At 63.1% G+C, this 57,671-nt stretch carries 46 protein-coding genes (1 of these 46 running past the window's edge); 27 read left to right on the top strand and 19 right to left on the bottom strand.

The window, feature by feature from the left end:
• Positions 1–728: the 3' portion of an ATP-binding cassette domain-containing protein gene (locus tag KVO92_RS00230; RefSeq protein WP_217473664.1), read on the top strand. Its footprint begins 40 nt before the window's first position; the window shows 728 of its 768 coding nt (coding positions 41–768); the start codon falls outside the window, past its left edge; the stop codon is at positions 726–728.
• 49 nt (positions 729–777) lie between these two features.
• Here KVO92_RS00230 and fhuF read toward each other — a convergent pair whose 3' ends face one another.
• From fhuF to KVO92_RS00210, 4 genes are all read right to left on the bottom strand, one after another.
• Positions 778–1,530 carry a siderophore-iron reductase FhuF gene (fhuF, locus tag KVO92_RS00225; RefSeq protein ID WP_217473663.1) on the bottom strand — a complete coding sequence of 251 codons (753 nt, stop codon included), beginning with the start codon at positions 1,528–1,530 and terminating at the stop codon, positions 778–780.
• Between the two features lie 31 nt (positions 1,531–1,561).
• The gene (locus KVO92_RS00220) at positions 1,562–2,542 is read right to left on the bottom strand and encodes a GNAT family N-acetyltransferase (RefSeq protein WP_217473661.1); all 981 of its coding nucleotides are present in this window, start codon (positions 2,540–2,542) and stop codon (positions 1,562–1,564) included.
• Between the two features lie 103 nt (positions 2,543–2,645).
• On the bottom strand, positions 2,646–3,971 hold the full coding sequence (locus KVO92_RS00215) for a lysine N(6)-hydroxylase/L-ornithine N(5)-oxygenase family protein (RefSeq protein WP_217473659.1): 1,326 nt from the start codon (positions 3,969–3,971) through the stop codon (positions 2,646–2,648).
• Positions 3,972–4,151: 180 nt separating this feature from the next.
• Positions 4,152–4,628, bottom strand: a complete 477-nt coding sequence (locus KVO92_RS00210) for a sigma-70 family RNA polymerase sigma factor (RefSeq protein ID WP_217473658.1) — start codon at positions 4,626–4,628, stop codon at positions 4,152–4,154.
• Positions 4,629–4,787: 159 nt separating this feature from the next.
• On the opposite strand from KVO92_RS00210, the gene KVO92_RS00205 reads away from it, so the two are divergent.
• From KVO92_RS00205 to KVO92_RS00165, 9 genes are all read left to right on the top strand, one after another.
• Positions 4,788–5,804: a FecR family protein gene (locus tag KVO92_RS00205; protein ID WP_217473657.1), complete on the top strand. Its 1,017-nt coding sequence runs from the start codon at positions 4,788–4,790 to the stop codon at positions 5,802–5,804.
• Positions 5,805–5,953: 149 nt separating this feature from the next.
• Positions 5,954–7,636, top strand: coding sequence for a cyclic peptide export ABC transporter (locus tag KVO92_RS00200; protein ID WP_217473655.1), 1,683 nt, complete (start codon positions 5,954–5,956; stop codon positions 7,634–7,636).
• An 88-nt stretch (positions 7,637–7,724) separates the two neighbouring features.
• On the top strand, positions 7,725–10,142 hold the full coding sequence (locus KVO92_RS00195; protein WP_217473653.1) for a TonB-dependent siderophore receptor: 2,418 nt from the start codon (positions 7,725–7,727) through the stop codon (positions 10,140–10,142).
• A gap of 103 nt (positions 10,143–10,245) precedes the next feature.
• Positions 10,246–11,148: an ABC transporter substrate-binding protein gene (locus KVO92_RS00190; RefSeq protein ID WP_217473652.1), complete on the top strand. Its 903-nt coding sequence runs from the start codon at positions 10,246–10,248 to the stop codon at positions 11,146–11,148.
• The gene (gene fhuB, locus KVO92_RS00185) at positions 11,141–13,150 is read left to right on the top strand and encodes a Fe(3+)-hydroxamate ABC transporter permease FhuB (RefSeq protein WP_217473651.1); all 2,010 of its coding nucleotides are present in this window, start codon (positions 11,141–11,143) and stop codon (positions 13,148–13,150) included. The genes KVO92_RS00190 and fhuB overlap by 8 nt, the downstream gene beginning before the upstream one ends.
• 79 nt (positions 13,151–13,229) lie before the next feature.
• A complete protein-coding gene (locus KVO92_RS00180) occupies positions 13,230–14,174 on the top strand; it encodes a WecB/TagA/CpsF family glycosyltransferase (RefSeq protein ID WP_336512591.1) in 945 nt (314 codons plus the stop codon).
• 449 nt (positions 14,175–14,623) lie between these two features.
• A complete protein-coding gene (locus KVO92_RS00175; RefSeq protein WP_217473650.1) occupies positions 14,624–15,622 on the top strand; it encodes a DctP family TRAP transporter solute-binding subunit in 999 nt (332 codons plus the stop codon).
• Between the two features lie 45 nt (positions 15,623–15,667).
• Complete coding sequence (locus tag KVO92_RS00170; protein WP_217473649.1) at positions 15,668–16,144, top strand: TRAP transporter small permease; 477 nt, start codon at positions 15,668–15,670, stop codon at positions 16,142–16,144.
• Positions 16,134–17,429, top strand: a complete 1,296-nt coding sequence (locus KVO92_RS00165) for a TRAP transporter large permease (protein ID WP_217473648.1) — start codon at positions 16,134–16,136, stop codon at positions 17,427–17,429. Before KVO92_RS00170 ends, KVO92_RS00165 begins: the two co-directional genes overlap by 11 nt.
• Positions 17,430–17,673: 244 nt before the next feature.
• Here KVO92_RS00165 and KVO92_RS00160 read toward each other — a convergent pair whose 3' ends face one another.
• From KVO92_RS00160 to KVO92_RS00135, 6 genes are all read right to left on the bottom strand, one after another.
• Complete coding sequence (locus KVO92_RS00160) at positions 17,674–18,852, bottom strand: NAD(P)-dependent oxidoreductase (RefSeq protein WP_217475376.1); 1,179 nt, start codon at positions 18,850–18,852, stop codon at positions 17,674–17,676.
• A 318-nt stretch (positions 18,853–19,170) separates the two neighbouring features.
• A complete protein-coding gene (tpx, locus tag KVO92_RS00155) occupies positions 19,171–19,674 on the bottom strand; it encodes a thiol peroxidase (RefSeq protein ID WP_217473647.1) in 504 nt (167 codons plus the stop codon).
• 49 nt (positions 19,675–19,723) lie between these two features.
• Positions 19,724–21,076: an alanine/glycine:cation symporter family protein gene (locus tag KVO92_RS00150; RefSeq protein WP_217473646.1), complete on the bottom strand. Its 1,353-nt coding sequence runs from the start codon at positions 21,074–21,076 to the stop codon at positions 19,724–19,726.
• A 397-nt stretch (positions 21,077–21,473) separates the two neighbouring features.
• The gene (locus KVO92_RS00145) at positions 21,474–25,121 is read right to left on the bottom strand and encodes a translocation/assembly module TamB domain-containing protein (RefSeq protein ID WP_217475375.1); all 3,648 of its coding nucleotides are present in this window, start codon (positions 25,119–25,121) and stop codon (positions 21,474–21,476) included.
• Between the two features lie 41 nt (positions 25,122–25,162).
• Entirely contained in the window at positions 25,163–26,833 is a 1,671-nt protein-coding gene (locus tag KVO92_RS00140; protein ID WP_423836225.1) for an autotransporter assembly complex protein TamA, read from the bottom strand.
• A 203-nt stretch (positions 26,834–27,036) separates the two neighbouring features.
• Positions 27,037–27,675 carry a GNAT family N-acetyltransferase gene (locus KVO92_RS00135; protein ID WP_217473643.1) on the bottom strand — a complete coding sequence of 213 codons (639 nt, stop codon included), beginning with the start codon at positions 27,673–27,675 and terminating at the stop codon, positions 27,037–27,039.
• A gap of 163 nt (positions 27,676–27,838) precedes the next feature.
• Between KVO92_RS00135 and xthA the strand changes: the two genes are divergently transcribed.
• From xthA to xylB, 10 genes are all read left to right on the top strand, one after another.
• On the top strand, positions 27,839–28,651 hold the full coding sequence (gene xthA / locus KVO92_RS00130; RefSeq protein WP_217473642.1) for an exodeoxyribonuclease III: 813 nt from the start codon (positions 27,839–27,841) through the stop codon (positions 28,649–28,651).
• Positions 28,652–28,733: 82 nt separating this feature from the next.
• The gene (locus KVO92_RS00125; RefSeq protein WP_217473640.1) at positions 28,734–30,110 is read left to right on the top strand and encodes a substrate-binding domain-containing protein; all 1,377 of its coding nucleotides are present in this window, start codon (positions 28,734–28,736) and stop codon (positions 30,108–30,110) included.
• A 108-nt stretch (positions 30,111–30,218) separates the two neighbouring features.
• Positions 30,219–31,154, top strand: a complete 936-nt coding sequence (locus tag KVO92_RS00120; protein WP_217473639.1) for a carbohydrate kinase family protein — start codon at positions 30,219–30,221, stop codon at positions 31,152–31,154.
• Positions 31,155–31,223: 69 nt separating this feature from the next.
• On the top strand, positions 31,224–32,129 hold the full coding sequence (locus tag KVO92_RS00115) for an AraC family transcriptional regulator (RefSeq protein ID WP_217473638.1): 906 nt from the start codon (positions 31,224–31,226) through the stop codon (positions 32,127–32,129).
• Between the two features lie 301 nt (positions 32,130–32,430).
• Positions 32,431–33,738, top strand: coding sequence for an ABC transporter substrate-binding protein (locus KVO92_RS00110; protein WP_217473637.1), 1,308 nt, complete (start codon positions 32,431–32,433; stop codon positions 33,736–33,738).
• 75 nt (positions 33,739–33,813) lie between these two features.
• The gene (locus KVO92_RS00105) at positions 33,814–34,758 is read left to right on the top strand and encodes a carbohydrate ABC transporter permease (RefSeq protein ID WP_217473636.1); all 945 of its coding nucleotides are present in this window, start codon (positions 33,814–33,816) and stop codon (positions 34,756–34,758) included.
• A gap of 10 nt (positions 34,759–34,768) precedes the next feature.
• The gene (locus tag KVO92_RS00100; protein ID WP_019339253.1) at positions 34,769–35,602 is read left to right on the top strand and encodes a carbohydrate ABC transporter permease; all 834 of its coding nucleotides are present in this window, start codon (positions 34,769–34,771) and stop codon (positions 35,600–35,602) included.
• Positions 35,603–35,649: 47 nt separating this feature from the next.
• Positions 35,650–36,750 (top strand): ABC transporter ATP-binding protein, encoded by a 1,101-nt coding sequence (locus KVO92_RS00095; RefSeq protein WP_217473635.1) that lies wholly within the window; start codon positions 35,650–35,652, stop codon positions 36,748–36,750.
• A gap of 105 nt (positions 36,751–36,855) precedes the next feature.
• Positions 36,856–38,334 (top strand): mannitol dehydrogenase family protein, encoded by a 1,479-nt coding sequence (locus KVO92_RS00090; protein ID WP_217473634.1) that lies wholly within the window; start codon positions 36,856–36,858, stop codon positions 38,332–38,334.
• Between the two features lie 10 nt (positions 38,335–38,344).
• Positions 38,345–39,868, top strand: coding sequence for a xylulokinase (xylB, locus tag KVO92_RS00085; RefSeq protein ID WP_217473633.1), 1,524 nt, complete (start codon positions 38,345–38,347; stop codon positions 39,866–39,868).
• Positions 39,869–40,016: 148 nt separating this feature from the next.
• On the opposite strand, the gene KVO92_RS00080 is transcribed toward xylB, so the two are convergent.
• A complete protein-coding gene (locus KVO92_RS00080; protein ID WP_217473632.1) occupies positions 40,017–41,243 on the bottom strand; it encodes an acyl-CoA dehydrogenase in 1,227 nt (408 codons plus the stop codon).
• Between the two features lie 146 nt (positions 41,244–41,389).
• Between KVO92_RS00080 and KVO92_RS00075 the strand changes: the two genes are divergently transcribed.
• Positions 41,390–42,301 carry a LysR family transcriptional regulator gene (locus KVO92_RS00075; protein WP_217473630.1) on the top strand — a complete coding sequence of 304 codons (912 nt, stop codon included), beginning with the start codon at positions 41,390–41,392 and terminating at the stop codon, positions 42,299–42,301.
• Between the two features lie 43 nt (positions 42,302–42,344).
• Here the strand turns inward: KVO92_RS00075 and KVO92_RS00070 are convergent, their stop codons facing one another.
• The 4 genes from KVO92_RS00070 to KVO92_RS00055 all read right to left on the bottom strand — a co-directional run bounded on the left by KVO92_RS00070 (position 42,345) and on the right by KVO92_RS00055 (position 46,914).
• Positions 42,345–43,364: a LacI family DNA-binding transcriptional regulator gene (locus KVO92_RS00070; protein WP_217473629.1), complete on the bottom strand. Its 1,020-nt coding sequence runs from the start codon at positions 43,362–43,364 to the stop codon at positions 42,345–42,347.
• Positions 43,365–43,431: 67 nt separating this feature from the next.
• Complete coding sequence (locus tag KVO92_RS00065; protein ID WP_217473627.1) at positions 43,432–44,448, bottom strand: TRAP transporter substrate-binding protein; 1,017 nt, start codon at positions 44,446–44,448, stop codon at positions 43,432–43,434.
• Positions 44,449–44,506: 58 nt separating this feature from the next.
• Positions 44,507–45,784, bottom strand: a complete 1,278-nt coding sequence (locus KVO92_RS00060) for a TRAP transporter large permease (protein ID WP_217473625.1) — start codon at positions 45,782–45,784, stop codon at positions 44,507–44,509.
• Positions 45,785–45,828: 44 nt separating this feature from the next.
• Positions 45,829–46,914: a gluconokinase, GntK/IdnK-type gene (locus KVO92_RS00055; protein ID WP_217475374.1), complete on the bottom strand. Its 1,086-nt coding sequence runs from the start codon at positions 46,912–46,914 to the stop codon at positions 45,829–45,831.
• 253 nt (positions 46,915–47,167) lie between these two features.
• Here KVO92_RS00055 and KVO92_RS00050 point away from each other — a divergent pair, with 253 nt between their 5' ends.
• Positions 47,168–47,446, top strand: a complete 279-nt coding sequence (locus tag KVO92_RS00050; protein ID WP_217473624.1) for a peptidylprolyl isomerase — start codon at positions 47,168–47,170, stop codon at positions 47,444–47,446.
• On the opposite strand, the gene zapE is transcribed toward KVO92_RS00050, so the two are convergent.
• Both zapE and KVO92_RS00040 read right to left on the bottom strand, forming a co-directional pair.
• Positions 47,434–48,570, bottom strand: coding sequence for a cell division protein ZapE (gene zapE / locus KVO92_RS00045; protein WP_217473623.1), 1,137 nt, complete (start codon positions 48,568–48,570; stop codon positions 47,434–47,436). The two genes, KVO92_RS00050 and zapE, sit on opposite strands and share 13 nt — an antisense overlap.
• A 70-nt stretch (positions 48,571–48,640) precedes the next feature.
• Entirely contained in the window at positions 48,641–49,552 is a 912-nt protein-coding gene (locus tag KVO92_RS00040; RefSeq protein ID WP_217473622.1) for a LysR family transcriptional regulator, read from the bottom strand.
• Between the two features lie 65 nt (positions 49,553–49,617).
• Between KVO92_RS00040 and KVO92_RS00035 the strand changes: the two genes are divergently transcribed.
• The 4 genes from KVO92_RS00035 (at position 49,618) to KVO92_RS00020 (ending at position 54,535) form a co-directional block, all read left to right on the top strand.
• Complete coding sequence (locus KVO92_RS00035) at positions 49,618–50,922, top strand: D-amino acid dehydrogenase (RefSeq protein ID WP_336512617.1); 1,305 nt, start codon at positions 49,618–49,620, stop codon at positions 50,920–50,922.
• A 27-nt stretch (positions 50,923–50,949) separates the two neighbouring features.
• A complete protein-coding gene (locus KVO92_RS00030) occupies positions 50,950–51,303 on the top strand; it encodes a RidA family protein (RefSeq protein WP_217473618.1) in 354 nt (117 codons plus the stop codon).
• Between the two features lie 92 nt (positions 51,304–51,395).
• Positions 51,396–52,367, top strand: a complete 972-nt coding sequence (locus KVO92_RS00025) for a TAXI family TRAP transporter solute-binding subunit (RefSeq protein WP_217475373.1) — start codon at positions 51,396–51,398, stop codon at positions 52,365–52,367.
• Between the two features lie 197 nt (positions 52,368–52,564).
• On the top strand, positions 52,565–54,535 hold the full coding sequence (locus KVO92_RS00020) for a PhoX family protein (RefSeq protein WP_217473616.1): 1,971 nt from the start codon (positions 52,565–52,567) through the stop codon (positions 54,533–54,535).
• A 32-nt stretch (positions 54,536–54,567) separates the two neighbouring features.
• Here the strand turns inward: KVO92_RS00020 and KVO92_RS00015 are convergent, their stop codons facing one another.
• Both KVO92_RS00015 and KVO92_RS00010 read right to left on the bottom strand, forming a co-directional pair.
• Positions 54,568–55,626 carry an AI-2E family transporter gene (locus tag KVO92_RS00015; protein ID WP_217475372.1) on the bottom strand — a complete coding sequence of 353 codons (1,059 nt, stop codon included), beginning with the start codon at positions 55,624–55,626 and terminating at the stop codon, positions 54,568–54,570.
• 136 nt (positions 55,627–55,762) lie between these two features.
• The gene (locus tag KVO92_RS00010) at positions 55,763–57,079 is read right to left on the bottom strand and encodes a Na+/H+ antiporter family protein (protein WP_217473615.1); all 1,317 of its coding nucleotides are present in this window, start codon (positions 57,077–57,079) and stop codon (positions 55,763–55,765) included.
• A gap of 189 nt (positions 57,080–57,268) precedes the next feature.
• On the opposite strand from KVO92_RS00010, the gene queD reads away from it, so the two are divergent.
• Positions 57,269–57,625 carry a 6-carboxytetrahydropterin synthase QueD gene (queD, locus tag KVO92_RS00005; protein ID WP_217473614.1) on the top strand — a complete coding sequence of 119 codons (357 nt, stop codon included), beginning with the start codon at positions 57,269–57,271 and terminating at the stop codon, positions 57,623–57,625.
• Positions 57,626–57,671: the final 46 nt, after the last annotated feature.

Here is a 57,671-nt window from a genome sequence, read left to right as displayed (position 1 = left end):
GCACGCTCTTGCATCCCCTGAGCCTGAGCATTCCGTCCGGGCGCATGGTCGGCCTGATCGGTCACAACGGCTCCGGCAAGTCCACGCTCATCAAGCTGCTGGCCCGCCAGCAATTGCCCAGCGCCGGGCTTATTCGCCTCGACGGCAAAGCCTTGTCGGACTGGAGCCAACGCGACTTCGCCCAGCAGGTCGCATACCTGCCGCAGCAGCTGCCACAGACCGATGGGCTGACCGTTCGGGAACTGGTAGGTTTCGGCCGCTATCCCTGGCATGGCGCACTGGGACGCTTCACCAGCGAGGACCGCGCCCAGGTGCAACGCGCGCTCGAACTGACCGACACCAGCGCCTTCGCCGACCGGCTGGTGGATCAGTTGTCCGGTGGCGAACGCCAGCGCGTCTGGCTGGCCATGTTGCTGGCGCAGAACACACGCTACCTCCTGCTGGATGAGCCCACCTCGGCGCTGGATATCGCCCACCAGGTGGAAGTCCTGTCGCGTGTCCAGGACCTCAGCCGCGAGCTCGGTCTCGGCGTACTGGTGGTGCTGCACGATATCAACATGGCGGCGCGCTACTGTGATGATCTGCTGGCGTTACACAGCGGCCGGCTGCTGGCTCAAGGCAATCCAGCCGAGCTCATGCACGGTGAAACCCTGGAGCGCATCTACGGCATTTCCATGGGTGTGCTGGCCAATCCAGCGGACGGGTCGCCGATCTGCTACGTGCACTGAGCGGGGCATGTCACCACAGCGCCCTGCCCTGCAGATCGAGCCGGCGTGACTACAGATCGCTCACATAGGCTGGCGGCTGGTCCAGCAGCGGACAGTTGTCGCAGTGCTCGAAATGCTCCAGCCGGTAACGAATGCAGCAGACCCGACGCTGACGCCAGAGACCGTCCGGACGCAGCGCCGGGCTGACCTCCACGTAACGCACAGGCCGGAACAGCGGATTGCGGCGTCCATCGGGGCGGCGCTCGCTGGTCAGCAGTTCATGGCCATGGGTGAGCGCCACGCCCGGCAACGCCTTGGCCATCTCGCCGAGGAACCACTCCAGATAATTGCCCGCGCTGCTCCACAGCACCTTGGGCGACAGCCGTACCTCCGATGCCAGCCCCTGGATGAAGGGCTGCAGATTGGCGTCGATCAGCTCGCCGAAACGCTGGAACGGATCACCCGGCGGCGCACTGAACGGCCCACCGTCATCGGGCAGCTTGAAGGCCTGCGGCAACCCCTGCTCGTCCAGCACCACCTCGACGCTGTCGAAAGCCAGCGGCAGACGCCAATTGAGCACCAGGGCGGCGGCCACCACTGGCGGAATCAGCCGCACCAGGTAGTACTTGGACCATTGGGAAGCCAGCGCACGACGGTCCTGCCCGGTATGCAACGGGTCGAAACGCTGGAAGATCGCCTCGAGCCGAGCCGGTTGCAGCAACTGGGACGCCGGTATCGACGGACGCGCATCGTCCCGAGTCGTCAGGACATCCCGGTAGCTGGCGAACTCGCCGACATACAGCGGCGCGAGGGCGGTGATCATCGCCGCTCCCGGTCATCGCACGGCGTGCAACTCAGCACAACCGGCATCGCTCGAAGAAGCGCTCGCGGCTTTGCACCATCAGCGCGGCACGCTTGTGCGGAAAGTCGAACTCCTTTTCCAGCCAGAAACCCAGGCGCTGCATATGCCCGATCATCCGGGCGTTGTCGGCGCGCGGCTCAGCCACGATGCGCTGGGTACGTGGCTCGTCCAGCAACAGGTAGTGAACCAGCGCCGGCAGCCAGCTTTCCACCTTGTGCGGACCGCGGTGCGCATCCTCTCCTACCAGCATGTGGATACCCCGGTCGTAGTCATCGGCGGAGTAGAACGGCGCGATGCGGTCCTCCTTGGCCCAGTAGGCCTCGAAGTAGCCGAACGGCTCACCATCGAAGCAGCCAATGAGGGCCAGCGTATGGGGGTCGGCCGCAAGCTTTTCCAGGTACTGCCGATGCTGCTCGAGACTGCCCTCCTCCTGCCAGAATGCCGCGACCCGTGGCTGATTCTGCCAGCGATTGAAGCGCTGCAGATCGGTATCGACTTCCAGGGCACGAAACGAGATCCAGCTGCCCAGCCGCACATCGAAACGACGGTACAGCTCGCCGCTCGGCTTTGGCGGGCGCAACGGATGGCGCTTGCCCTCGGTGACGCGCAGGCGCTGCGGATAGCCTTCGCTGGCCGGACCAGGACGCCAGGGTGTCGGCAATTGCCAGAACGTCGCCCGCTCCACCTGCCAGGCGCCGCTCGAGTCCCGGTTGAGCAGGCCGCTGTGCACCAGCTCCGCCGGGCACTCGTCCAGGCTCAGCGCCAGCCGCTGGCACAACGGGTCACTGGCAAACGCCTGGTAGGCCAACAGCCAGACCGCCTGGCGCATGTCGACGGCCGACAGTCGCCAGGAATCGCCCTGACGCTCGGCTCGGCCCAGCATTTGATCGTCGACCAGCAGGCTCAGCGCGTGATCGCCGCCATCGACGAGCAACTGCCGGCCATCAGGCAAAGGGATGGTGCAACCGGTCATGTTTATTACCTCGAAAAACCCAAGACGAACGAGCACCCGAAAAAATTAGTCGCTCGGTGAAAATCAACCGAACGACTCGAATCGCCAACGCGGTCAGCGATACTCAGGCACTTTCCGCGGTGCGGGCATGCGGCACCGTTGCGACCGCCGGCAGGTTGTCCAACAGCGAAGCGGCGATCTCCTCGGCACGCATCGGCAGTACCGACAGCAAGGTATCGCTGAGGCCGTGGCTGTCCTGGCTGAACCCTTGCAGATAGATGCCGGCACGCAAGCGGTCGTCGGCTTGAACCCGGTAATCGCGCCCGACGCTGAAGTCACCCAGATACTCCTGCAACGGCGCCAGCAGCTCGCGGTGCGAGGTGCGTTCGTAGCCGGTGGCCAGAATGACCGCATCGTAGCGACGGCTCTCCACCATGCCGGTGGCGCTGTCGCACAGGGTCAGCTCGACACCGTTCGCATCGGCGCGGGCCGCCTCTACCGACCGACGACAGAGGAAGCTGTGACGGGCGTCATTGGCGACCTTCTGGCGATAGAAAATGCCATAGATGCGCTCGATCAGGTCGAGATCGACCACCGAATAGTTGGTGTTGTGATACTCCTGAATCAGCTTCTCGCGCTCGCTTTCCGGCTCGTTGAACACCAGGTCGGTGTAGTTCGGCGCGAAAATCTCGTTGACGAAAGGACTGTCATCAGCCGGCTTCAGGACGGCGGCACGCAGGATCATGTCCACCTGCACGGACGGGAAGCTGTCGTTCAGATCGATGAAGGCTTCGGCCGCACTCTGACCGCCGCCCACCACTGCGATGCGCATCGGCTCGTGCCGGGTGCAGCGTTGCTGGGCCATGCACTCCAGATAACGCGAATGGTGGAAAACTCGGGAGTCGCTACGCAACGGCGCAAAGGCCTCGGGAATACGCGGCGTGCCGCCGGTACTGAGCACGATGGAACGCGCCAGACGAAAATGCTCACGCCCCTGGGCATCGGTCGAGATTACCTTGAGCCGATCGATGCCCTGGGCACTGGATACGGGCTCGACACGCTTCACCGTCTCGCCATAGGCGCACTGGTCAGCGAACTGGCGTCCCACCCAGCGCAGGTAGTCGTTGTACTCGAGACGGCAGGGATAAAAGGTGCCCAGGTTGATGAAATCGATCAGCCTGCCCTGCTCGTGCAGGTAGTTGACGAAGCTGTAGGGGCTGGTGGGATTGCGCAGCGTCACCAGATCCTTGAGAAAGGAAATCTGCAGTTCGCTCTGCGCCACCAGGGTATTGCCATGCCAGCGATAATCCTGCTGCTTGTCGAGAAACAGCATGTGGCAATCGCGCTTCTGGCGCTGGGTCTGCTCCTGCAAGGCGATGGCCAGCGCCAGATTGGAGGGGCCGAAGCCGATGCCCAGCACGTCATACGTTGGAGCGATCAATTGAGTCATGGGTGCCTGTGTCCTCTAGCCGTTTACCACGGACCGACGCATACGCGCCGACCACCGGAAGCACGCCTCCGCCGTCATGCCGACGGGGTGAAAGCGGCTTTGAAGAGAAGACGAGGCAGCGACCGAGAAATTTAGAATCATTCTCATTCACAGCACGTTGGCCCGAACGAATGCCGACGATCAGCGGGTCCAACTGAGCAGGCGGACGCGACAATGCTTCATTGCATTTACGATGTGCTTCTCCACCATGTCCCGGGACAAGCAAAGGCGTTCAGCGATTTCCGCGTGAGAGCAGCCTTCCACCTTGCGCAACAGAAACGCCTCGCGACACGCCGCCGGCAATTCGTCCAGCGCCCGGCGCAGCAGCATCAACTGCTGGGCCTGAATGGCATGCTCTTCGGGATCGTGCTCGTCCAGACACTGCTCGTGATCGAGGCTGTCGAGCGGTTCGCTACGTCGCACCCGGGCGCGGCGATGCAGGTCGATGCTGAGGTTGGTGGCGGTCTTGAAGAGAAAGGCGCGAGGCTGCTCGATATCGCTCTCCGCCCTGCGATCGAGCAGGCGCACAAAGGCATCGTGCGCCAAATCGGTGGCAGCCTGACGATCGCCAAGCCGCCGACTGAGGTAGTGGATGATTTCCTGATAATGGTGGATCACAGCGGCTTCCCTTCGGCGTTCCCGCCTGAAACCGCACCATGCAGGTATCCGGGCGAGACACAACGTGCGGATGCATGCTGGCAGTCCATGTCACCCCATACTTATAATCACTCGCATTTTTTTGAAATGAAAGCGTGCTAACGCTTCCGGATTCCTCGAATGACTGGCAAACCGCCCCCCTCTGACCATGATCGCCTGAGCGCCGAAGCCGCACTCTGGTGCACGCGTATGCACGACCAGGACTGCTCGGTGGAAGACCGCCGGGACTTCGTCCGTTGGCTCGCAGAAGACCCGCGCCACCGCGCCGAGTACGATGCGATGCTGAGCATCTGGCAGTTGGCCGAGAATCTGAAGCAACCCAACCCGTCAGCCGCTGCGTCCTCGACCGTAGCGCACATCCACCCGCCCATCCGCCCGCGCGGCCGGCACCGCCTGGGGCGCGTCGCCGCGGCTGCCGCGGTGCTGGTAGTTGCCGTCGGCACGCTGTGGTCGGCCGGTTGGTCGGTGGGTATGCTGCCGTCACGGATAGGCTATTACGCCGCTGAAAACGCGCCGCGCAAGGTCGAACTGGCCGATCATTCGCAAGTCCAGCTCAACAGCCATACCCGGCTGATTTTCGCCAGTTATCGCGACCGTCGAAGTGCCTGGTTGAACGGCGGTGGCGAAGCCTTCTTCGAGGTCCGCCACGACCGATCACAGCCTTTCACCGTGCACACCGACAACGGCCAGGTGCGCGTGACCGGCACCCGCTTCAACGTCTGGACCAACCCGCAGCAGTTGCTCGTCACGCTGCTGGACGGCTCGGTGACCGTCAGCCCGCCCGAAGGCGTGAGCGGCAACAGCGCCCAACTGATGCCTGGCATGCAGGCCCGCTACAGTCAGGTCAGCAGGCGAATCGAGGTGGAGCAGGTGACGCCGGCAGGCGCCATCGCCTGGATTCAGGGCAAGCTGGTGCTGGACGACCTGCCATTGAGCAGCGCCCTTCCGCTGATCAATCGCTACCTGGAGAAACCGGTTCGCCTCGGCGATGACGAAGCGGGCGCGATGCGCATCGGCGGCGTTTACCAGACCAACGACCTGCGGGCGTTGATCGATTCGCTGCCGGTCGTTCTGCCGATTGAGCTCACGCAGCGCGGCGACAGCACCGTCCTGATGAGTCGCAAAAAGGCGCTCTGAGCGCCTTCGCTCATCAGCACAAGGCTGACGCAAGAAGCTGATTTTTTTATTCAGTTTTTTGCCGCCTCATCCGTCTTAACAGGAACGATTCGGATTTACCGCCGCTGGCCGGTAGCGATTCGCCCGCGACTTCCTGTTAGGACCCCACGATGCAGACATCCACGAACAGCACGCTCCGCGAACTTTTCCGGCTCCTTCGGCCATTCGGCCCGCAACTGTTCGGCGCCACGCTGCTCGGTATGCTCGGTGGCGCCAGCATCACTGCCCTGCTGGCCACGATCAACTACAGTCTGCATTCGGACGATGGCCTGCAAAGCGGCCTGCTGCTGGGCTTCGCCGGCCTGTGCCTGATGGCGCTGCTGGGCTCGGTCGTGTCCGATATCGGCACCAACTATGTCGGGCAACACGTCATCGCCCGGCTGCGCAAGGATCTCGGCAGCAAGATCATCTCCGCGCCAATCGATCAGATCGAGCGCTACCGCAGCCACCGTCTGATTCCGGTGCTGACCCACGACATCGACACCATCAGCGACTTCGCCTTCGCCTTCGCACCATTGGCCGTGTCCTTCACCGTCAGCATCGGCTGCCTGGGCTACCTGGCCTCGCTGTCGCTGCCGATGTTTCTTGCGACCGCACTGGCCATCGTGATCGGCAGCGCTGTGCAGTACGTCGCGCGCAGCAAGGGTATTCGCGGCTTCTTCGAAGCCCGCGACGAAGAAGATGAACTGCAGAAGCACTACCGCGCCATGGCCGAAGGTGCGAAAGAACTGCGCATCAGCCGCCCACGCCGTTTCCAGCACTACAGCGAGCGCTTGCAGGGCACTGCTGACCGCATCTGCGACATCCAGGTCAGCTCGATCAACCTGTTCGTGATCGCCAAAGGCTTCGGCTCGACGCTGTTCTTTATCGTCATCGGTGTCGCGCTGGCGTACCAGACGATCTGGCCGAGCACCGACAAGGCCACCCTGAGCGGTTTCATCCTCGTGCTGCTGTACATGAAAGGCCCGCTGGAACACCTGATCGGGCAACTGCCCATCGTCAGCCGCGCGCAGGTCGCCTTCCGCCGCATCGCCGAGCTATCGGTGCGCTTCTCGTCCCCGGAACCCAACCTGCTGCTGCGTGACGATGGTCGCCCCGCGCTGCCCATGAACGGGATCGAGCTGCGCGGCCTGCACTACCACTACCCCACCGAAGACGGCAGCCAAGGCTTTGGTGTCGGCCCGCTGGACCTGACCGTGCGCCCGGGGGAAATCCTCTTCATTGCCGGCGAGAACGGCTGCGGGAAAACCACGCTGATCAAGCTACTGCTCGGCCTCTATGTGCCCCAGGGCGGCGAGCTGAGGATCAACGGCCAGCCGGTGACGGACCGCAACCGCGACGACTATCGCCAGCTGTTCACCACGATTTTTGCGGACTATTTCCTCTTCGAAGACCTGCTCAAGGAAAGCGAGGACATTCCCGTCGAAGCCAGTCGCTACCTGGAGCGTCTGGAGATCGCCCACAAGGTCACGCTGGACGGGCATAACTACTCCACCATCGACCTCTCCACCGGCCAGCGCAAGCGTCTGGCCCTGGTCCAGGCCTGGCTGGAAAAACGCCCAGTGCTGGTGTTCGACGAATGGGCGGCCGACCAGGACCCGGAATTCCGGCGCATCTTCTACACCGAGTTGCTGCCGGAACTGCGCGCCCAGGGCCGCACGCTGATCGTGATTTCTCACGACGATCGGTATTTCGATGTGGCCGACCGCCTGCTGAGAATGAGCGCGGGGCGCATCACGGAAATTCGCGAAAACCCGCGCCACACGCAGCCGCACGACGCTGCGGTGCATTGAGACAACTATTTTTTCCGGTTTTTGATTGCTGCTGCGTCATATAAATCTAAATCGTTCTTAACAACACTTCTATCCAAGGAGCTACACAGTGAAACGGTCTCTCAGCGCTTCGCATCGCAAAAAGCCACTGGCCGCGATTGTCCGTGCCGCCGCGATTGGGCTGACATTGAGCGCCACCGGCGCCTTCGCCGCGCCGGTCAGTATCGATGTTCCCGCTCAACCCTTGGCGTCTGCGCTGACAAACCTGGGTGCACAGACCGACCTGCAGATTCTCTTCAATCAGGCTCAGGTACAGAATCTGCGCACCTCCGGCGTCCGCGGCGAGATGGAGCCGACCGAGGCACTGGAAACCTTGCTCCGTGATACAGGCATTCGCTACCGGATCGACGGTAACCGGGTGTCTCTGATGGCTGACGAAACCAGCGATACCGCCCCTCTGGTCATGCCCGAAACGGTAGTCGAAGGCGTCATCGAAGGTCACGACAGCTTCGTGCCGAAGATGTCGAACAGCGGCAGCAAGACCGACACGCCGATCCTCGAGATCCCCCAGTCGGTCTCGGTAATCACCCGCGCCCAGCTCGAGACTCAGGGCGCACAGACCGTCACCGAAGCGCTGCGCTACGTACCCGGGGTCAAGGTGGAAACCTATGGCCTGGATCCTAAAGGCTACGACTGGCTGTTCATCCGTGGCTTCAACGGTCAGAGCACCAGCGACTACCTCAACGGCCTGCGCCAGCAGAACAACGACTATGCGCTGTTCCGCAGTGAGCCCTATGCCCTGGAACGTATCGATGTGGTTCGCGGCCCGGCCTCGACACTGTTTGGCCAGGGCGATGCTGGCGGCGTGATCAACCGGGTAAGCAAGAGGCCGACGGCAAAACAACTCAATGAGGTGCAGCTCACGGCCGGCAGTCATGACCGCCGCCAAGGTCAGTTCGACGTCGGTGGTGCCCTCGACGAGCAGAACCAATTCCTTTACCGGGTCGTCGGCTTATATCGCGATGCAAACACTCAGGTCGAATACGACGATGGCCACGAGCTGGAAGACGACCGCCAGTACATCGCGCCGTCCTTTACTTGGGCGCCTGACGAAGACACCAGCCTGACCCTGCTCACCGATTTCCTCCGTGATCGCAACGGCGGCAGCCTGTTCGTCTACACCAAGCCCAACGGCCACACCACCGACACCCTGCTGGGCGACCACAGCTTCAACCACTTCGACCAGGACCAGTACAGCCTCGGCTATGAGTTCCGTCACCGCTTCAACGATGCCTTGGAGTTCCGCCAAAACCTGCGCTACGGTCAGGTTGATCTGACCTTCAACAACCTGCTACCCGCACTCGTTGATACCGCCAGCGGCACCGTGATTCGCGCGGCAGACCGGCGCCAGCAGCACCTGGACACCTTCGCCGTGGACAACCAGCTGCAGGTCGATTTCGCCACCGGTACGATCCGCCATACTCTGCTGACCGGCATCGATTACAGCTGGCAGGACGCCGATATCAAGTTCTATCGCAACCTGCCGCTGGGCTTCGGTGGGCAGACTCCGCCGCTGAGCGTAAACAACCCAATTTATGGGCAGCCGATTCCGACGCCAGAGCCGGGCAATCCCCTGACCCAGACTCGAGCAGACTACGACCAAACCATCGAGCAGCTCGGCGCCTACGTACAGGATCAGATTCACCTCGACAACAACTGGTTGCTGACCCTTGGCGGCCGTCACGACCGTGTGCGCAACGACTTCGACAACAACGTCGGCGCATCGACAAACCAGAAGGACGACGCCTTTACTGGTCGCGTCGGCTTGACCTACCTGACCGACTTCGGCCTGGCCCCCTATATCAGCTACGCCGAATCCTTCGCCCCCAACAGCGGGGTGGATCGATTGAGCCGTACCTTCGATCCGAGCGAGGCCAACCAGTGGGAAGCCGGGGTGAAATACCAGCCGCATGATGATCTGCTGCTAACCCTGGCGGCCTTCGACCTGATCAAGACCAACGTGCTGACCGCAGAGCGTGACAGCAGCGGTGCCACAACCGGCTTCAACGTCGCCGAAGGCAAGCAGCGCTCACGAGGCATCGAGGCGGAAGCCCGCGCCAAGTTGGGCGAGCATTGGGATGTGCTGGCTTCCTATACCTACACCAAAGCCGAGATTACTCGCAGTAACGATGGCAATCAGGGGAACCGCCCGGCCAACGTGCCGGAGCATATGGCCTCGGCCTGGGTTAACTACAGCTTCACCGACGGCACGCTGCACGGCCTGACCCTTGGCGGCGGTGCCCGCTATGTCGGCTCGATGTACGGCAACAGCGCCAACACCTTCGGCGCCGACAGCTACACCCTGTTCGATGCCTCGGCCAGCTACGCGTTAACCCCACAGGTCACCCTGGGGCTGTACGCACAGAACCTGCTGAACGAGGACTACACCGCCACCTGCGATTCGGCGACCAGCTGCTATCCGGGTCTGGAGCGCAACCTCATGGCTAGCGTGAAGTACGCCTGGTAACCCCTCCGCGTACTACCGATTGCCCACCATCCCGGGCCCCTCAGCGAGGGGCCCGACGCATTTCCGGAGCCGTCATGCTGCTTTCGAAACACTGGAGTCCCGCATGTCACTGAGTCGCCGCCAACTGCTCGGCCAGCTCGGCATGGGAGGGTTGGCGCTGGCGGCCGGGCTGCCGCTGCGCATCAGGGCCGAACCCCTGCGGCGCGTCGTCGCGATCAACTGGGCCGCGGCGGAAACCCTGCTCACCCTCGGTGTCGCCCCGCTGGCCATCTCCGATGTCGGCTACTACAACCGGCGAATGCCGACCTGGTCGGTGAAGCCGCCGGTGCTGGATATCGGCCCCTACTGGGAGCCGAACCTGGAGCTGCTCCAGCAACTGAAGCCAGAACTGATCCTCTGCGATCCGCTGCCCCCTACGGTCGACCGTGCGCTACGCAGCATTGCACCCACCGAGGTGGTAGACATCTACCCCACCGAGCAAGGTGTCTGGCACAGCGCCAGCATATTCACATTGCGGCTCGCCGAACGCCTGGACCTGGAGCCGCGTGCCGTGGCCTATCTGCAGATGGCCAATGAGCGTCTCGAGGCGTTGGCCAAGCAATTGGCAAGCCGCCCGCAGCCGCCTTTGTGTATCGCGGTGCTCAACCAGGATGGCCGCCACGCGACGGTCTATGGCCGGCACAGCATGGCCCAGGATGTGCTCGATCGGCTCGGGCTGGTCAATGCCTGGCAGGGTCCGAGCAATGCCATGGGTTTCAGCCTGACCGGGGTTGAGCGGCTCGCCGAAACGCCCAATACCCACCTGCTCTACATCGAGATCCCGACCACCTCGGCGCGTCTGCAGAGCCTGCGCCAGCCCAACGCGTTATGGGACAACCTGCCGTCCGTGCGTAACGGCCAGAGCCAGCCTCTCGGCAAGTTCTACCCCTACGGTGGCGTTGCCTCCGCTCTGAGCCTGGCCGAACGCATCGCCGACTACCTCTTGAAGAGCGATCCGCATGTCTGATTCCCTCACCGCCTTGCCCGCCGGACGTGGCGAGTCCTACCGCAACCCGCTGCCCTGGGTCCTGGCGCTCGGGTTGGTCGCCCTGTCCCTGGCGGTCCACGGCCTGCAAGGGCTGCTTCCCCGGGAGGTCTGGTGGCAAGCACTGTGGAACCCGGATCTCGACGATTCGCGTCAGGTCATGCTGCACTACAGCTTCGCGCCTCGGCTGCTGGTCAGCCTGTTGGCCGGCGCCGCCCTGGGGCTGGCCGGCACGCTGTTCCAGCAGGTGCTGCGCAACCCGCTCGCCGAGCCGGTGACGCTCGGGGTTGCGGGCGGCGCCAATCTGGCGCTGTCGGTGTTCACCATCGGCGCGCCTGGGCTGCTGGCCCGCTTCGGTGTCGAATGGGCCACGCTGCTGGGGGCCGGGCTGGCAACGCTGGCTTTGTTCTCCATTGCCTGGGGACGGACGCTTTCGCCATTGCGCTTCATCCTTGCCGGCATGGTGATCAGCCTCTACTGCAACGCCATCAACGCGTTGCTCGTGCTGTTCAATCACGACTACCTGATCGACTTGCTGCTCTGGCAGGCCGGCTCACTGAACCAGAGCGGCTGGGACGGCGTCACCTATCTGCTGCCTCGCCTGCTTGGCGCGGCACTGCTCGCCGGGCTCTTGCTGCGCCCGCTGGCGGCGCTCGGCCTTGAAGACGAGAGCGCTTCCAGCCTTGGCGTCTCGCTGCGCACCACGCGCAGCCTGGCATTGCTCAGCGCGGTGGCGCTGAGCGCCTTCGTCACCAGTTGCGTCGGCATCATCGGGTTCGTCGGGCTCGCCGCGCCGGCCATCGCGCGTCTGACCGGTGCCCGCACCCTGCGCCAGCGGCTGATCTGGGCGCCGCTACTGGGTGCCGTGCTGCTCTGCCTGGTCGATCAGAGCGCCCGGGAAATCTCGCGTTTCGTTGGAGAAGTTCCAGCCGGCATCCTCACCTCCGTTTTCAGCGTGCCCCTGCTGCTCTGGCTGCTGAGCCGCCAGCGTGCCGGCGGTATTCGTCCGGCACGCGCCAGCAGCGGCGGCCGTGCGGTGTCCTCCAGGCGGGCGATCGTGGGTGTCGCTTTGTTGTTGCTCCTGCTACTGCCGGTCGCGCTATTCCTGGCGCCGGTGGCGGACGGCTGGCAATGGAGTTCGCTCGACCAGTTGCAGCCGGTACTGCAATGGCGGCTGCCTCGCGTCGTGGCGGCGATTGCAGCCGGTGCCATGCTGGCGGCCGCCGGCCTCTTGGTTCAGCGCCTGACCGGTAATCCCATGGCCAGCCCGGAAGTGCTCGGAGCCAGTTCCGGCGCCGCGCTGGCGGTGCTGATCCTGTTTCTCGTGGCGAGCCGGCCGGAACCGCTGATGCTGCCGGCCGCGAGTGTTGGCGCCCTGCTTACGCTCGGCTTGCTGCTGTGGCTCGGCTGGCGCAGCGCCTTCAGCGCCGAGCGCATGCTGCTCACCGGGGTCTGCCTGACCACCCTGCTCGGCTCGCTGAGCACGCTGATGATGGCCAGCGGCGATCCGCGCATGACCATGCTGATGAGCTGGATGACCGGTTCGACCTACCATGTCGATGAGACACGGGCATGGGTGGCGCTAGGTGTTGCCGGCCTGCTGCTTCCGTCAAGTCTGCTGCTGGCGCGGCCGCTCGAGTTGCTGACGTTAGGGACGGGACCGGCCTCGGCCCTGGGGCTGCGCCTGCGTCTGAGCCAACTGACGATCCTGATGCTTGCGGCGTTGTTGACTGCCGCCGGGACGCTAATCGTCGGCCCGCTCAGCTTCGTCGGGTTGATCGCGCCTCACATCGTCCGTCAGCTCGGCATCCGCCACGCCGTGCCACAGCTATCGCTTGCCGCGTTGATCGGGGGATCGATCATGCTGATAGCCGACTGGCTGGGACGCAGCATCGCCTACCCCTGGCCCGTCTCCGCGGGGCTGCTGGCCGCATTCATCGGCTGTCCATATTTCCTCTGGCTGATGCGTCGCGAACGGGGTTGAACCCGAGCGGCGGCAAGTCGAGAGCACGCCAGCTCCGCCCGAGAAGGATGATCCGAACCGCCCGAAGACACGCCTGAGCGTGTCCGATGCCGGTTCGATCTCCATCGACCTTTCGGCGTCTCGCTCGAACCTCTGCGTCCGGCTGGGCTCAGTTCAAGGACAACGGAAACCGCAGCGGCCCTGCTGTTTTCAACTTGAACGCACGCCAATATGCCGATCGGGAGGCAACGTTTTGCCAAAACACTCGCGATGGAATGAGCCTCGTGCAGACGACGGATCGTCCTGTTGCCATGAAAGACAAAGCACGCTCAGGGTATTCGATATCGACTTCTACAATGGATCACATGCGGCACTCGTCTCGCAGATCATCGACGCGAGCGACAGTGAGTTCAGCTATATCGTTACGCCAAACGTCAACCATGTGGTCAAGCTCCAGGACGACCCGGCGCTGCGCAGTGCTTATGCCAACGCCAGCCACCGGATCTGCGATAGCCAGGTCTTGCAGGGCCTGATGAAGCTCATGCGCATCCCCGTGCGCGAGGTCATTCCTGGCAGCAGTCTGACCGAAGAGCTCATGAGCATTGCCGAGGCCAGGAGATGGTCGGTCACCGTCATCGGCAATGAAGCCGCGGAAATAAGGACGATGCGCCGGCGATACCCGCATGTGACCTTCTTCCATCACAACCCACCCATGGGGTTCTGGGATCGTCCGGAACTCATTCAAGCGTGCCTGGATTTCGTGACCACTCACCCTGCGCACCTCGTCGTGCTTGCGGTCGGGTGCCCGCGCCAGGAACTGCTCGGCCAGCTGATTCATGCAAACGGAGGCGCAAAGGGCGTCGGACTTTGCGTGGGTGCGTCGATCAATTTCCTGTCCGGCAGGGTCAAGCGTGCCCCGAAATGGATGCAGCGCATGTCGCTCGAATGGTTGCATCGCATGTGCACGGAACCCAGACGGCTGGCGAAACGCTACGTGACGGACGCGATTCGCATCGTCCCGATCATCGTCCGTCAGCTGCGCTAGCGATCAATCGTTCGCGCTCGGACGCCAGCCGCGGGCACGTTCAAGCGAATCCGAGGACGGGCCAGACCAATCCTCGACCAGGCGGCCGAGTGCCGCCTGCGGCCCCCGGAACAGCGCCTGGCCTGCGTTGGCAGTGTCTCGACGAGCGGCGCTGGGCATCTGGCCCATGGCGTTGCCGGCAACCGGCAATAGCACTCGCTGGCACCTTCTGCGATAGTTGTACGACCAGTCGCGTTGCGGCTGGCACACCCTTGCCCACAAGGCATTTGGTGCTCGTGACGCGATAGGCGCTTTGCTGCCAGTACCCTTGCGCAATCTGCCGCGTCCCGTTTGCGCGCTACCCGCGCGTCCCGATGGCCAACCCGCCATCGCCGAGCCCGCCGCTGCCCCGTCAGCGCCCGGCCGTTCGCCGATAACAACCAAAAGACCGATCCGAACAAGGACGCCCCATGAAACTGACCCGTTGCTTCACCGCGCTGGCCGTCGCCGCCACACTGTCCGCGAGCTTCTCCGCCGCGGCCCGCGAATACTCCGTCTCCACCGTGCTCTCCGACGCCTTCCCCTGGGGTCAGGCCGCGCAGAAATGGGCCGATCTGGTCGAGGAACGCTCCAAGGGCGAAATCACGCTGCGTGTCTACCCCAATGCCCAACTGGTCGCCGGCGACCAGACCAAAGAATTCTCGGCCATGCGCTCAGGGCTGATCGACATGGCAGTCGGCTCGACCATCAACTGGTCGCCGCAGGTGCCGGAGCTGAATCTGTTCTCGCTGCCGTTCCTGATGGCCGACAGCGCCGACCTCGACGCCATTACCCAGGGTGAGGCGGGCAAGCAGGCATTCGAAGCGATTGAGAAGCGTGGCATCGTCCCGCTGGCATGGGGGGAGAATGGTTTCCGCGAGCTGTCCAACTCCGTCAAGCCGATACGGACCCCTGAGGACCTGTCAGGCCTGAAGATCCGGGTGGTCGGCTCGCCGTTGTTCCAGGACACCTTCACCGCCCTGGGCGCCAATCCCACCCAGATGAGCTGGGCCGATGCCAAGCCGGCGTTGACCACCGGTGCCGTCGATGGCCAGGAAAACCCCTTGTCGGTGTTCGACGTCGCTCGAGTCGATCAGGTCGGCCAGAAGCACCTGACGCTCTGGCATTACATGGCCGACCCGCTGATCTTCGCGGTGAACCAACGCGTGTGGAAGCAGTTGCCGGAAGCTGACCGCGAACTGCTCCGCCAGGCGGCGATCGATGCGGGCAAATGGGAGATCGAACTCTCGCGTAGCGCCGAAGCCAAGCGGCTGGAAGACATCCGCGCCCGCGGCGTAGAGGTGGTCGAATTGACCGAACAAGAGCACGAGGCCTTCGTGCAAGCGACCCACAGCGTTCAGCAAAGCTGGACGCCGAAGATTGGCGCCGAACTGGTCGAAGCTGCCCGCAGCGCCATCAACGCCCAGTAAAACCGTTCTGCCCGGCGGCGCCGCGCCGCCGGTTTTGAGGAAACCATGAACAATCGACAGGACGCGCGCCTCGAGCGCGTGCTGGCCACGCTGGCGCTGGTGATCATCGGCCTGATCAGCCTGGCCAACGTAGTGGTCCGCTATTTCACTGACGCCTCCTTTGCCTTTACCGAAGAGTTTTCCGTCTTCTTGCTGGTCCTCCTGACCTTTGCCGGGGCAAGCGTGGCCATCCGCAGCAATCGCCACATTCGCATCGGCCTGATGGAGCGGCTGTTCCCACGGCTACGCGCGCCGCTGATCGTCACGCAGTGGATCGCCAGCATGCTGGTGCTCGGCCTGGTGATCTGGTTCGGCGGGCAGTTCGCTTTGGAGGAGTACCAATGGGATTCGGAGTCGCCCGGCCTGGGCCTGCCGAACTGGTGGTACGTGATCTGGCTGCCGCTGTTGGGGTTGGCGATGGCGGTACGGCTGACCCAGATGACACTCGATCGCCTGCGAGGGAGCCTGCCTGATGAGTCCTGATGCATGGATGCTCGCCAGCTTTTTGCTCATGCTGCTGATCGGCGTTCCGGTCGCTTTTTCGCTGGCCTTGTCCGGCGCCATCGGCATCTTGGTCGGGCTGACGCCGGACATGCTGGCGACGCTCGGCACCAATACCTACAACGGGGTCGCCAAGTACCCGCTGATCGCCATTCCCCTCTTCATCCTGACCGGCCTGGTATTCGAGAAATCCGGCGTGGCGCTGCGCCTGGTGCGTTTCGCTCAGGCAGTGATCGGGCCGCGCCATGGCGGGTTGGCGATGGTCGCGATACTGGTTTGCCTGATCATGGGCGGGATGAGCGGATCAGGCCCTGCGGACGCCGCCGCGGTGGCCATGGTGATGCTGCCGAGCATGATCCGAGCCGGCTATCCAAAGCCCTTCTCGGCGACGCTGATCGCAGCGTCGGCCTCCACCGCTATTTTGATCCCGCCTTCGATCGCGTTGATTCTTTACTCGATCGTCGTGCCTGGCGTGGACCTGCGCGCACTGTTCGCTGCCGGACTGTTTCCCGGCATCATCGCCGGGCTGGTCTTGCTGCTGCCGGCCTGGCTGCTGTCTCGCCGTTACGGCTGGGAAGACCCGGAACACACCGAGCGCCCTCCGCTGGGTGAAAGTTTCCGCCAAGCGCTGCCAGCGTTGTTCGCGCCTGTACTCATCCTTGGCGGCCTTCGCAGCGGCCTGTTCACGCCGACCGAAGCGGCCGTCGCCGGCGTGACCTATGGTGTGCTGGTCGGTCTGTTCATCACCCGTGAGCTGGACTGGCGCAATCTGTGGCGCCTCTGCGGCGAGGCGGCCGTGATCTCCGGGGTCGTCATGCTGATCATCGCGTTGGCAGGCATTTTCGCCTGGGCCGGCACGATGCTCGGTACCTTCCGCCATCTCGCCGAATGGTTGATCTCGCTGTCGGACAATGGCGCAGTACTGCTGCTCCTGGTGATGGTCGCCGTCCTGCTGGCCGGCATGTTGCTGGATGCGATTTCGATCTACCTCATCCTCATGCCGATCCTGATCCCGGTCATGCAGCACTTTGGCTGGAATCCGGTGTGGTTCGGCATCCTGCTGGCGATGAACATCGCCATCGGGCAATTCACCCCGCCGGTGGCGATCAACCTGATGGTTACCGCCGAAGTGGCGCGGATACGCCTGGAGCAGACGGTCGGCTGGGCACTGCTTTTCGTGCTGGTCATGAGCAGTGCGCTGGTATTGGTTGCCCTGTTCCCGGAAATCGCGCTGTGGCTCCCACGGGTCCTGGGGTATGCGGTCTAACGGCTGATTCATGCCTGGTCGCGCGGCCAGGCACACGGGACGGCGAACCCGACGTCGCACAGATGCGGGTTAGCGTCCTGAATCGATTGGCGCGTCAGCGCAGCGTCGGCCTAACGCGGCAAAAAAACGCCCGGCATGCCGGGCGTATTCATCTTACGCATCATCTGAGAGCGTGCGGTCGTAACCGCTTGGTCACGGCCCAACGGCGCCGGAACGAACCCGCTCCGGCGCCGGACCACGGTGATCAACTGCCCAGTGCGACCATTTCGACAGGCCCAACGCTATTCGTTGCGGCTGTCCGAGCGGCAGCGGCTAGGCGCTCTGTACGCTGCTGCATGACGATATCCAGCGCACGGCTCGGCAGAAGGTCGACATCATCGAAGGTGATCAGCTGGCCTGGCTCAACCGCGCGTTTGAGCGCCGTCTTGCGCAGCAGGCCGATCGGCACATGGTCCGGATTCTGATCGAGCCTGAGCGCCTCACCGCGGAACTGGAACCCGCCGATACCACGCTCGATAAGCTCACCGGGACGCATGGCGCGCTTGGCCACAGCACCCACACCCAATGTCGGCGCGGTCGAATTGTTCAGCAACACGCCGCCGCCGTTGAGCACGCGCCTGACGGTCTTGCCGACTTCCAGGGAGCACAGATGAAACGGGCGAACCAGCGTGTAGTAAGGGCCCGCGCCAAGCTTGAAGTACTCGATGGCCGCCTGCTGGCTCTCGTCATGGCGGCAAACGAGAAACACCCCGCCTGCCGGGTAGCCGGACGGGATGACGTAATCGACGAAGGGTTTCCCGAGGCGCTCAGCCATCATGCCCAGCAGGTTGCCGGTTTCGGTCAGGTTGGTCGAGGCCAGGCCTTCGAGGCCTTGTCGGGTGATAGTGGCACCGAGACCATTGCCGACGATCACCTGTTCGATCTGCACCTTGGTGCCGTCGGTGAAGGACGTGGTCTGGTCGATGCTGATGCCCTGACGCTTGGACCAGTAGGTCATGTCTTCGAGCGTCGGGTTGTGGTTCAGGTAGCCTTTCATGTTGCCGTAGACCAGCGGCTTGAAGCCCATCATCAAGGCCTCTTCATGCAGCGCCGCCAGCGAGCCCGGCTGGTCTCCCTCCGCCTCGGTGATGAATCCCTTGCCGGCAAGATAGGAGCCGGTGGTGACTTGCAACTCGGCATTGACGGTAACGACCGGCAGACCGGCTTCGAAGGCTCGCTCGATGACTTCCGTGCCGTGGAATACATCACCGCTGCATTCGACGATCAAGTCGGCGTTGTCGATCATCTGGTCAATGGAGTTGGTCAGGCGATCGGCCAAGGGGAAGTCACTGAAGGAGTTCAGCGGGCGGCGGGTCAGTACGCGGGTGATTTCCAGGTCCTGATAGTGCTGCTTGATCAGCCGGATGAAACAGTGGGCGATCATTCCTGTGCCGGATACACCGATCTTCTTGATATGCGAGGTAGACATAAGCGAATCCATTCAATAGGCAACGAAAGCTCAGACCGCAGCGGCAGGAAAAGATTTTGTAGCAATTTAAAAAAATCTGGCGTAACGCCATCGCCTGCCCCGCTGCGCTCATGGAGCGACGGACAGTATCCAAGCTAAGCGTTCAGGGCGGGATTCAGCCAATTGATTAGTGGCTGAGAAAATGCAGGAAAAAGCTGTTTTATTGTCGCCAGATGAAAGTCATGAAAGAGGCGGCATTGCACCGCCTCCTATCGTTTACGGAAGCCGTCAGCTTCAGCCTTTCAGCGCCGCGACCGCAGCGTCGTAGTTCGGCTCTGCACCGATTTCCGACACCAGCTCGCTATGCAGCACCTGATCCTGCTCGTCCAGCACGATCACCGCACGGGCCGCCACACCGGCCAGGGGCCCCGAGGCGATGAGCACGCCGTAGTCTTCGAGGAAATCACGTCCACGCATGGTCGACAGGTTGACCACGTTCTCCAGTCCTTCCGCGCCGCAGAAGCGCTTTTGCGCAAAGGGCAGATCGGCAGAGATGCACAGCACGACGGTGTTAGCCAGGTCGTTGGCCTGGGCGTTGAACTTGCGCACCGAGGTGGCGCAGGTCGGGGTATCGATGCTCGGGAAAACGTTCAGCACCTTGCGTTTGCCAGCGAAGCCGCTCAGCGTGACATCAGCCAGGTCACCACCAACCAGACTGAACGGCTTGGCCTTCTGCCCCGCCTGTGGGAACGCACCGGCAACCTGGATGGGGTTACCTTTGAGGGTTACTTCAGTCATATCAACTCCTGAGGTCGTGGGCCGCAGCGTCAGCTGCCGCCCGGATTGATTACGCCGCCTGGTTGCGAGCGAAATACTCCTTGGTCAGCTTGACCACTACCGGGCTCAGCAACAACAGCGATACCAGGTTGGGAATCGCCATCAGGCCATTGAGCGTATCGGCCAGCAGCCAGGCGAAATCCAGTTGGGCGATCGCGCCGAAGGGCACAGCCAGCACCCAGATTACCCGGAACGGCCAGATGGCTTTGGTTCCGACCATGAACTCCCAGCATTTCTCACCGAAATAGCTCCAGCCAAGGATGGTGGTGAAGGCGAAGACCACCAGCGCGATCGTCAGCAGCGCGCCGCCAACGCCCGGCATGGCCGACTCGAAAGCGGCAGCCGATAGCGCCGCACCACTTTCGCCGCCTGTCCAGACGCCGGAACAGATGATGGCCAGGCCGGTGATCGAGCAGATGATGATCGTGTCGATGAACGTGCCCATCATGCCGATCAGGCCGGAGCGAACCGAGCTGTTGGTGGTACCGGCAGCCTGAGCGATACCAGCAGTACCCAGCCCGGCTTCGTTGGAGAAGATACCGCGCGCCACACCAAAGCGAATGGCTGCCATCACCGCCGCACCAGCGAAACCACCGGTGGCTGCAATCGGGGTAAAGGCGTGGGTGAAGATCAGTTCGAACGCATGCGGAATCTCAGCGGCATTGACCACCAGCACAACGATGCCTGCGATGACATAGGCGACGCACATGAACGGCACCAATGCCGCGGCAACCGCGCCGATGCGCTTGATACCACCCAGGATGACCAGGCCGACGAACAGCATGGTGACCAGGCCAGTGACCCAAAGCGGCACGGAGAACGTAGCCTCGAGCGCAAGCGCCATGCTGTTGACCTGCACCATGTTGCCGATACCGAACCCGGCCAGGCCGCCAAAGATGGCGAAAGCGCCGCCCAGCCATACCCAGCGCTGGCCGAGCCCGTTCTTGATGGCGTACATCGGCCCACCGACGTGCTCGCCACGGTCATCTTTTTCGCGGTAATGCACCGCCAGCACCACTTCGCAATATTTGGTCGCCATGCCCACCAGTGCGGTACACCACATCCAGAACAACGCGCCAGGGCCACCAAGGAAGATCGCCGTGGCCACGCCCGCGATGTTGCCGGTACCGACCGTTGCGGCCAGGCAGGTCATCAGCGCCTGGAACGGACTGATCTCGCCCGTTTCCTCGTCGCCTTTCGTGCGGCCGCGCCAGATCAGCGCGAAGCCGGTGCCGATACGCGCCAGTGGCATGAACTTGAGCATTGTCATCAGGAAGAGACCAGTGCCCAGAATCAGCACCAGCATGGGAGGGCCCCAGACGAGACCGTTAACGCTATTGACCAGGTTTTGCAGGAATTCCATTCAAGGCACCCTTATTAATTATGTTAGACATCCTTGCCCGAGCGGCCCGCACCGAGCGGCGTGAAGCACGACGTACGAACGCCCTCCCCCAACCGTTACGAAGCGACTCGGCAGTGACCCCGACCTCATGTGCTGGGTACTACCGGTAACCTGCAAAACTCATGCTAGAGCCTTGCGTCAGCCGCCATGCAAGATGCGACCGAGCGATCCTACCACCACTGCAAGCGCTTGGCGCGGCACCGTTTACAGCGGCATTCGCCACATCCGGCACCCCGCGGACGGCGAACTTGCCCCAGCGTTGGGTTACCGGTTACGTAAACTCAGTCAGCGTAGTCCAGCGGCGCGCTACCGCCAGCCATTCAGTGCGATTTTTTAATGTGCGGGAACGCGACGCCGCTCAGAAATTTCGGCGGTAGAAGATGTCCAGCGAACTGGCGAGTCCGCTGGCGGCCTCGAGGAAAATGCGCTTGGTCAGTTGATAACGCAGGGCGATGGTATTGGCCGACTCGAACACGCCAACGCCATAGCGCAACGTCAATCGATCGGTCAGGCGACCGCTGGCCACCACGCTCGTATCCGCACCGCTCCCTTCGGTGTCGAGCTGGAAGTCCTGTATGCCCAATCGTTGAGCGACATTCCCAGTGAATGATGAGCTACCGGCGAGCCCGAGCCCCAGTGCCGCTTGCGCCAGCAGGTTGTTATCGCCGGTTTCGGCACCCAGCGGGCGACCAAGCACCAGATAGGACAAGGCCTGTTCCTGGCTCATCGCCGGCTCGGCGAATACATCCACCCGGGGCTGCTCGGCGCTGCCGGTGATACGAAGCCCGGCAATCACGTTGTCCGACTCGATCCGTCGTATGGCTTCGATGTTCAGGAACGGTTGTGACAGCACACCCGTGAACAACAACTGGGCACGGCGAATCGTCAGGCGCTGGCCGTAGGCTCGATAGCGACCGTTGTTGAGATTGAGCTCGCCACGGGTGTCCAGGTCATCACCGATGTGCAAATGGCCGACCAGGTCAGCCGTGAGACCGAAGCCGCTGAAGCGCAGGCGGTCCTTGCCCACCTCCACATCGATGTCCATGCGAATGGCCAACGGCGTCTGCGCTTGCTCGGCCTCCTCGCCAACGATCTGCGCATCTTCGGACACCCGCACGGTCGAGGGCGGCAACTCACGCACGGTAATCTTCCCGCGCGGTACGCGCACCTTACCGCTTACCGCCAGTTGCTCGTCGGCCAGCTCGACGCGCAAGTCCGGCTCGACCTCCAGCTCGGCGTAAGGCTCGACGATCACCGGCAGCCGGGTGCCGCTCACCCGCAGGTCTAGATCCAGCGCATCGCGCCAGTCGAGCGTGCCGGCAATGCGCCCTTGCCCCTGCTCGCCGCTGCGCCAGTTGCCATCGACGCGTACACGCTCACCTTCGATCAGCGCTCGCAGTTGCAGTTGCTCGAAGCTGACCGGCAACTGACTGCCCGCAATCTCGGCATCGCTCAGTTGCAACTCACCGTTGACTTGCGGCTGGTTCAGGGTGCCGGACAGCTCGCCGGTCCCGTTGAGTTGACCACTCAGGCGGTCGACCTGGGGAATGAAGGGCCTGGCCACCGACAGGTCGAGACGGCTTAAACGGAAGCTGCCGGCGATCGCCTTCGCCTCGGACCGCGGATCAACCTGCAGACGCAGGTCCAGCTCGCCCAGCTCACCGCCCTCGAAACGTACACGGCTGTCGACTCGCTGCGGCGTCAGTTCGCTGTCCAGCGCCAGGGTTTGGTAAGGAAACGCCAGCCACTGCTCGCCGTCGCGGATACGCAGCGTACCCGGCCCGGCATCGACTCGAATGTGTCCGCTGGGGCCGCTACTCGGCAAATCGACGGACAAATCGGCATTGACCTCGCCCTGCCAGACCAGCGTGTCGGGCAGATAGGCGGAGAGCGACTGCAACGGAAAATCGCGCAGCTTGTAGCGCAGCTGGGGATCGGGCAGCAGCCGCTGGGATTCGGCACAGAGCGTGGCAGGCCCCGAGGCCCAGCAGTGCGCGCCAAAGGTGACACGTCCACTGGCCAGCCGCTCCAATGTCGCGGGCTGTTGCAGCGACCAATGCTGCTCTTTGGCGTCCAATTCGGCGCGCACCAGCCGACCTCGCCAATCGTCGCCACGCAATGCGCCATCGAGGGCCATGGACAGTTCCAGCAGCGGGCCACGCAGATCCAGCTCGGCCTGATGCGCCTGCCGCGTGCCCGCTGCCCTGACCTGCAACTGGCCCAGATCGGTGTCGCCCGCTTGCAGCCCGTCAGCGGTCAAGCGCAGCCGGGCACGCTCATCCGCGCCCAAGTCAGCCGTCAACTGCAGCTGGTTCACGCCGTTGTCCTGGAAGGCGATCTTGCTGCCCTCGAGCACCAGCTCGCCCTGTGGTGCCTGCGGCGTACCGCTCACGGCAAGGTGCCCGGCCAGTTGCCCGCGTAGATCAGGCCAGAGCTGTCCGAGCCGAGTCAGGTCCAGGTCGAGATTCGCCTGTACCGAGTCGGCCCAGCGTCCTTGGCCCTGAATCCGGTTGTCGCCCAGACGCAGATCGAGACGCGGAATGTCCCACGCGGCATCCTGCCCGCTTGCTTCCACTTGCAGGCTCAGGGGTTGTTGGCGCAGCCGGCCATCGAGATCCAGCTGCGCCTGCGCCTCCAGCTGCTCCCCGCGCATGACGCCGCGGCTTTCTAGGGTGCCGCCAAGCTGACCGGGCAGCTCGGCAACCCAATAGGAGGGATCGAGCTCGCTCAGCGTAAGCCGGGTGCTCCAGTCGATGCCATCGCTGAACCCCAGGCTGAGGTTGCCGCTGGCCCTGCCCTGGCCGGCACGCAACTCCAACTGGGGTAGATGGACCTTTTCGAGGTTGCCGCTGACCGGGCTTTGCAGGCTGAAGTCGCCGGAGGGCCCCGTCAGGGCCGCATCGAAATTACCCAGATAGTTGCCGTTGTCGTACTGGATCTCGGCATCCAGACGGCGCAATGCCACGGGCGGCTCGTCCACGTCCGGGTACAGCCGACGCCAGGGGAAATCGCGCCACGCCAATTGCGCATCGGCCGTCAGCCCATCCTGCCAGCTGGCCTGCCCGCTGATGTCGATGCGCTGGTCGGCGCCAGCATCCAGTTGTAGCGCGTCGATCTGCGCACGCGCCGCGTCGACCAGCGCGTTCAAGGCGAGACCGACCGCGCCGCCCTCCCCCTGCAGGCGGCCGTCGCCGACCACCCGGTAGCCCTGGTCGAGGTCGCCTTCGGCGGTCAGTTCCAGCGTCTCGAGCCGCAGGGCATCGGGCAGCGCTGGGGATGCCTTGAAGCGCTCGACCACCACCCCCAGTTTCGCCGGCAATGAGGGCTCCAACGGGCGTATCCGACCACCGAGCTTGGCGTCCAGATAGCCCTGGCTTTCGACGTTCAGCATCAGGTGCTCTTGCAGCTCGCCATCGATGGCGATCCTCAGCGCCCAGGGTTGCCCATCGGGCGAGCGCAGCGCCGCCGTGCCGGCCAGCCTCAACGGCCATTCCCCATTGGGTTGAAGCTGGCCGCTGAGGTCCAGGATCAGGTCTTCGCGGCGCAGTTCCAGCGCATTGATGTCGAGGCCCTGCCGCTGCCAGTTCGCGCGCAGTTGCAAGCCCTGGAGTTGTTCGACGCCATTCAATCGGAGGTTGCCGATCTGCACGCGTTCGACACGCAGCTCCAGTGGCAACTTGAGTTCGGGCAGGCTGAACGGCTCGTTCGGGCTATCGTCCTCGGCCGCCGGTGGAAATTGCAGCTCGATATCGCCCGCTACCAGCTCATCGACGCAAAGTGCCAGGCGCAGCAGGCACAGCGGTGACCAGTCCATATGCGGCGACTGCACCTCGACGCGGCTACCGTCCTGCTCCCACACCAGCCGCTGCGCCTGCCACCGGCCGGCGAGACGCCCGCGAAAATCCTCGACCTGCACGCCGGGTACCTTGCCAAGCACCCAGCGGCTGCCGGCGGTGGTGCCCAGTACCGCACCCGCCGCGAGGGCGATCAGCAACACCAGCAGCATCAGGCCCAGTAATGCCCAGCCGAAGACCTTCAGGGTTCGCCTCAAAGCTCTGGCCCCATGGAGAAATGCAGCCGCACGCCGCCCTCGTCATCCAGCGGATGCGCCAGGTCGATGCGGATCGGGCCAACCGGTGACACCCAGCGAACGCCCAGCCCGACACTGCTCTTCAACGATGGCAGCTCCAGCGAGTTGAACGCATTGCCCTGGTCGATGAAGGAGGCGACGCGCCACTTGTCCGTCAGCGCGTATTGATACTCGGCGCTGACCGCCAATTGATAGCGACCGCCCACCTTGTCGCCGTCCGAATTGGTCGGCGAAAGGCTTTGGTAGTCGTAGCCACGCACGCTCTGATCGCCCCCGGCGAAATAGCGCAACGACGGCGGCACATTGGTGTATTCGTTGGTCCAGTTGCCGCCAACCTGCACCCGCCCGAGGAAGCGGTGGCGCCCGGCGAGCGTGATCAGGCCCTTGATCGTGGTGTTCGCGTGAATCAGATCGGCATCGGACAGCAGTCCTTCCTTCGCGGCGGCCAGTTCGAACTCGAGGCGATAACCACGGCTGGGATCGATTCGGTTGTCGCTGCGCAGATAGCTGTAGCTGACTCCGGGCATCAGCAAGGTGCTGATGCCGGCGTCATCACCCAGCTCGTACTGTTCATGGCGCCATTTCAGCGCCCAGACGCGCTTCCAGCCACTGGGCAGCTTGCGGTGCCACTCGGGGCCGACCGTCAGCAGCTTGCTCTGACTGTCGCTGTCGGCCAGCTGCTCGAACTGATAGCCGGCGGCATAGCGCAGTTTGTCGGTCAGCGGCGGGTCCAGCGGCACGTCGTACCAGAGCCCGATATTCTGGCGCGGCGCCGACAGCTCGGATTCCAGCCCGTAGCTGTGGCCCTTGGCGTTGACCCAGTGGCGCAGGAAGTCAAAACGCATGCGCGGCCCCACGTCGGTGGAGAATCCCAGGCCGAGTCCCAGGGTTCGCGGCTCGCGCGTGGTCAGCTGTACCGCCACGGGGATGCGCTGCTGCTGGGCATTGGCCGGATTGGCGTCGACCCGAACCCCTTCGAAATAGCCACTCGACTGCATCGCCTGGGTCAGGTCCGCTACCAGCTCCGAGTCGTAGGGCGTGCCGGCGTCGAACGGCACCATGCGGGCCAGCAGATCGGGATCGAAGGGCGAATCGCCTTCGAAACGTACATCCCCGAGGACGTAGCGCGGGCCACTGACGAACACCAGCTCGACGTCCGCGGTATTCACCGCAGGGTCGATGGCCAGCCGTTGGCGTTGGAAGCGACCGTCGAAGAAACCGTAGCGCGAGGCCTGGTTGAGAATCTGCTGCTTCGCCTCTTCGTAGCGGCCGTGGTTGAGCACGTCGCCGCTGTTGAGCACCTTGCGCGGCACCCTGAAGCGGCTCAGTTCGGCAGCAGGCCCTTCCACGCGCAGCGTGACGTTGCGCAGGCGAACCGGTTCGCCAGGCTGAATGCGCACGGTCATTCGCGGGTTCTCGCCACCGGAGACATCGATGTCGAACTGACCGTGGTAATAGCCCAGCGCCTGTAACGCTTTCTCTGCCTGTTGCTGGGCAATGCGGCTGTAACGCAGCAGCTCCTGCTCGTCACGATCGCCCAGGCTGCCGATATAGTTCTCGACGTTCTCGCGCAGGGCGCGCTTGGACGGTTCGATAATCACATCGAGTTCCGCCGAGCGGACCGCCATGGAGGCGAGCAGGCTGGTGCCGAGCACGAGGAGTCGACAAAAAAACGATAAGCGCATAGCGGGCGATGCTAGCACGACGCGCACCGGCGCTCGGGCTGGCTGCGCCGTGTGCGTCTTGTTGGGAGCGGCATCAGGCAGAACATTGGGAGGGACTTCGTCGGGCATCCACCGGTTGGACTGCGCGGCCTGTGCAAAATTCGGCTTCAGCCGCCGCGGGCTTCGACTCGGCGCGGCGCAGGGTGAAAGAACACATGCTCGACCACCGGGCCGATCGCCACCTGCCCGATGTCCTCATAGCCCTGACGCTCGTAGAAGTGCAGATAACGAGCGTTACCCGTGTCGATCACCAGGCCTTGCGATGCCGTGTCGCCCGCGCACCAGTTATGCAGCGCCTCGAGCAGCTGCTCGCCGTAATGCTGCCCTTGGAACTGCGGGTGGACGCCCATCAGCGGCAGCACATGGAACGCCCCCGGTGGCAGGCAACCCAGCACGGCCGCATGGTAGTCGAGATAGCGCCGCGTACAGCGGAACCCGGCGGTCAACAACATGCGCATCCGCCAGGCCCAGCTCTCGGTGACATCCAGCCGACGCTGCGGCGGGGCGATCAAGGCCACGGCGATGAGCCGGTCATCGACCAACAAGCCCAGTGCAGGCTGGTCCTGAAGCAGGTGCTGATTGACCAGCTCGCGTATCGTCGCCCGCACGCGCTGGTCGTAACCGGGTCGATCGGCTTCGAACAGATAGGCGAAGGTGGGCTCGTGTCGATAAGCGTTGTACAGCAGTGAGCGGGCTTCCCTGGCGTAACCACTGTCCAGCAGGCGTACTTCAGCAGGCATCGGCATGACGGTTCTCTTCTGGTTCTTCTGGTGTAAGCGCTGATTTCACGTTAGCACCAGCCCTGCACTCGCGCCGCCTCAGTGCGGAACAGCGCCAGCTTTCCCGTTAGGATTCGCGCCGGATCGCGCGAAACGATTAATATCCCGGTTTTTCCCAGAGGCGGCAGCCATGAAAATTGTTTCCTTCAATATCAATGGACTACGCGCCAGGCCTCATCAACTGGCGGCGCTGATCGAAAAGCATCAACCCGACGTCATCGGTTTGCAGGAAACCAAGGTCGCGGATGAGCAGTTCCCGCAGGCCGAAATCGAAGCGCTGGGCTATCACGTGCACTTCCATGGCCAGAAGGGCCATTACGGCGTTGCCCTGCTGTCCCGGCAGGCGCCGCTGGAAATCCACAAGGGCTTTCCCGGCGACGGCGAGGAATCGCAGAAGCGCTTCATCTGGGGCCGATTCGCCGACGGCAATGGCGAGCCGGTGACCGTGATGAACGGCTATTTCCCGCAAGGCGAAAGCCGCGCGCATCCCACCAAGTTCCCCGCCAAAACCAAGTTCTATGCCGACCTCCAGGCGCTGCTCGAAGAACGCTTCACACCCGACCAGTCGGTTGCGGTCATGGGCGACTTCAACATTTCCCCCGAAGACTGCGACATCGGCATTGGCGACGTGAACGCCAAACGCTGGCTACGGACCGGCAAGTGCAGCTTTCTGCCGGAGGAACGCGAGTGGCTGGCACGCTTGAAGAACTGGGGCTTGCAGGACAGCTTCCGAACGCTCAATCCCGAGGTGGTCGATCGCTTCAGCTGGTTCGACTACCGCAGCCGCGGCTTCGAGGATGATCCGCGTCGAGGGCTGCGCATCGATCTGATCCTGACCACCGCCGGCCTGCATCAGCGGGTCACCGATTGCGGCGTCGATTACGACATCCGCAGCATGGACAAGCCCTCGGACCACTGCCCGGTCTGGATCGCCCTCAGCTAAGCGCACGCTGGCGGCGCACTGTCACGGGACGGTAACCAAAGCGTCTTAATCTCTCCGCTTCTTAAAAAGGGAGAGTCGCTACATGGCATGTACCGCGTCCGTACGCACCCTGGGAAAACGGGCGCTGCGCCTGGCATTGCTCGGCCTGATCGTCAGCGGCGCGATCGTCGACGGCGTCATGGCCGCGACCGCTGCCAAGGACGACAGCGAAGCCGTGCTGCGCATACAGGGATCGAATACCGTAGGGGCAAAACTGGCACCGATGCTGATTGCCGGGATGTTCGAAGCACAGGGCATGGGTTCGGTACGCATCACCCCGGCCGGACGTGACAACGAACAGCGCATCAGTGCCATCGACAGCAGCGGTCGATCGATCCACGCACTGGTCGCCGCCCACGGAACAGGCACCGGCTTTGCCGGACTGAAAGACGGTTCCGCCGACCTGGCCGCCGCCTCCCGCCCCATCAAGGACAGCGAACGGCAAAGCCTTGCCGCGCTCGGCGACTTGCGCAGCGCTCAGGCTGAACAGGTCATCGCGATCGACGGTCTGGCCATCATCGTTCACCCGAGCAACCGAATCGCCTCGCTCAGCGTCGAGCAGGTCGCGCGCCTGTTCGCGGGCGAAATAACCAACTGGCGGGAACTGGGCGGCGAGAATCTCGCGGTGGAGTTGCACGCCCGCGATGACCAGTCCGGTACCTACGACACCTTCAAGGAACTGGTGCTGGGCAGGGAGCACAAGACGCTGGCCGATGATGCCGCGCGCTACGAGTCCAATGACCAGCTCTCGAAACAAGTCAGCAGCCGCCCCGGTGCGATCGGTTTCGTCGGCCTCGCGTCGGTCGGCACATCAAAAGCCCTGGCGATAGCCGATGGCGACTCGCAGCCGATGCCGCCCTCTACCGCCCTGGTCGCGACCGAAGACTATCCCCTGTCCCGGCGGCTGTTCTTCTATGCCGACCCAGGCCATCAATCGGACTGGACCCGTGCCTACCTCGACTTCGTACACAGCACTGCCGGGCAAAGCATCGTGGCGCAGTCCGGTTACGTTGCGCAAACCATCAACGCCATCCAGCTTCCACCTCAGCCCGCCATGCCGCCGCTCTACCAGGCCCTGTCCAGGGAGGCTCAGCGGCTCACGGTCAACTTCCGTTTCGATGAAGGCAGCGCTCAGTTGGACAACAAAGCCCAGCGCGACATCGGGCGCCTGATCGACTATTTGCGACGCACCGACAAAACCATGGATGCCGCGGTACTGGTGGGTTTTGGCGACGCAAAAGGCGACTCGACGCGCACCGAACTGCTGTCGAAGCTACGCGCCATGGCGGTGCGGCGCGAGCTGTCGCGTGGCGGAGTACTCGTCAAGGACATCCGCGGCTTGGGCGATCAACTACCGGTGGCGTCCAACAGCGAAACCGGGCGCATCAAGAACCGGCGAGTCGAGGTCTGGGTGTATTGAAACGCCGCGCGATCGGCAAAATCGTATCAGTCGACTGCCTGCCTCGTACTGTTCCCCGACTCCGGGTCGCGACTAAGCTCTGGGAAATATTCAGCGCGGGAACGACCTATGTATCTGGTATGTGGCGAAGCCCTGTTCGACGTGTTCATGACGCCCGCCGGCAGCGCTCGCAACCGTCTGACGCTCGAGGCGATCGCCGGTGGCTCACCCTTCAATGTGGCGGTCGGACTGGCCAGGCTGGGGACGCCGTGCGCACTGTTCACCGGTATTTCCAGCGATCCCATGGGGCAGCAATTGCGCCAGGTGCTCAAGGAGGAAGGGGTCGAGGGGCGCTATCTCGTGCCCTTCGATGCACCGACGACCCTGGCCATGGTGGCGCTGAACGCCGATGGCGTTCCAAGCTACAGCTTCCGCGGCGAAGGCTGCGCCGATCGGCTGCCGAACGACAAGCATCTTGGCAGCCTTGGCGACGAGGTTCGCGGCATCCATGTGGGCTCCTATTCGCTGGTCACCACGCCGATCGCCGACACGCTGCTGGAGCTGGTTCGCCGCGAAAGCGGACGCCGGCTGATTTCGCTGGACCCGAATATCCGCCTTAACGTGGAGCCCGATGTGCAGCGCTGGCGTGAGCGGATCGAGGCCTTCGCCGAGCGCGCTCACCTGATCAAGGTCAGCGATGAAGATCTCGCCCTGCTCTACCCCGGCGAGGCCCCCGAGCGCATTGCCCAGCGCTGGCTGAGCGGTGGCAGCGAGCTGGTGTTGCTGACACGCGGCGCGGCCGGCGCTCAGCTGTTCAGCCGGCAGCACGGTGAACTCCACGAAACGGCGCACCGCATTACCCTGTGCGATACCGTGGGTGCTGGCGATTCCTTTCAGGCCGCCCTGCTCAGCCATTTGCACGCCCATCAACTGGACTCGCCAGCCGCGCTGACCACCCTCACGCAGGAGCAGGCGCGGGCGCTGCTGGCCTTCGCAGTCAAGGCAGCGGCCATTACCTGCTCCCGGCGAGGTCCGGACCTGCCGCACCGATACGAATTTGCCTGAGCGGTTGGCCGCAACGGCGTGAACGGCTATAACCCAAGGGAACAAAAAACAAGGACGCCGGAACCGAGCATGAAAGCGCTGAGGATCAACGATCCATCCTATGAACTGATGGACGACCATCATGGCAACTCGCTGATCTACCGGGAGCACGGCTTCCCTTGCCCGCTGGTGCGCTGGCACAACCACAAGGAGTACGAGCTGCACCTGATCGTCGCCAGCTCCGGCAAGGTCTTCGTCGGCGACTATGTGGGCAACTTCGGCCCGGACAGCCTGTTCCTGACCGGCCCCCACCTGCCACACAACTGGATCAGCCAGGTCGAGGACGGCGAGGTAGTGACCAAGCGCGACATGCTGGTCAACTTCACCGACGAACTCTTCGAGGCGGGCCACAACGTCTTTTCGGAACTGCGCAGCTTCGCGCCCATGCTCGAACGCTCACGTTATGGCATCGAGTTTCGTTGCCCGCAGACCATCGCCCAGGCGAGACAGCTGATGCAGCAAATCGCCGACAGCCGCGGCGCCACCCGCCTCGGCTATTTCCTGATCATGCTCGAGCTTCTGGCCCGATGTGATGACTACCAGCTGCTCTCGGGTGCGACCGCGGCGCAACTGAGCGACGAGCACCACGCCGATCGCACCAACATGGCGGTCAACTACATCTTCGACCACTACATGCGTGAATTGCCGCTCGAAGAGGTCGCTGGCCACCTCGGCATGAAGCCCACCTATTTCTCGCGCTTCTTCAAACGCGCAACGGGGCGGTGCTACGTCGAGTTCGTCAACAGCCTGCGCATCAGCAAGTCCTGCGAGCTGCTGCTGGACCAAGACAAGCCGGTCACCGACATCTGCTTCGAATCGGGTTTCAACAACCTGTCCAACTTCAACCGCCGCTTCCAGCAGCTCAAGGGCATGACACCGTCCTGCTACCGCCGCCTGGTGCAGCAGCGACTGACCGAGCAGAACCTCGCCAGCTGATACGCTTCCGGCCGCCGCCCGCTATTCCCCTTATCCCCCTCGAGCCGTGCATCCGGAGTCGCCAGCACGCGTAGAAACCCCATGCTTGAGCGTCCCGCCCTGTCAGAACCGGCATTAAGCCGGACACCGTGCGCATCCAGATGCAGTGCAAAAAAGTATCGAACGAAGTGTAGTCAGGGCTTTGTCGCCTTGCTGCCGCCAGCGTTGTAATGCCTGCGAGACGTCCGTAGCCGTACGACGCGGGCAACAACAAAAACAATAAGCGACTTCCGCTGCTCTGCCGCGGAAGAGGAGTCCAGGAATGAAGATTTCACACCTGCTGCTCGGCACCGCCTGCATGGCCTCGTTCGGCCTGGCCCAGGCTGCCGAAACCCTGACCGTCGCAACGGTCAATAACGCGGACATGATCCGTATGCAGCGCCTGTCCAAGACCTTCGAAGAGCAGCACCCGGATATCAAACTCAACTGGGTGGTGCTGGAAGAGAACGTGCTGCGCCAACGCCTGACCACTGATATCGCCACCCAGGGCGGCCAGTTCGACGTGCTCACCATCGGCATGTACGAAGCCTCGCTCTGGGGCGCGAAGGGCTGGCTTGCGCCGATGACCGACCTGCCCGACAGCTACGACCTCGATGATGTCTTCGCCTCTGTGCGCGAAGGGCTGTCGGTGGACGGCACCCTGTATGCCCTGCCGTTCTACGCGGAAAGCTCGATGACCTACTACCGCACCGACCTGTTCGAGCAGGCCGGCCTGGAAATGCCCGAGCACCCCACCTGGACGCAGATGGCGCAGTTCGCCGAGAAGCTGCACAAGCCGGGCGAAGACCAGTACGGCATCTGCTTGCGCGGCAAGGCCGGCTGGGGCGAGAACATGGCGCTGGTCACCACCATCGCCAATGCCTTCGGGGCGCGCTGGTTCGATGAGCAATGGCAGCCGGAATTCACCGGGCCGGAATGGACCCAAGCGGCCAAGTTTTATGTCGACACCCTTGGCAAGTACGGCCCGCCGGGCGCATCGAGCAACGGTTTCAACGAGAACCTGGCGTTGTTCAACAGCGGCAAGTGCGCGATGTGGGTCGATGCGACGGTGGCAGGCTCCTTCGTCACCGACGAATCCCAGAGCAAGGTCGCCGACAAGGTCGGTTTTACCTTCGCCCCGCATGAAACGACCGACAAGGGTTCGGCGTGGCTCTACTCCTGGGCGCTGGCAATCCCCACCAGCTCGCAGCAAAAGGACGCCGCCAAGACCTTCGCCGCCTGGGCAACCTCTAAAGACTACGCCGAGCTCGTCGCCAAGACCGACGGCGTCGCCAACGTGCCGCCGGGCACCCGCGAATCGACCTACAGCGACGAGTACATGGCCGCCGCGCCGTTCGCCAAGATCACCCTCGAATCGCTGAAGCAGGCTGACCCCGCCTCGCCGTCGGCCAAGCCGGTGCCCTACGTCGGGATTCAGCTGGTCACCATCCCCGAGTTCCAGGCCATCGGCACCCAGGTCGGCAAGATGTTCTCCGCCGCGCTGACCGGGCAGATGCCGGTCGAGCAGATGCTCACCGCGGTGCAGCAATCGACGTCGCGTGAGATGAAGCGCGCCGGCTATCCCAAATAGGCATCCCACCTAGGCACGTCCACCGGACAGGGCTCACCTGAGCCCTCACTGGTCCCTTTCAGCCGGAGCACGCCCATGGCTACCCTCTCGACAGCCTCTTCCAAGGCCTCCGTTACCGACACGGCAAGCGAGCCCACTACGCGCCAGCCGCGACGCTTCGGACCCAGCTGGTTCCTCGTCAGCCCGTCCGTTGCGCTCCTGCTGCTGTGGATGCTGGTACCGCTGGCGATGACCGTCTACTTCTCGACGATTCGCTACAACCTGCTCTATCCGGGCGAGAACGACTTCGTCGGCTTGGAAAACTTCGAGTACTTCCTGACCGACGCCGGCTTCATGCCCGGCATGATCAACACCCTGATCCTGGTCGGCAGCGTGCTGCTGATCAGCGTGGTGCTGGGCGTGCTGATCTCGGCGTTGCTCGAAGCTGCGGACTTCGCCGGCCGCGGCATCGTCCGGGTGATGCTGATTTCGCCGTTCTTCATCATGCCGACCGTCAGCGCCCTGGTCTGGAAGAACCTGATCTATCACCCGGTCTCGGGCATTCTCGCGGCGGTCTGGAAGTTCTTCGGCGCGCAGCCGGTGGACTGGCTGGCGCAGCATCCGCTGGCCTCGATCGTGATCATCGTCTCCTGGCAATGGCTGCCCTTCGCGATCCTGATCCTGATGACCGCCATGCAGTCGCTCGATCAGGAGCAGAAGGAAGCAGCCCGCCTCGATGGCGCCGGCCCGATCGCGATTTTCTGGCATCTGACGCTGCCGCACCTGGCGCGCCCCATCGCCGTGGTGGTGATGATCGAAACGATCTTCCTGCTATCGGTCTTCGCCGAGATCTTTACCACCACCAGCGGTGGCCCCGGCTACGCCTCGACCAACCTTGCCTACCTGATCTACAACCAGGCGCTGCTGCAGTTCGACGTCGGCATGGCTTCGGCCGGCGGGTTGATCGCGGTGGTGATCGCCAATATCGCGGCGATCATCCTGGTGCGCATGCTCGGCAAGAATCTCACCGAAAAATACTGAGGACAGACCGATGCTGACGCTCAAACAAAGTCGCCGCCTCAACACCCTGGTGGTCGGGCTGCTCGCCTGGGCCGTGGCGCTGCTGCTGTTCTTCCCGATCTTCTGGATGATCCTGACCAGCTTCAAGACCGAGATCGACGCCTTCGCCACGCCGCCGCAGTTCATCTTCACGCCGACGCTGGAGAACTACCTGCACATCCAGGACCGCAGCGGCTACTTCAAGTACGCCTGGAACTCGGTGACCATCTCCTTCGGCGCCACCGCGCTGGGCATGCTGATCGCCATTCCCGCCGCCTATTCCATGGCCTTCTACGAGACCAAGCGGACCAAGGGCACCCTGCTGTGGATGCTCTCGACCAAGATGCTGCCGCCGGTGGGCGTGCTGGTGCCGATCTACCTCCTGGCCAAGCAGTTCGGCCTGCTCGACAGCCGTGCGGTGCTGATCATCATCTACACCTTGATCAACCTGCCGATCCTGGTCTGGATGATCTACACCTACTTCAAGGACATCCCCCGCGACATCCTCGAAGCCGCGCGCATGGACGGCGCTACGCTGATGCAGGAAATGCTTCGCGTACTGTTGCCGATCAGCAAGGGCGGCCTCGCCTCCACCATGCTGCTGTCACTGATCCTGTGCTGGAACGAGGCCTTCTGGTCGCTGAACCTGACCTCGTCCAACGCCGCGCCGCTGACCGCGCTGATCGCCTCCTACTCCAGCCCCGAAGGGCTGTTCTGGGCCAAGCTCTCGGCTGTTTCCACCCTCGCCTGCGCGCCCATCCTGATCTTCGGCTGGATCAGCCAGAAGCAGCTGGTCCGTGGCCTGTCGTTCGGCGCCGTGAAGTAACCGCCGCCGTATCAACAAGACCGACAAGAACAACAGAGGATTCGAACATGGCAGACCTGAAGATCCACAACCTGAAGAAAGGCTTCGATGGCAACGAGATCATCAAGGGCATCGACCTGGACATCCGCGACCGTGAATTCGTCGTTTTCGTCGGCCCGTCCGGCTGCGGCAAGTCCACCCTGCTGCGGTTGATCGCCGGGCTCGAAGAAGTCAGCAGCGGCACCATCGAGCTCGATGGCCGGGACATCACCGACCTCAGCCCGGCCAAGCGTGACCTGGCCATGGTGTTCCAGACCTACGCCCTGTATCCGCACATGACGGTGCGCAAGAACATGTCCTTCGCCCTCGACCTGGCCGGTGCCGACAAGCAGGAAGTCGCCCGCAAGATCGAAGCCGCCGCCCGTACACTTGAGCTGGAGCCGCTGCTCGAACGCAAACCGCGCCAGCTCTCCGGCGGTCAGCGCCAGCGTGTCGCCATCGGCCGCGCCATCGTACGTAACCCCAAAGTCTTCCTCTTCGACGAACCGTTGTCGAACCTCGACGCGGCACTGCGCGTGCAGATGCGCCTGGAGCTGTCGCGCCTGCACCAGGAGCTGCAGGCCACGATGATCTACGTCACCCACGATCAGGTCGAAGCCATGACCCTGGCGGACAAGGTCGTAGTGCTCAATGGCGGGCGCATCGAACAGGTCGGCTCGCCCATGGAGCTCTACCACCACCCCTCCAACCTGTTCGTCGCCGGCTTTCTCGGCACGCCGAAAATGGGGTTCCTCAAGGGTCGTATCAGCCGGACCGACGCTGCAGGCGTTGAAGTCGAGCTGGAAGCCGGCTGCCGCCTGTACCTGCCACGGGGCGGCGCGCTGGCGGTGGGCGACCCGGTTACGTTGGGCATTCGTCCGGAGCATCTGAACCGTGGCAGCGAAGGCAATTGCCAGCTGACCGTCAAGGCCGATGTCAGCGAGCGACTGGGCAGCGACACCTATTGCCACGTCATCACCCGCACCGGCGAGCCGCTGACGATGCGCATCCGTGGCGATTTCACGCCGCGATATGGCGAGCCATTGACCCTGGACCTGGAGGCCGCGCACTGCCACCTGTTCGATCGCAACGGACTGGCCGTCGGCCAACCGCTGCAACAGGTCGCCTGACCGCCAGACCGATCCAGCAACAACCCGCTCGCCGACGTATCGCTGCCATCACGGCAGCGATTACGCCGCCGGCTTTTACCCTTTTCACGCCCAGCGAGGCCTGACATGAAGTTGAATGAACAGAACCTGCCGCAGCTGCCGGCGCACATCGCTCGCCCGTCCTATTCGCCCGGGTCGGTCACGGCCGGTATCGCACACATCGGGGTCGGCGGGTTTCATCGCGCCCATCAAGCGGCCTACACCGATGCGCTGATGAACACCGGTGAAGGACTCGATTGGGGTATTTGGGGCATCGGCACCCGCGCCGACGAGGTCTCCATGCGCGATGCGCTGGCCTCGCAGGATTACCTCTACACCCTGGTCGAACTCGACGACCGCCCAGACACCGAGGTCCGCGTGATCGGCAGCATCCGCGACATGCTGCTTGTGACTCAGGACGGTTCCGAAGCAGTAGTCGCCAGGCTCGCCGACCCGGCCATCCGCATCGTCTCGCTGACCATCACCGAGGGCGGTTACTGCATGGACGACAGCACCGGCGAGTTCAACGCCGCGCTGCCACAGATCCAGCATGATCTGGCCAATCCACGGGCGCCGATCAGCGTCTTCGGCCTGATCTGCGCGGCGCTCGCCCGGCGCCGGGGCGAAGGCACGGGGCCCTTCACGGTAATGTCCTGCGATAACCTGCCCCACAACGGTGACGTCACCCGCAAGGCAACCCTGGCCTTCGCCAAACGGGTGGATGCCGAGCTGGGCGGTTGGATCGAGCAGAACGTCAGTTTCCCCAACGCCATGGTCGACCGGATCACGCCGATGACCAGCGCCGCACACCGCAAGGACCTCAAACAGCAGCACGGCATAGACGATGCCTGGCCCGTCGTCTGCGAGCCCTTCGTGCAATGGGTGCTGGAGGACAGGTTCGTCGCCGGTCGGCCAGCCTGGGACAAGGTCGGCGTGCAGTTCACCGACGATGTCGCGCCCTACGAGGAAATGAAGATCAAGCTGCTCAACGGCAGCCACCTCGCGCTGACTTACCTCGGGTTCCTGCGCGGCTATCGCTTCGTGCACGAGACCATGGCCGACCCGCTGTTCGTCGAGTACATCCGCCGCTACATGGACGAGGACGTCACGCCGCAACTGGCGCCGGTCCCGGGTATCGACCTGACCGCGTACAAGCAGACGCTGATCGAGCGTTTCTCCAACTGTGCCATCGCCGATCAGCTGGAGCGGGTCTGTTCGGACGGCTCATCGAAGTTCCCCAAGTTCACCGTGCCCACCATCAATCGACTGATTGCCGATAACGCCGAGCTGGACCGCGCGGCACTGGTCGTCGCGGCCTGGGCGCTGTACCTCAAAGGCGTCGACGAGAACGGAACCTCGTACAGCATCCCCGACCCGCGCGCCGCGTTCTGTCAGTCGCTGGTAGAGGACGATGAAGGACTCGCCGAGCGGCTGCTGGGGCGCGAGGAAATCTTCGGGACGCAGATTGGCCGGTCCCCGGCATTTCGTGACGCGTTCGAGCGCAACCTGCTGCGACTGCGGACGCTCGGCGTCAGCGGCACGCTCGATCTGTTGCTGACACGCTGAGGACGGCCCCATGTACCTCGGCATCGATTGCGGCACCCAGGGCACCAAAGCATTGCTGCTCGACGCCGCCAGCGGGCGCGTGCTGGGCCAGGGCTCGGCGGCGCACACGCTCATCAGCGGCGCCAATGGCCGCCGCGAGCAAGACGTTACGCAATGGACGACCGCGTTCGCCACCGCGACGAGAGCGGCCCTGACCGAGGCCGGAGTGGACGGTCGCGAGGTGCTGGGCATCGGTGTGTCCGGGCAGCAACACGGGCTGGTCACGCTCGACCGCGACGGCCAGGTACTGCGCCCGGCCAAGCTCTGGTGCGACACGGAATCGGCTACGGAAAACGCCGCACTGCTTGACTGGCTGGGCGGGGAACAGGGTTCGCTCGAGCGCCTCGGCGTCGTCATCGCGCCGGGCTACACCGTCTCGAAACTCTTGTGGATGAAGGCGCAGCACCCCGCACGCTTCGAGCGGATCGCGCACATCCTGCTGCCCCACGATTACCTGAATCATTGGCTCACCGGGCGCGCCTGCGCCGAGTACGGCGATGCCTCCGGCACTGGCTATTTCAACGTACAAACGCGTGAGTGGGACCTCGGCATCCTGCGCCACATCGACCCGAGCGGTCGGCTGGAGGCCGCATTGCCCGAGCTGATCGAGCCGGACAAAGCGGTCGGCCGGCTGCGCCCGGAGATCGCCGAGCAATTGGGGCTGAACCCTGACGCCATCGTATCCAGCGGCGGCGGCGACAACATGATGGGCGCTATCGGCACCGGCAACATCCGCCCCGGCGCCATCACCATGAGCCTCGGCACCTCCGGCACGCTGTACGCCTATTCCGACGCGCCGCGCATCAGCCCGCAGCCAGCAGTCGCCACCTTCTGCTCGTCCAGTGGCGGCTGGCTGCCGCTGATTTGCACCATGAACCTGACCAACGCCAACGCCGCGATCCGCGACCTGCTGCAGCTCGATCTCGAATCATTCAACGCACTCGTCGCGCAGGCCCCGATTGGCTGCGAGGGCATCAGCATGCTGCCTTTCCTCAACGGCGAGCGCGTTCCCGCCCTGCCCCAGGCCAGCGCCAGCCTGCACGGCCTGACCACCGAAAACCTCACCCGCGCGAACCTTTGCCGGGCCGTCGTCGAGGGCGTGACCTTCGGCCTGCGCTATGGCCTGGACCTGCTGCGCGAAAGCGGCATCCGCAGCGAGCGCATCCAGCTGATCGGCGGCGGCGCGAAGAATCCACTGTGGCGCCAGATCGTCGCCGACGTGATGGAAACCCCGGTGGTCTGCACCACCCACAGCGAAGCCGCGGCGCTGGGCGGCGCAATACAGGCGGCGTGGTGCCATGCGCGACAGAGCAACCCCATCGCAAGTCTCGCGGCGCTGTGCGCGCGCTGCGTGCGGGTCGATGAAGGCACAGCGGTCGAGCCGCAGGCGCAATCGGTCCGGGCTTATGAACAGGCCTATCGGCGCTATCGGCGACTGGTCATCGACACCCATGGTCAACAAACGCCGCCGGATCTGCGCACAGTAGTGCCCTAGAAAACGCCGAGCGATCTTGGCGGAGATCCCAGCGCTTCGTCGGTTCGTACTCCCACGCGAATGACCCGGCGGCTGCCGATACCTGGACAAAAAAAAGCAAAGCCACTCGCGTGGCTTTGCTTTCAACTGTTGCCCGATAGTGAACGGCTTAGCGGCTACGCAGCGCCTCACGCGGCACGTACTTGCCCAGCTCGTGACGCGCGATGGCGACCCGATGCACCTCGTCCGGGCCATCGGCCAGGCGCAGCGTGCGCTGCATCGCCCACCAATGCGCCAGCGGGAAGTCCTCGGAAACACCGGCGCCACCGTGGATCTGAATGGCGCGGTCGATGACCTTCAGCGCGACGTTAGGCGCGACCACCTTGATCTGCGCGATCTCGCTGGCGGCGATCTTGTTGCCGACGGTATCCATCATGTATGCCGCGTTCAGCGTCAACAGGCGCGCCATGTTGATCTCGATACGGCACTCGGCGATGTAATCGAAGTTGGCACCCAGGCGCGCCAGCGGCTTGCCGAAGGCAGTACGGCTGACGGCGCGTTCGCACATCAGTTTCAGCGCACGTTCGGCCACGCCGATTGAACGCATGCAATGGTGAATGCGGCCTGGGCCGAGGCGGCCCTGAGCGATCTCGAAGCCGCGGCCCTCGCCGAGGATGACGTTGTCATACGGCACGCGTACGTTTTCCAGCAGCACTTCGGCGTGGCCATGCGGCGCGTCGTCGTAGCCGAACACCGGCAGCGGCCGCAGCACTTTCACGCCGGGGGTGTCCATCGGCACCAGGATCATCGAATGCTGGGCGTGGCGCGGCGCATCCGGGTTGGTCAGCCCCATGAAGATCATGATCTTGCAGCGCGGATCGCAGGCACCCGAGGTCCACCACTTGCGACCGTTGATGACCCACTCGTCACCTTCACGTACCGCGCGAGCTTCCATGTTGGTGGCATCCGACGAGGCCACGCCCGGCTCGGTCATGCCAAAGGCCGAGCGGATTTCGCCACGCAGCAGGGGTTCCAGCCACTCGCGCTTCTGCGCTTCGCTGCCGTAGCGCACCAGCACTTCCATGTTGCCGGTATCCGGTGCCGAGCAGTTGAAGGCTTCCGGGCCGAGGCCCGAGCTGCCCATAATTTCCGCCAGGGGCGCATATTCGGTGTTGGTCAGGCCCGCGCCCAGTTCTGATTCCGGCAGGAACAGATTCCACAGGCCCTCTGCCTTGGCCTTGGCCTTGAGCTCCTCGACGATGGCAGTCGGCTGCCAGCGGTCACCCTCGGCGACCTGCTGATAGAAGACCTTTTCGGCGGGATAGACGTGAGCATCCATGAACGCTTGCACGCGCTCTCTCAGCTCTTGAACCTTCGGGGAGTAGGCGAAATCCATGGGTGATAACCTTCTGGCAGGTAATGTTTTGTAATTTTGAATGCTAGAGGAGGCTTATGGATTTATCTAAGCTATTTTCCTCGTGTATAAACATTCATCACCGATATATGATCGGCGAATTCCGATACACGCCAGAGAGCACAACAATGAACCTGAACAAGGTCGATCTGAATCTATTCATTGTCTTCGACGCGATCTACACCGAGGCGAACCTGACCCGCGCGGGACAGATCGTCGGCATCACCCAGCCGGCCGTTTCCAACGCCTTGGCACGCCTGCGCGAGACCTTCAATGACCCGCTGTTCGTCCGCACCGCGCAGGGCATGGTGCCGACGCCGATGGCACAGAACATCATCGGGCCGGTACGTAATGCGCTGCAGCTGTTACGTGTCTCGGTTCAGGAAAGCCGCACCTTCAACCCGCTGCAAGCGAACAAGACCTTCCGCATCAGCATGACCGACCTCACCGAGGCCGTGGTGCTGCCGCCGCTGTTCCAGCGCCTGCGTCGGCTGGCGCCCAACGTCAAGATCGAGAGCATGCTCGCCAAACGCCGCGAGACCACCAAGGAACTCGCCGCCGGCCGCCTGGATTTCGCCATGGATGCCCCGCTCAATACCGATCCGCAGGTGCGCCACGTCAAACTGCTGGAAGACCGCTACGTCTGCGCCATGCGCCGCGGCCACCCGCTGGCCAAAGACAAGCTCAGCGTCGACGAGTACCTGTCGCTGTCGCATATCCATATCTCCAGCCGTCGCAGCGGGCTGGGCATGGTCGATCTGGCGCTTGGCAAGATGGGCCAGCAGCGCAAGATCGCGCTGCGTTCGCAGCACTACATGATGGCCACCCAGGTAATTCAGCAGACCGACATGGCGGTTACCGTGCCGGAGCGTTTCGCCCGTCGCCACGATTTGCACCAGATTCCCCTGCCGGTGGACATCCCGCCGCTGGAAACCCACATCTATTGGCACGAAAGCACCGACCAGGATCCGGCCAACCGCTGGATGCGTGAGCAGATGATCGAAATCGCCCAACAGGTGACGGCGCAACAGGCGGACTGATCGCTGGGTGAATGGCGGCACGTGCAACACGCGCCGCGCCGGTTCAGGCGCTGTCGCGCATCACCACTTCGAACCCCACATCGATGCGCCGTTGCGGCGGTGCCTCGCCACGCATCAGGCTGAGCAGCATCTTCCCGGCCAGCATGCCGATTTCGCCACGGATCGTGCGTACCGTGGTCAGCGCCGGATTCATCCAGGCTGCCGCCGGCAGATCGTTGAAGCCGGCTATGGCCAGGCGCTGCGGGACGGCCAGTTGCAACTGACGCGCACGAAACAGCGCACCCAGCGCCAGGTCGTCGTTGTTGAAAAAGACTGCATCGATCTGCGGATGCTGTGCCAGCAAGCGGTCGAGCAACTCAGCGCCAAGCCCAATGGATGAAACCTGCGGGGTCAGCAGCTCCAGCGCAGCGTCGTAGCGGGACGCCTCGCGCATGACGCTTCGGTAGCCCTCGGCACGCTGCAAGGTGCGCGGGTCGAGCTGAGCGGCGGCAAAGGCAATGTGCCGATAGCCGCGTTCGAGCAGTTTGCGTGTCATCGCCGCGCCGGCATCGTATTGGGAAAAGCCGACGCAATACTCTTCCTCGGTGTCACTCAATTCCATCAGCGTCACGATCGGGCTGGAATAGCTGCCCAATAGCTCGCGCGCGGCATCGCTGCGCTCGAAGCCAGTCACCAGCAGGCCTGCCGGCTGATGCGCCAGATAGGCACGCAACAGCCGCTCGTCCTCGTCTGGATGGTAATGACTGACGCCGATCATGAGTTCATAACCGGCTGGCATGAGGACCCGCTGAATCGCCTCGACGGTGTCGACGAACACGGCGTTCGACAGCGACGGGATGATGACCGCGACCAGATTCGATCGCGCGCTCGCCAGGTTGCGTGCGGCGGTGTGCGGCACGTAGCCCAGCGCTTTGACCGCTGCCATCACGCGCTCACGCAGCGCATCGGAAACCCGTTCGGGCTGCGACAAGGCACGCGAAGCGGACATCAGCGAACAACCGGCACTACGAGCGACGTCGGATAACGTGGCCCGCTCCAGTGAACGGCGACGACGAGAACTCATAGCAGGTTCCAGCGGTAAGGGGCGGAGATTCTACAACGGGACGGCGCCCCCGAAGGGGCGCGCCAGGTTACTTGGGAGCCTTCTCGATCTCGGCCTGCACTTCGTTGAACAGCGGCTCGCCGACCGTGTCGACCACGGTCTGGATTGCCGGTTTGGCCTGCTCACGCATGCGCTGGATCTGCTCCGGGCTGACCTTGTTGACCTGCATGCCGTGCTCCTTGATCTTCGCCAGGGCTTCGCGGGCTTCGGCACGGGTGTCTTCACGTTCGGAATCGCGAGCCTTCTTCGCCGCGTCCATGATGATGTCCTGCTCGGTCTTCGACAGGCCGTCCCACCAGCGCTTGGAAGCGGTGACGATCCAGGGGCTGTAGACGTGGTTGGTGACGCTGAGGTACTTCTGCACCTCGTAGAACTTGGACGACAGGATGGTGTTGTAGGGGTTTTCCTGACCGTCCACAGCCTTGGTCTCCAGCGCGGTGAACAGCTCGGAGAACGGCAGCGGCACCGCGTTGGCGCCCATCTGCTTGAAGGTATCGATGAACACGGGGTTGGGCATGACGCGCAGCTTGATGCCGTTGAAGTCTTCCATCGTCTCGACCGGACGCACGTTGTTGGTCAGGTTGCGGAAGCCGTTTTCCCAGTAGACCAGGCCGACGAGACCCTTGCTCTCCAGGGCATCCATGACCTTCTGTCCCACCGGACCGTCGAGCACGTAGTCGGCCTGCTTCTCGCTTTCGAACAGGAACGGCGTATCCCAGACGGCCATCTCCTTGGCGACACCCACCAGGGTCGCCGTCGAGCCGACCATCATCTCCTGGGCGCCGCCCATCAGCGCGTTCTGCATCTGGTCATCGGATCCCAGGCTGGCGGAGCCGAACGTGCGGACCTTGAGCTTGCCATCGGAGGCCTTGGCGATTTCCTCGGCAAGAACCTTGGCTGCACGGCCCTGGTTGCTGTCTTCATTGAGGCCGTAACCGAAGCGAATCATGCGCGGACGAATGTCATCTGCCGCCTGTGCGGTTACCGCGGTGATGGCGCTGGTCAGGGTGGTGGCGGCGAGGGCCGCGATGAAGAAACGTTTCATGCTGACGTACCTTTTGTTGTTGTGGAGGGTTGGGTGAAGCGATTGTTGTTCCGGCCGATCACCGCAGCCACTGCAGCGGCACGGTGATGATCGACGGCACTGCGATCAGCAGCAGTACGATGACCAGATAGATGGCGAAGAACGGCGTGACACCACGCACCAGTGTTTCCATGCGCAACCGCCCTATCCCACCGACGACGTTGAGCACCGTGCCGACCGGCGGGGTGATCAGGCCGATCGAGCCGATCAGCACGAACATCACGCCGAAGTACACCGGGTTGATGCCCGCCTTGACCGCGATGGGCGCCAGTACCGGCCCCAGGATCAGGATGGTCGGGGTCAGGTCGAGGACCATGCCGATGGCGATCATCAGCACCATGATGGCGAACATCAGCAACTTCGGGTCTTCAGCCAGCGGCCCGAGCATGGCAGCGATCTCGTCCGGTAGCTGGGCCAGTGTGATCATGTAGGCCGATACGATGGCGGCGGCACAGAGGAACATCACCGAAGCCGTGGTGCGGCTAGCGCGGGTCAGCACCTCGAGAACACCGCTCCAGCTCAGCTCACGGTACAGCAGCGTCGACACCAGCAGCGCATAGACCGCTGCTACCACGGCCGCTTCGGTGGGCGTGAACAGGCCGAAGCGCAAACCGCCGACGATGATCACCGGCAGCATCAGCGCCGCGGCGCCATCGACCAGGGCCTTGCGGCGTTCGGCTCCGCTGGCCTTCGCCTGAGGCGGTTCTTCGATCCTGCGGGCGATCAGCGTCCAGGCCACGACAAGCCCGGCGCCCATGATCAGGCCCGGCACCATCCCGGCGAGGAACAGCTGGCTGATCGAGGTGTTGGTGACCACGCCGTAGATCACGAACGGCATCGACGGCGGAATGATCGGTGCGATGATGCCACCGGCCGCCACCAGCCCCGAGGACGGGCTCAGCGGATAGCCGCGTTCGCGCATCATCGGCAGCAGCAGGGTCGCCAGTGCGGCGGTGTCGGCCAGCGCCGAGCCGGACATGCTTGCCAGCAGCACGGATGCGGCGATCGCCACGTAGCCGAGACCACCGCGCTTGTGGCCGAAGTAGGCCTGCGCCATGTTGATGATGCGCCGGGAAATGCCACCGGCATTCATCAGTTCGCCAGCGAGAATGAAGAACGGCACGGCCAGCAGCGGGAAGCTATCGGCCCCGGCCTGCAGGTTCTGGGCGAGCAGCTGCACGTCCCAGAAATCCAGATACCACATCAGCACCGCGCCGGTGAGGATCAGCGCGAAGGCGATCGGCATGCCGAAGGCCATGAAGCCAAACAATGACGAGAGAAAGACGACGACAGTCATGTACGGACCTCGGGTGGGCGTCTGCCCTTGTTGTTATCGGAAGATCAATCGGCCGTTACGTTGGCTTCGGCGATATGTTCGGGCGGCTGTCGACGCCAGACGTTAACGAGCTGGATCAAGGCCAGCACCGTCAACGCGACCATGCTGGCAGCCACCGGAAGCATGGCCACCGCCAATGGGTAACCCACTACTGGACTGGTGATGCTCCAGCCGAACTGCATCTGATGCCAGCCGCCCACTGCTGCGAGGCCGCTGGCGACGGCGACCATGATCCAGCTGATGGAATCCACCACGCGGCGGAACAACAGGGGGAAACGGTCGCGAATCATGCTGAAGGCCATCAGCTCGCCACGGCGCATGCTGGAGGCGACCCCGACGAACACCAGCCAGACGAAGGCCAGCCGCGACAGCTCTTCGGCGCCGGTCCAGCCGGTGCCGAAGGCGTAGCGCAGGACCACGCTGCTGAACACCACGACGACCATGAACGCCAGCAATGCCGCCATCAGCCAGTCGGTGATGCGATCGAAACCTTGCGCGACGCGTCCGTTGTAGATCGGCGAACCAGTCAGCTCAGCACCGTGCGGCGGCGTGTTAGCGCTATCAGGCGGAGCGGCAGAAAAACCTTCACGCTCGCCGATCTCCAACCCCGGCTCGCGCTGCATCCAATCGACGACTTCCTCGAGCACCTGCTCGCGCGACTGGCTGGCGTCGACGACCAGCACGCCCGGTTCGCCTTCGGGTGATTCGAGCGTGGCGAACTGGCTGTCGACCAGCGAGATCGGCATGAAATGCCCGGCCCGACCGCCGACACGCTGCACGGCGGTGTCGTAATCGATGGCCAGATGGGCGAAACGTAGGCCGGGAACGGCATGACGCAGCAGGTCGCGGTAGCGGCACTTGAGGGCCGAACAGGCGAGCACGAAACCAACGTCGTCATCGATGGCGCGCTGCATCTCGACGATCAGCTTCTGCAACCACTCGACGCGATCGGCATCCGACAGCGGCGTGCCGGCACGCATGCGCGCGACGTTTTCTTCGGGGTGAAAATGATCGGCTTCGATATGCCGGAAACCCAGCGCATCGGCAACGGCGTGACTGGTATCGGTCTTACCCGAACCACTGACCCCCATCACCACTAGAGCTCGGTGGGCAGTGGGGAAAGGGCTATTGGAGTGGCGATCCACTATGGCTCTCCAGCAGCTTCGACGTGCTGCGTTATGATTGTTGGGCCGAATGGTAGCGCTAACATCTCTACCCATAAAACCAATCGAAAGACCGTTCGTCGGAAACAATCCACGATGAACGGTCCGGTTTTCGGTGATGCCGCTTCGGTTTGACCGGCACGCTGGCTACAATCGCCGCCCCTGACGAGGAGCTTTCACAATGGCAAAAGCCATGGCCCGCCATATCCTGGTGAAGACCGAAGCCGAAGCGGCCCAGCTGAAAAAGCGCATTGCCAACGGCGAGGCCTTCGACGTGCTTGCGCGCAAATATTCGACCTGCCCGTCTGGCAAGAAAGGTGGCGACCTCGGCGAGGTCCGCCCCGGGCAGATGGTCCGCAGCATCGATCAGGTGATTTTCAAGAAGCCGTTGCGTGACATCCACGGCCCGATCAAGAGCGCATTCGGCTATCACCTGGTGCAGGTGTTCTACCGCGACTGACCGATCACCGCGCCGAATCGCTGCAGCTGCATCTCCTGCAATCGGCTCAGTGTTCGGCGAAACGGGAACGCCAGGTAACCGTGCGTGTACAGCGCGTCCAGCGCCACCTCGGCTTCGAGGTACAGGGGCACGCCACGGTCGTAGCACTCATCGACGAGCGCGATGAAGCGCCTGACCGCATCGTCGCGCGGCGCCAGCTTCGGCAGATCACGATCCCCCGCCTCTACCCGCGCCGCCCCATCCTCGGTGCCGCGCGCAATGCGCCCTTCGCGCTGCTCGCCCCCCAGCCTCGGTACTTCACTGATGAGAATCGCTGAGAAGCGGTCGCACAGCTCGATGAAGTCCAGCGCCGCAAAGGGTTGCTCGCAAAGATCGGCGAAGCGACACCACAGGACCGAATCGCTGCAGCGCACCGTCTCCAGGGCGCGCCGGCCGACACCCACCGGAGCGGTGCTGACGCGCTGGCCATCGGTCAGTGCCTCGAAGACCGCCTGCAGCGCACCGCCGCGGCCTGGCGCCGCTACCCAGTAGCGCTGCAGCGCCGCCCCCGGGCGCAACCGATGGTCCTCGCCGCCGTCCACGTCGAGCACGTCCATGTGCTGTTCGATCGCGGCGATGGCCGGCACAAATCGCTCACGGTTGAAGCCGTCGGCGTATAGCTGTTGCGGCGGTTGATTGGAGGTGGCGACAACGATCACGCCATGCTCGAACATCACCCGGAACAGGCGCCCGAGGATGATGGCGTCGCCGATATCGCCGACGAACAGTTCATCGAAGCAGAGCACTCGGACGTGCTCGCTGAGTTCGCGGGCTAGCGCTTGCAGCGGGTCGGCCGTTCCATTGAGCTGAAACAGGCGCATGTGTACCCAGCGCATGAAGTGATGAAAATGCTGCCGCCGCGAGGGGATCCGCAAGCTGCGGTGGAAGATGTCCATCAACCAGGTCTTGCCACGCCCAACCGGCCCCCACAGGTAGATGCCACGCGGCGCGATGGCCGCCTCGCCGTGCAGCGCCTCATAACAGCCTTGCAGCTGTTCGACGGCGTGCCGCTGGGCTGCGTCGCTGACGAAGCCATGACGCTCGACGGCTTGCCGATACAAGGAAAGCGGTGTGGCGTGTTCCATGAAAAGCCCGACCCGTAGTGATATCCGGCGATGGTAGCGCAGCCAGCCCGCAACCAGTGCCGGCGCGTCGTCAGGCGCGGGGTGGTTCGCGCATCAATCGTTCGGCCTGCTGGCGCACCTGTTCGAGCAGCTCCAGTTGCGCCGCAGGTGACGCCTCCTGTGCCCGGACCAAGGCATACAGCGGTACGGGGATGTGCGGTTCCAGGGGCCGCGCTTGTACCAATTGCCCGTTACCCAGCTGTGCCGTAAGCGGATCGACCAAGGCCAGGCCCTGCCCGGCCTCCACCAGACTGAGCGCCAATTGATAGGTCTGCACCCAGGTGTCTATGCGCGGTGGCGAAGCGAGGGCCTCGAGGTGCCCGCGTAACAAACCTCCGAGCGCATCGCGGGTGTCCAGACCAATCAGTGGCGCATCGGCCAGCTCTTCCAGTCGAAAGGGTTGCGCAAGCGCCTCCTCCGGCCACCAGCCAGCCGGCGCGATCACCATCATTCGTCCGTGTGCGAGGGTCTGGCTGCTGAGCCCCGGATGCTCCACCGCCTGCAGCGTCAGGCCGACATCCGCCTCGCGCAGCAGCAACGCCTCGATGATTTCAGCGGTGTGCTGAGTCGCCAGGTGACAGCGCGTCCGGGCGAAGCGCTTTCGCCAGCCGCGCAGTGCTTCGGGCACCAAGGCTTGGGCCAGTGCCGGCGTGCAGATCAAACGCAGCGCACGCTCTTCACCACGCCCCAGGTTGTCGGCTAGCCGTCGCAGGCTCTGCAGGTCCGCGGCGATCCGCTCGGTTTCCTGCTGCAGGATCCGCGCTTCGGCAGTCGGTTGCAGCTTGCCGCGTACGCGGCTGAACAGCGCGAAACCTAGCTGTAGTTCCGCGTGCTTGAGAATCTTGCTGGCGGCCGGCTGCGAGATGTGCAGCAGCTGCGCCGCCGCCGTCAGGCTGCCGGTCTGCAAGATGGCCTGAAACAATTCGATGTGACGGAGACGCATGGATTCGCTCCAGAGCTGACCTGGCCGGAGCATAACCTCGGGTTATAGGTGGCCACCATCCTTTCATTAGCAGCGTCGTCCATCGCGCCCTTAGGCTTCGGTCATCGAAATCCTGGAGCGACACGATGCGAATTGCGGTGATCGGTGGCGGCGTCATCGGGTTGAGCACAGCCTATGCCTTGCTACGGCGAGGCCATCAGGTGGACCTGATCGAGAAGCGGGACCAGGTTGCCCTGGAGACCAGCTTCGCCAATGGGGGCCAGCTCAGCTACCGCTACGTCTCGCCGCTTGCCGATGCAGGTGTTCCGCTGCAAGCGCTTGGCTGGCTGCTGCGCGGAGATGATGCTCCTCTGCGTTTCCGTCCGAGGCTGAGCAAGCAGCAGTGGCGCTGGTGCCTGCGTTTTCTGCTCGCCTGCCGACGCTCCACCAATCGACGCAACGCCGAGCGTCTGTTGCGCCTCTCTCTGCACAGTCAGCAAGTCCTACGCACGTGGCGCGAGGAGGACGGGCTGAGCGATTTTGCCTGGCGTGCCAATGGCAAGCTGGTGATCTATCGCGATCGGTCCAGTTTCGAGAAGGCCATCAGCGGCTTCGACGCGAGTACCGGACAGCTCGTACTCGACGCCCAGCGATGCGGCGAAATCGAACCCGCCTTGCGCCCGCTCGCGGATGAACTGCAGGGTGGGCTCTATTCACCAGGCGACGAGGCCGCCGATTGCCAGTTGTTTTGTCAGCGGCTGCTCGAGCGGCTGGAAGAGTCGCCCGGCTTCCGGTTGCACTGTGGCCGTGCGGTCAGTGCGCTGCACACCCAGGGTGCGCGCATCCGCTCGCTGAGCCTCGATAACGAGTCGCTGGCAGTGGATCACGTGGTCGTGGCGGCCGGCGCCGCCAGTGTGGCATTGCTCAAGCCGCTGGGCATCGAGCTGCCGATCTACCCTCTCAAGGGTTATAGCCTGACGCTACCGCTGCGCCGCCCGCTCGACGCGCCGGAGACCAACGTGACCGACTACGACAACAAGGTGGTCTACGCGCGGCTTGGCGATCAATTGCGCGTAGCGGCGATGGTGGACATTGGCGGCTGGGACGCCACGCTCGACCGAGGCAGGATCGCCATGCTGCAACGTCTCGCCGGCATGACATTCCCCGGCGCTGGCGACTATCGCAACGCGACGCAATGGGCAGGCCTGCGGCCAGCAACGCCGGAGGGTACACCGCTGCTCGGTGCATCGCCGTTCGACAACCTCTGGCTCAACGTCGGCCATGGCAGTCTCGGCTTCACCCTGGCCTGCGGCAGCGCCGACGTGCTCTGCGACCTCATCGACCATCAGCGCCCCGCCGTTACGCTCGACGGCCTCACCCTTGCGGCGTGATCACCACCACCGAGAGAGGAACCTCACATGACAATTCAACGCCTCGACACCACGGAGCGCATGTCGGCCGCCGTTACCTTTGCCGGTCTGACTTTTCTTGCCGGGCAAGTACCGGATGACCGAGGTGAAGATGTTTCCGGCCAGACCCGCCAGGTCCTAGCCAAGATTGACCGTTTGCTGGCCTCGACCGGTTCCGATCGCTCGCGAATACTCAGCGCGCAAATCTGGCTGAAAGACATAGAGGCCGACTTCGCGGCGATGAACGCCGTCTGGTGCGAATGGTTACCAGCAGGATGCGCACCCGCCCGGGCAACGGTCGAAGCGCGCCTCGCCTCGCCAAACGTGCTCGTGGAGGTCATGGTAATCGCCGCCACTGCCTGATCAGCCACGCCGAACCGGGCAACCGACATGGAACGGTTACCCTGTGTGGAATCGCAAACCCCGTACGAACAACAACAAAAGAGGGAATCATGATGAAGCAGAAAATCCGTATGGCCTTCCTGCAGTGCGCCCTGGTGGGCTCTTTGAGCGCCGCCACCGCGGTCGCCCAGGAGCGTTTCGTCACTATTGGCACTGGCGGTCAGACCGGCGTCTACTACACGGCCGGCCAGTCGGTATGCCGTTTTCTCAATCGCGCCGAGGTGCAGCCGGCGATCAAATGCAATGCACCGTCCACAGCCGGTAGCGTGACCAACATCGTGTCGCTGGAAAGTGGTGAATACGAGTTCGGCTTCATTCAGTCCGATCACCAGCACAAGGCCCTGAACGGCCTCGCTCCGTTCGACAAGAAGGGCCCGATCGAGGAACTCCGTGCGGTGTTTTCTTTGCAGACCGAAATTCTCACGGTCGTCGCGCGAAGCGACAGCGGCATCGAGTCGTTCGATGACCTCAAGGGCAAGCGGGTCAATATCGGTGTGCCCGGTTCGGGTAGCCGCGACACCTTCGACGAGGTCATGAAGGCCAAGGGTTGGAGCAACGCCGACTTCGCGCTGGCCGGGGAGCTCAAGCCCGCCGAGATGGCTTCCGCGTTGGGCGATAACAACCTCGACGTCATCACCTATGTGGTCGGTCATCCCAGCGGGGCGATTCAGGAAGCCCTCACCAATGTCGATGCGAAGCTCATCCCGGTGACCGGGCCGGAAATCGACGCGTTCTTGCAACAAGCCGACTACTACACCGCGGCGCAAATCCCGGCGGGGCTGTACCCCGGCGTCGATAACGCGGTGCCCTCGATTGGCGGCAAGGCGGTGCTGGCCACGACGTCCAAGACCGATCCCGAGATCGTCTATCAGTTGGTCAAGGCCGTGTTTGACAACCTCGACCGCTTCAAGCGCCTGCATCCGGCATTTGCCGATCTGGAAGCCAAGGACATGATTCGCGTCGGCCTGACCGCGCCGTTGCATGAAGGCGCCGAGCGCTTTTACCGGGAGAAAGGCTGGCTCTAAGGGAGTCGCTTCACGGGGCCGGCTGCGCCGAAGGTGGCAGGCATGCCGGCGTCGCGTGCCGGCCCGCAGCGCCAAACGGGCCGGCGCATCTAACGCGCACTCGCCGACCGCCTGTCGGTCGCCATCGTCCTGTCACCAAGCTGTCGCAAGCGCGGCCTAGCGTCTCAGTTCCGTCGATTATCCTATGGAGCTGCGTCGTGACTGACGATAACAACATCCTGTTCGGCAATGGCGATGAACTGCCGAGCAACCGTTCAGGCAATCCTCATATTCAAGACGTCATCAATCTCGGGCGGCGCAAGGTTCTGGCCGGCGGTGCGGCGCTGGGTGCGCTCGCCTTCCTCGGCAGCTTGCCTGCTCTGGCGGACGCGGCCAAGCCGTCAGCGCTATTCAAACGCCGCAGCAATTTGCCATTCGACGCCGTGCGCATAACCAGAGCGGACAGGGTTACGGTTCCATCCGGCTATACGGCAAAGGCATTCATCCCATGGGGCACGCCGATCTGCGGCAGCTACCCAGGCTATCTGGAAGATGGCGGCAACAGCGCGCAAGACCAGGCGCAGCAGACCGGCATGCACCACGATGGCATGCATTTCTTCCCGATGGATGCGAAGTTCAGAGGACGCAAGAGCGACCACGGGCTGCTCGCGGTGAATCACGAATACATCGATCCGCCGCTGCTTCACCGCAACGGCCCAACCGAGGTCAACGGCAAGCGTGTCAACGCCGATGAAGTCCGCAAGGAAATCAACGCTCATGGCGTATCGATCGTGGAAATTCGCCGCAGCGTCCGGGGCGAATGGGCCATGCTGCCTTCGGCCCGGAATCGGCGCATCACTGGCGCCACGCCTATGCGAATCGAGGGGCCGGCCCGGGGTCATGATCTGATGAAAACGCGGTATAGCCCGAGCGGTACCTCGACCCGGGGAACGCTGAACAATTGCTCGAACGGCTATACGCCTTGGGGTACTTATCTGACATGCGAGGAAAACTGGGCGGGCTATTTCGCGAGCCGCGATGCGGAGCTGCCTCGACAGCTGAAGCGCTACGGTATACGCGCCACCAGCCGTTACGGCTGGGAAACGATTCCGGGCGACGAGTTCCAGCGTTTCGATGCCACGGTGTCGTCCGAAGATGCTCGTGCCGACTACCGCAACGAGCCCAATACCTTTGGCTGGATCGTTGAGATCGATCCGTTCGATCCCGACTCCACTCCGATCAAACACACCGCCCTCGGACGCTTTGCCCATGAAGGACTGGTGTTTGCCCCTACCCGTCCGGGGGCGCCAGTCGTCTGCTATTCCGGCGACGATTCGCAGAACGAGTACATCTACAAATACGTCAGCCGTGACAAGTACCGCCCCCAGCACAGCGATAGCCGTCTCCTTGACGACGGCACTTTGTATGTAGCGCGCTTCAACCCGGACGGCAGTGGCGACTGGTTACCGCTGGATATCGACGATGCAGGCTTCCAGCAGGCGTGCGCTGCGGCAGGTGTCGCCTTCAGCGATCAGGGCGACGTCCTGATCAATACCCGCCTCGCTGCGGACATTGTCGGTGCGACCCGCATGGACCGGCCCGAATGGGGCGCGGTGCATCCCGGCACCGGTGATGTGTATTTCACGCTGACAAACAACACTGCGCGGCAAGATGCCGACGCTGCCAATCCTCGAGCCCCTAACCCCTATGGCCACATCATCCGGTGGCGAGAGGCGTCATCGAACCACAGCGGCACACAGTTTCACTGGGATCTCTATCTTCTCGCCGGCCCTCAGACCGATAGCCGCGACCCAGCGGGCAAGCCGTTGAGTGAAGAGAACATTCTGGCCAGTCCAGACGGACTCTGGTTCGACAGCGACGGGCGGCTCTGGATACAGACCGACATGAGCGGCAGCCAGCTGGAACGAGGTCCGTTCGGCAACAATCAAATGCTGGTCTCGGATCCGCGGACAGGTGAAACCAAGCGTTTCCTGGTAGGCCCGGTAGGCGCCGAAGTGACAGGCATTACCGCAACACCGGATTTTCGGACCCTGTTCGTCAACATCCAGCATCCGGGAGAAGGCTCCAGCTCGACCGAATACACCAGCACATGGCCGGACGGAGCAAACCGCAGGCCTCGCTCGGCCACGGTGATCATCAGCCGGGATGATGGCGGACGCGTCCTCTAACCAGCAAGCAGGTGCGTCCAAGCCGGACGCACCTAGTTGGGTGCCCGACCTTCTGCAGACGTAAACAGCCCCCACGCAGACATAAACAGTGCCGCAATCAGCGGTCCGATCACGAAGCCATTCAGGCCGAACAGGGCAAGCCCACCCAGCGTCGAAATCAGTACCAGGTAATCCGGCATCTTGGTGTCCTTTCCAACGAGAATCGGACGCAGGATGTTATCGACAAGGCCGATCACCAAAACCCCATACAGCGTGAGCACCACGCCCTGAACGATCATCCCCTTCATCAGGAAGTAGATGGCCACTGGCGTCCAGATCAGCCCCGCACCGACAGCGGGAAGCAAGGACAAAAACGCCATGAGCACGCCCCACAACAATGCACCCGGAATTGCCAGGATGGCGAAGATGACGCCACCGAGGAACCCTTGAGTGGCGGCCACCACGATGTTGCCCTTGACGGTAGCTCGGACCACCCGGGTGAACTTGCTGAACAGCCGGCGTTTCTGATTGTCGTTCAACGGCAGAGCTCGTCGGATTCGCGCAACCAGTTCGCGTCCATCCCGAATCAGAAAGAACAGCAGATACAGCATCACGAAAAAGCTGACCAGGAACTGGAAGGTCCCCTGTCCGAAACTGAAGGCCTTGGTAGCCAGGAACTGACTTCCCTCCAGGGCGCCACTGGCCAACCGCTCGCGCATCTGATCGACATCGCCGAACCCAAACCGCTGCAGTTGCGACTGCAACGATGCGGGCAGCAAGTCTTTCGCACTTCCGACAAGGCTGCCGACGTCGAGCTCACCGCTTTCGATCTGTTTATAAAGCGCCGTTCCCTCCTGAACCAGCAGCCCGGTGATCAAGATGACCGGCAACACCGCAACGATCAAACAGACCAGTAGAGTGATCAACGCGGTGAGGTTTCGGCGATTGCCAAGCGACTGGTAGAGACGGCGCTGTAGCGGCGCGAAGATGATCGCAAGAATGACAGCCCAGAATACCGCCCCGTAGAAAGGAAACAGTATCCAGCCGAAAGCGATCGTCACGACGAGCAGCAGACTGAGAAACACTTTCTGCTCTAGAGTCGATTTCACAATCATCATCCTATCGCTGCGGTTGTATCTATTAGTCAGCGATCGTAGTGAGGAGTGCTAAATCGATTGGGTATCGGAACGATGAAGGCGCCGCCGTTGCGGCGACGCCACCGAGGTTCGAGCAGTAATTGCTAGCCTGTCACAGGGTCATCGCAGCGAACCAGCCGAACGCCAGCAACGGGAGGTTGTAGTGCACGAAGGTCGGCACAACGGTGTCCCAAATGTGATTATGCTGGCCGTCCGCATTCAATCCGGCAGTTGGACCGAGCGTGGAATCCGAGGCCGGTGAGCCGGCGTCTCCCAGTGCGCCTGCCGTCCCGACCAAGCTGACGATGGCCAACGGGCTGAACCCTAGCTGCAGCCCGAGCGGCACGAAGATCGCGGCAATGATAGGGACAGTGGAAAAGGATGATCCGATACCAATGGTGACCAGCAGCCCCACCAGCAGCATCATCAGGGCGCCGATGGCTTTGCTGTTACCGACCCACTCGGCAGACGCATCGACCAGCGTTTTCACATCGCCGGTTTCACGCATGACCTCTGCGAAGCCGGCAGCGGCGATCATGATGAAACCGATCATGGCCATCATTTTCATGCCTTCAGTAAACAGGTCGTCGGCCTCTTTCCAACGCACCACCCCCGAGATCGAGAAAATCACGAATCCCACCAGAGCGCCGATGATCATCGAGTCCAGCCAGAGCTGCACGACAAACGCAGCTGCAACGGCCAACGCGGCAACCAGCAGAGTAAGCGGGCTGTAGCGAACACTCACCGCTTGCGATTGGTCAACCTTGGTCAGGTCGTAAGTGCGCGGCTTGCGGTAGCTGAACAGCGCGATCACGAGACCGACGACCATGCCAAGCGCCGGAATCAACATCGCTTGGCTCACGTTGATGCCCGAGACATCGACGCCACTTTTGGCAACGTTTGCGAGCAGGATTTCTTTCAGGAAGATGCCACCGAAGCCCACAGGCAGAAACATGTAGGGCGTAACCAATCCAAATGCCAACACGCAGGCAATCAAACGCCGGTCTATCTGCAGCTTGCTCAATACATAGAGCAACGGTGGAACCAGTAGTGGAATAAATGCGATATGGATTGGCAGGATGTTCTGTGACGACACTGCGACGGCCAGCAGCAGACCAATCATTAACCACTTCACCACACCGGCCTGGTGCGATTCACGCTTACCCACCATCGCCAGCGCCCGGTCGGCCAAGGCATGGGCCAGGCCACTTTTCCCAATAGCAACGGCAAACGCCCCCAGCAACGCATATGAGAGCGCTACCGTCGCGCCTCCACCTAACCCCTTGTTGAATGCAGCCAAGCTACCTTCTAGTCCTAACCCACCCAGGACTCCACCAGCCAAGGCTCCGGCAATCAACGCGACGACAACATGAACTCTGCACAGACTTAGAATCAGCATGATGCTGACGGCTGCCACTACTGCATTCATTTCAACTCCCCAAAGTGGCATATGCCAATCAAAAGCCGGGTACTTTGCCCCATGCCCGAAAGGCTGTCAAAAGACGGAACGCCATAAAACGCTTCGCGCGGCTTGCGTTACGAAAAGTCGCTCAAGCGCCACAGGTTGCGCGCAAACCAGTAAACTCGGCGGAGCTTTAGAATTATCGGGATCGGTCAAATGGAAATATTCAAGGAGTTTACGTTCGAGTCAGCGCACCGCTTGCCGCACGTACCCGAAGGGCACAAGTGTGGGCGCCTTCATGGTCATTCGTTTCGAATAGCCATTTATCTACAAGGAGAAGTGGATCCTCATACAGGGTGGATTCGGGATTTCGGTGACATAAAGCAAGTCTTCACGCCGATCTATGAGAGGCTCGATCATAACTATCTAAATGATCTGCCCGGTTTGGAAAACCCCACCAGCGAGAACTTGGCCAAATGGATCTGGCATGAACTCAAGCCGCTACTACCGGAGCTATCGAGAATTCGACTTCACGAAACCTGCACGAGTGGTTGCGAGTACCGCGGCGATTGACGCTCGCCTGTGCAACGAGCTTTGCGCCGTGCGTTACAGCTAGCAA

Source organism: Stutzerimonas stutzeri, assembly GCF_019090095.1.
Classification (GTDB): domain Bacteria; phylum Pseudomonadota; class Gammaproteobacteria; order Pseudomonadales; family Pseudomonadaceae; genus Stutzerimonas; species Stutzerimonas stutzeri_AN.
Note: the sequence above shows the minus strand (reverse complement) of the source record. Positions and strands in the feature narration are given on the sequence as shown.

Excerpts from the sequence above, each read along its gene's own strand:
- fhuF (WP_217473663.1), bottom strand. The coding sequence starts at position 1,530 with ATGATCACCGCCCTCGCGCCGCTGTATGTCGGCGAGTTCGCCAGCTAC.
- KVO92_RS00220 (WP_217473661.1), bottom strand. The coding sequence starts at position 2,542 with ATGACCGGTTGCACCATCCCTTTGCCTGATGGCCGGCAGTTGCTCGTC.
- KVO92_RS00215 (WP_217473659.1), bottom strand. The coding sequence starts at position 3,971 with ATGACTCAATTGATCGCTCCAACGTATGACGTGCTGGGCATCGGCTTC.
- KVO92_RS00205 (WP_217473657.1), top strand. The coding sequence starts at position 4,788 with ATGACTGGCAAACCGCCCCCCTCTGACCATGATCGCCTGAGCGCCGAA.
- KVO92_RS00200 (WP_217473655.1), top strand. The coding sequence starts at position 5,954 with ATGCAGACATCCACGAACAGCACGCTCCGCGAACTTTTCCGGCTCCTT.
- KVO92_RS00190 (WP_217473652.1), top strand. The coding sequence starts at position 10,246 with ATGTCACTGAGTCGCCGCCAACTGCTCGGCCAGCTCGGCATGGGAGGG.
- fhuB (WP_217473651.1), top strand. The coding sequence starts at position 11,141 with ATGTCTGATTCCCTCACCGCCTTGCCCGCCGGACGTGGCGAGTCCTAC.
- KVO92_RS00175 (WP_217473650.1), top strand. The coding sequence starts at position 14,624 with ATGAAACTGACCCGTTGCTTCACCGCGCTGGCCGTCGCCGCCACACTG.
- KVO92_RS00170 (WP_217473649.1), top strand. The coding sequence starts at position 15,668 with ATGAACAATCGACAGGACGCGCGCCTCGAGCGCGTGCTGGCCACGCTG.
- KVO92_RS00165 (WP_217473648.1), top strand. The coding sequence starts at position 16,134 with ATGAGTCCTGATGCATGGATGCTCGCCAGCTTTTTGCTCATGCTGCTG.
- KVO92_RS00160 (WP_217475376.1), bottom strand. The coding sequence starts at position 18,852 with ATGATCGCCCACTGTTTCATCCGGCTGATCAAGCAGCACTATCAGGAC.
- tpx (WP_217473647.1), bottom strand. The coding sequence starts at position 19,674 with ATGACTGAAGTAACCCTCAAAGGTAACCCCATCCAGGTTGCCGGTGCG.
- KVO92_RS00150 (WP_217473646.1), bottom strand. The coding sequence starts at position 21,076 with ATGGAATTCCTGCAAAACCTGGTCAATAGCGTTAACGGTCTCGTCTGG.
- KVO92_RS00145 (WP_217475375.1), bottom strand. The coding sequence starts at position 25,121 with ATGCTGCTGGTGTTGCTGATCGCCCTCGCGGCGGGTGCGGTACTGGGC.
- KVO92_RS00140 (WP_423836225.1), bottom strand. The coding sequence starts at position 26,833 with ATGGCGGTCCGCTCGGCGGAACTCGATGTGATTATCGAACCGTCCAAG.
- KVO92_RS00135 (WP_217473643.1), bottom strand. The coding sequence starts at position 27,675 with ATGCCGATGCCTGCTGAAGTACGCCTGCTGGACAGTGGTTACGCCAGG.
- xthA (WP_217473642.1), top strand. The coding sequence starts at position 27,839 with ATGAAAATTGTTTCCTTCAATATCAATGGACTACGCGCCAGGCCTCAT.
- KVO92_RS00125 (WP_217473640.1), top strand. The coding sequence starts at position 28,734 with ATGGCATGTACCGCGTCCGTACGCACCCTGGGAAAACGGGCGCTGCGC.
- KVO92_RS00120 (WP_217473639.1), top strand. The coding sequence starts at position 30,219 with ATGTATCTGGTATGTGGCGAAGCCCTGTTCGACGTGTTCATGACGCCC.
- KVO92_RS00115 (WP_217473638.1), top strand. The coding sequence starts at position 31,224 with ATGAAAGCGCTGAGGATCAACGATCCATCCTATGAACTGATGGACGAC.
- KVO92_RS00110 (WP_217473637.1), top strand. The coding sequence starts at position 32,431 with ATGAAGATTTCACACCTGCTGCTCGGCACCGCCTGCATGGCCTCGTTC.
- KVO92_RS00105 (WP_217473636.1), top strand. The coding sequence starts at position 33,814 with ATGGCTACCCTCTCGACAGCCTCTTCCAAGGCCTCCGTTACCGACACG.
- KVO92_RS00100 (WP_019339253.1), top strand. The coding sequence starts at position 34,769 with ATGCTGACGCTCAAACAAAGTCGCCGCCTCAACACCCTGGTGGTCGGG.
- KVO92_RS00095 (WP_217473635.1), top strand. The coding sequence starts at position 35,650 with ATGGCAGACCTGAAGATCCACAACCTGAAGAAAGGCTTCGATGGCAAC.
- KVO92_RS00090 (WP_217473634.1), top strand. The coding sequence starts at position 36,856 with ATGAAGTTGAATGAACAGAACCTGCCGCAGCTGCCGGCGCACATCGCT.
- xylB (WP_217473633.1), top strand. The coding sequence starts at position 38,345 with ATGTACCTCGGCATCGATTGCGGCACCCAGGGCACCAAAGCATTGCTG.
- KVO92_RS00080 (WP_217473632.1), bottom strand. The coding sequence starts at position 41,243 with ATGGATTTCGCCTACTCCCCGAAGGTTCAAGAGCTGAGAGAGCGCGTG.
- KVO92_RS00075 (WP_217473630.1), top strand. The coding sequence starts at position 41,390 with ATGAACCTGAACAAGGTCGATCTGAATCTATTCATTGTCTTCGACGCG.
- KVO92_RS00070 (WP_217473629.1), bottom strand. The coding sequence starts at position 43,364 with ATGAGTTCTCGTCGTCGCCGTTCACTGGAGCGGGCCACGTTATCCGAC.
- KVO92_RS00065 (WP_217473627.1), bottom strand. The coding sequence starts at position 44,448 with ATGAAACGTTTCTTCATCGCGGCCCTCGCCGCCACCACCCTGACCAGC.
- KVO92_RS00060 (WP_217473625.1), bottom strand. The coding sequence starts at position 45,784 with ATGACTGTCGTCGTCTTTCTCTCGTCATTGTTTGGCTTCATGGCCTTC.
- KVO92_RS00055 (WP_217475374.1), bottom strand. The coding sequence starts at position 46,914 with ATGGGGGTCAGTGGTTCGGGTAAGACCGATACCAGTCACGCCGTTGCC.
- KVO92_RS00050 (WP_217473624.1), top strand. The coding sequence starts at position 47,168 with ATGGCAAAAGCCATGGCCCGCCATATCCTGGTGAAGACCGAAGCCGAA.
- zapE (WP_217473623.1), bottom strand. The coding sequence starts at position 48,570 with ATGGAACACGCCACACCGCTTTCCTTGTATCGGCAAGCCGTCGAGCGT.
- KVO92_RS00040 (WP_217473622.1), bottom strand. The coding sequence starts at position 49,552 with ATGCGTCTCCGTCACATCGAATTGTTTCAGGCCATCTTGCAGACCGGC.
- KVO92_RS00030 (WP_217473618.1), top strand. The coding sequence starts at position 50,950 with ATGACAATTCAACGCCTCGACACCACGGAGCGCATGTCGGCCGCCGTT.
- KVO92_RS00025 (WP_217475373.1), top strand. The coding sequence starts at position 51,396 with ATGAAGCAGAAAATCCGTATGGCCTTCCTGCAGTGCGCCCTGGTGGGC.
- KVO92_RS00010 (WP_217473615.1), bottom strand. The coding sequence starts at position 57,079 with ATGAATGCAGTAGTGGCAGCCGTCAGCATCATGCTGATTCTAAGTCTG.
- queD (WP_217473614.1), top strand. The coding sequence starts at position 57,269 with ATGGAAATATTCAAGGAGTTTACGTTCGAGTCAGCGCACCGCTTGCCG.